The organism is Nonomuraea wenchangensis (genome assembly GCF_900111685.1).
GTDB lineage: Bacteria > Actinomycetota > Actinomycetes > Streptosporangiales > Streptosporangiaceae > Nonomuraea > Nonomuraea wenchangensis.
Genome location: NZ_FOHX01000013.1, coordinates 143,077 through 196,948 on the forward strand (window position 1 = coordinate 143,077; position 53,872 = coordinate 196,948).

Here is a 53,872-nt window from a genome sequence, read left to right on the forward strand (position 1 = left end):
TCCGCGCGGTCGTGGCGGGAGCGGGAGGAACGACTGTCGGGAGCCTACTCCCGCCTGGCGGCCCTGCAGAACCGGCTGGCGCTGGCCGAACGGCTGGACGAGGACGTGCGCGGCTTCCACGACCGGCCGTTCCGGGTGATCGGAGGGGACCGGTTCGCCGAGGCGCTGATGGCGTCGGTGTCGGACCCGGCGATCCGGGCGCTGCCGGTGGCCGGCTGTGTCGATCAGTTGTCGGACTCCACGGAGGTGCTGGTGGAGTCGGGGCGGGCGCGGGCGCTGACGGCGGCGGCGCTGGGCCTGACCGCCTGACCGCTTCCCGGTGCCCGCGCCGGGATCGCTGTCAGCCCTCGGCGGCGAGCTCCGCGGCGAGCGCGGCGGCGCGGGAACGCCAGGCGGGCAACGTGGCCGGGTCGCCGGTGCAGGTGAGGACGAGACGGGCGCCGTGGCCGGTGCCTTCGCCCAGCTCCCAGCGGACGCTGCCGCCCGGCGTCCCGTACTGCAGGAGCCTGCCGGGCTCGGCGCGGGTGACGGGCCCGGCGGGGACGGCGGGCACGGTGAACGGGGCGGGCGGCGGCTCGCCGACGGCGGCGAGGTCGCCGTCCAGATGCCGCCAGACGTGCCCGGCCGGGCGGACGAGCTGGCGCTCCACCCGTACGGTGCCGCCGTCGCAGGTCGCGGCGTCCAGACCGAGGATGTGGACGTAGTCCTCGTGCAGCCGCCCCGTCTCCGGCGGGCCGGGGGCGGGGGATCGGCCGTCCAGCCGGGCGAGCAGGGCGATGAGGCAGGTGTGCCAGCCGGCGGCGAAGCTGGCGGCGCCGTACCGGTCGGAGAAGGTGTGGGTGAGCGTGAGCAGGGTCCCGCCGCCCTCGTCGGGCTCCAGCTCCCACCGCAGATGGTCCTCGCCCCAGGTGTGGGCGAACAGGCGGGGCGGCTCACGGTGGGTGACGCGGCCGTCGGGGCCGAAGCCGTAGCCGATCCGGTCGCCGTCGAAGGTGACCTCGGCCGGGAACCAGGCGGCCAGGTGGCTCGGCTCGGTGATGGCCCGCCAGACCTTCTCCGGCGGGTGGGGCAGGCGGCGCCGCATCCGCAGGGAGGTGCGGCCGTCGGGGTGGAGGGTGAGGCTCTCGTTCATCGCACGTCCTCCCCGGGCTCGTCGGGCATGGCGTCCAGATGGGCTTCCAGCCGGTCGAAGCTGCGGGTCCAGAGCCGGCGGTAGGGGGTGAGCCAGGCGTCGATCTCGGCCAGGGGAGCGGGGGTGAGCTCGTAGAAGCGGCGCTGGGCGTCCTTGCGGACGGTGACGAGACCGGCGCGGCGCAGGGCGCGCAGGTGCTTGCTGGTGCCGGGCTGGGTGAGGCCGAGGCGGGCGGTGAGCTCGGTGACGTTGCGGGGGCGTTCGAGGAGCAGGTCGAGGATGTGCCGGCGGGCGGGCTCGGCCAGGACGTCGAAAGGCATGCCAGCGAATATACCCAAGCGGTTATATGCCCGCAAGGGTATGGATCAGAGGTGGCGGGCGGCGTTGGCGTGGATGGCCTCCCGCACGTAACCGGCCAGGCCCGGCAGCACCGCGTCGAAGAACGCGGTGAACCGGGCATCGGTGACGTACAGGTCGCCGAGGCGGCGGTGCAGGTCATGGCCGCAGTCGTAGAACCAGCGGTCGACATGGCCGCGGTGACGTTCGGCCAGATCCATCGCGTGCTCGCCGCCGGCGGGCAGGCCGGCCTCGCAGGCGGCGGCGAGCGCGCCGGTGATGGCCCCGGCCTCGGCCTTGAGCTCCAGCCAGTCGGCCTTGGTGTAGGAGGCGACCCGGCGGCGGCTCTCGGCGTAACGGGGATCCGCGCCCCAGCGGGCGGCGGCCTCCGCCTCGTGCTCCTCGGGCCGGAAGTCGCCGAACACCTCGAAACGCTCCTCGGGGGTGAGAGTGATGCCGCTGGTGTGCGCGTGGATCGCCCGCTCGACGGCGGCGATCACGTGGCCGAGATGGCGGGCGCGGTCGGTGAGCAGCGCGTGCTGGCGGCGCAGATGGGTCAGCTCGTCGGCCCGGGGCTCGTCGAGGATGACCGCGATCTCCTCCAGGGGGAAGCCGAGCTCCCGGTACAGGAGGATCTGCTGCAGGCGGGCGAGATCGGCGTCGGTGTAGTGGCGGTAGCCGGCCCGGGTGCGCTCGGTGGGGGTGAGCAGGCCGATCTCGTCGTAGTGGTGCAGGGCGCGTACGGTGACGCCGGCGAGGCGGGCGACCTGGCCGACCGACAGACTCATGCCTCCCACCATGGACCCTCACGGTGGGTGAGGGTCAAATCCTCGGTGATCCCGCCCGAACAGGCGGTCCAGGTAGTAGTCGATGATCTCGGTGGCGGCCTCGTGGCTGCGCTGCCCGCTGAGGACACTGGAGGTCAGGCCGTTGGCGAGAGCCAGCAGGCCGGCGACCTCGGTACGCGGGTCGCGATCGGGGGCGATGTCCCCGGCCTGCTGCGCGGCGGTCAACCGCAGGGTGAGGAAGTTCTCCAGCGCGTTGGGCAGAGTCAGCCCGGCCGCGGCGAGCGCCGGGTCGGTGAGGGCCGCGCTGTAGTAGGCGGTCCAGGCCATGGAGTCCAGTCTGCTCTGCTCGTCGAAGGGCACGATCGCGCCGAGGACGGCGGCGAGAACGCCTCGCGGCGTCAGCTCACCCGCCGCGGCGGCGGCCCGCTGCTTGACCCGGCGGTCCATGCGGGCGCCCAGCTCGGTGAGGCCGGACTCCAGCAGAGCCTGCTTGTTCGCGAAATAGTACTGGACGACGCGCAGCGAGACCCCGGCCTCGGCGGCGATCTCCCGCATCGACACCGCCCGCAGGCCACGGGTGCCGGCGATGCGCAGCAGCGCCTCGGTCAGCAGGCGCCGCCGCTCATCATGATCCACCTGTCGGGGCATGCCCGCTTCCTATCCGTTGCTCGTGCTGTGCCGCGGCGTCGCGGTCCCGTCCTGGGCCTGGCGGGGAAAGGTGAGGATCCGCTTCGCGACCAGGTCCGGAGCTTCGACGGGCAGCGAGTGTCCGGTGCCGGGCACGATCTCCACGCGCCAGGACGGCGCGATGCCGGCCAGCCGCGCGGCCAGCGCCCGCGCGTCGAGCAGCGCGCTGCGCTCACCCAGCAGCACCTGCACGGGCACGGACACCTCACGTATCTGCTCGTCGGTGTAAACGGGCGGGATGAGCACCCGGCGGCGGAAGGACCAGCCGGCCCGCATCAGCTCCACCAGCCCGTCCTCGCGCAGCACCCCGTTGCCCACCACGCCGGCCATGCGGTGCCGCAACGTACGGGGAAGCATGGAGGCGACGGCGCCGGCCAGGGCCCAGCGGATGAACCGCCTGGGCAGCGGCGCGAAGCCGCCCGGGTCCACCAGCGTCAGCGCCGCGACCCGGCCGCCTCCGCCGCGTTGCTGTTCCACCGCGGCCCAGCCCCCGGCGGAGAAACCCGCCACGTGTGCCCGCTCGGCCCCGACCGCGGCCAGGACGTCGGTGATCCAGCCCCCGACCTCGGCGCCGGTCGCGAGCGGCCGCCTCTGGACCGAGCGGCCCGGCTCGCCGAGAGGGTCGAGGGCAAGGACGGGGCGGGTACGCGCCAGCGGCTCGATGTAGCGGTACCAGGCCAGCGCGTTCGCGCCGGCACCGGCCAGCAGGACCACCGGATCCCCCTCGGCGGGCCCGGCCCGGTGGATCCGCACGACGCCGGCGCGGGTCTCCACGTCGACGGCGTCCACCGGCACCGGCCACAGCTCGGCGAGCAGCCGGTCGTAGACGGCGTAGTACTTGTCACGGGCAGAGTCGCTGGTGAAGGCGGACGGCCGGTCAGGCGTGCGCATGGTGACCTCATCTCCCGAATGGATACAGTCGTATCCTAACGCTCGCCGGCGAGATCGCCTTTGCCTTCGGCGTACGTATCTAGGTACTCAAATAGGGATTTCTCACCTCTTGGTGGGACGGGGGGTGCGGACATGGTGATGGAGTGACCCGGAAGCGGGACGCACCAAGGATTGGGGGAATCCGACATGCGCCAGCACCAGCCTCCGTACCCGCCACGCGGCGACACCGGCTCGGGCGCCGCTCGCCCGGTGGCCCAGCAGGGATCGGCATGAGCCCCACCCCCACGGCCATGCGCGCCGCCCTGCCCGCGCTGATGCCCGCCCTCGTGCCCGCGTTGATGCCGTCGCTCACGCCCACGTCCGTGCCCGTCTGCCTGTCCACGTCCATGCCCGTGGTCGCGGCGTCCTGGACGCTGCCCGCGACCGCCTCCTCGGTGCCGCGCGCCCGCCGCGCGGCACGCGGCCTGCTCGCCGAGTGGGGGCCGCCCAGCGAGACGGGGGAGACCGCCGAACTGCTCGTCAGCGAACTGGTCACGAACGCGATCCAGCACGCACGCGGCCCCGTCGTGCTCAGCATGTGGGCCCGCGGCGGACGGCTGCGCTGCGAGGTGGCCGACGCCGACCCCCGCCCGCCCCGCCCCCGCCACGCCGGCGAGCAGGACGAAGGCTCCCGCGGCCTGGAACTGGTGGAGGCGCTGGCCGACACCTGGGGCAGCACCCCCTCCCGGCGCGGCAAGGTCGTCTGGTTCGAGCTGACCACGCCGGGGCCCGCGTGAGGTTCCCCTGCTCACGCGCGCCCCGGCGCCGCCCCCTCACCGGCGATTCCGCCGCCGCACACCATGGCCGCCCCATCGGCAGGCAAAAACTTGCTGAGGGTTTTGGCAGGAACTGCCCCGGATAAGGGGCCGGACATAACCTGGGGACGACGGCGGGCGGCGCCGCACGAGGCGGACGCCGGCTCCGCCCCTGTGAGGCGCCATGACAACGGTGACGACCAGCAGCATCCCGCACGGGCAACCCGGCAGCCCGCCCGCCGAGGCGATCAGCCCCGCGAGGCGACCGGGGGAGACGACGGCGACACACCCCGGCACCCGCCGGGACCGGCATCGACCCCCAGGACGTCCAGCATCCGGCGGACGGCCCCGGGGCCGCGCCGACTCGCGAGGACCACGCGGACCCCGTACGCTCCCGCAGCCCGAAGAGCCGCGAAGGAGGACGCCCGCGCGCCCCGCACCGCGCTTATTACCGCGAGCGACCCGCCTGCTCCGCCAAACCTGCGCGCGGACCCGGCCGGACGCGGACGGCCTGACCACCACCGCCCCGGCGCCGGCACGCGCGCCCGAGCGGCACCCGTCGCAGCCGTCCCGTCACACCGGACAGCGCGACCCGCGGCCCCGCGAGCACGGCCACCGGCCTGCCGCATCACCTGACCACCGGTTATTACCCAGGTGAGGGACGCACACCGAACGATAACAATACCGGTAACGGTATAGAGTGAGCTCCATGGTGCGACCACCGCTGACCCCCGAAGAACGGCTCCGCGGCGAGCACCTCGGCACGATGCTCCGCCAGGCCCGCGGCGAGCGCAGCATCGTCGAGGTCGCCGCCGCCGCCGGCATGTCCGCCGAAACCCTCCGCAAGATCGAGACCGGCCGGATCGCCACACCCGCGTTCTTCACCATCGCCGCCCTGGCCGACGTCCTCGGCATCTCACTCGACCACCTCGCCACCCGCACCGCCCCCGCCCCCACCTGACCCGGCATCAGCCCAGCTCAACCCCCTTGTTACCGTCGAAGACATGGACACGGGGGAGTGCCGCCCGCCACCCAGGCCCAGCCTGTGGCGGCGCCTGCTCATCCTGGCCGGCCTGGCCGCGGTGATCCTCGCCGCCGCCGCACTCGGCGCCGCCGCCTTCCTGCTCACCACCACCACCCGCTGACGGTCGGACGTCTGATCACCGCCGGCGGAAGACCGCCAGCTCAGTAGCCGGCCGCCCGCGCCAACGCGGAATCCGCACCCGGCTCCAGCGGACGCGACAGGAACACCGGCGCCTGCGCCATGAACCGCGGCTCAGCCCCCTCGTGCTCCTGCGCCGCGTGCACCGTGAACGGATGCACCAGATACACATCACCCGGACAACCGGTCGCCAGCGCCACCGGCCGGTCCCGGCCCACCTCCTCGAACGCCGGCCCGATCTCCATCACGTCCCGCACCCGCTCGTCCAGCAGCGCCGCCATGTCCCGCTGCGAGCCCACCCGGATCCGCGTCGGCGCGTCCCGCGGCCCCACCCGCGACAGCAGCACCAGCAGCAGCAACGTGTGCGACCGCCGGCTCACCCCGTACGTGCCGTCCGCGCGCGGCGTGTTGGCGTCGATGTGCCAGCCCCGGTCCTCGGCCGGCGGCACCCGCGGGAACCGCACAGGAACGTTGCCCAGACTGCCGGGCGGCACCCACCCGCCCGCGCCCGCCACCGCGTCCAGCGCCGACGCCAGCCGCGGACTGCGTACGATCTGCCCGAAAGGCCCTTCGCCCGTCAGGTCGGCCGTCCACACCACCGGCCGCGTCCACCCCGACGGATCGTCCGGCGACAACCCGATCCGCTGCCACAACAGCGCCCGCGCCGCGTCGGCCACCTCGCCCGGCACGACCGACTCCACCTTGACGAACCCGTCGGCCACGAACGCCTCGGCGTCAACCCCGCCGGCGCCACCGGCGCCCATGCTGGTCTCGTTCATGCGCCGGAACGCTAGCAGCGCCCACCCACCCGGATCGACCCGATTTTTCCCGCAGAAGAGGCAGGCGCGGTCAAACGAGGGAGAGCTGCGCCGCCCGCGGCTCCCGCCCCCGCGCCTCACCAGGACCGAACGCCATCCCGTACACCCGGCACAACTGCGCGATCTGCTCCGTGATGCGCCGCTCGTAGTCCGGCGACGGCAGCCCCGCCCGGTCGTACAGCTCCTCGTAACGCGCCACCAGCCCCGGATGCGCCTCACCCAGCCACTCCAGGTACCACGCCCGCGTCCCCGCCGGCAGCCGCAACACCACCGGCTCCACCGCCCCCGCCCCCGCACCCGCGATCCGCCGCACCGTCGCCCCCAGCTGATCGGCCGCGTCGCTCAGCAACGGCAGCACCGGCGCCATCAGCACCCGGCACTCCACCCCCGCCTCCGCCAGCGCCGACACCAGCTCCAGCCGCGCCTGCGCCGTCGGCGCCCCCGGCTCCACCGCCCGCCGGATCCGCTCGTCCACGAACGCGATCGACACCGCCACCCGCGCCCCCGCCTCCGCCAGCAACGCCGCGTCCCGCAACACCAGCGCCGCCTTCGTGTAGACGGTGAACGGCACCCCCGCCTCCGCCAGCGCCCCGATCACCCCCGGCATCAGCCGGTAGGTCCGCTCCGCCTCCTGGTAGCAGTCACCGCTGACGCCCACCGCCAGCTCCTCACCACCCCAGCGCGCCAGCTCCGCGCGCAACCGCGCCACCGCGTTCGGCTTGACCACGATCCGCGTGTCGAAATCACGCCCCGCGTCCAGCCCCAGCCGCCGATGACCCGCCCGCGCCCCGCACCCCCGGCACGCGTGCGCGCACCCCCGATAGGGGGAGATGGCCCACTGCTGCGCGATGCCCGCCACCGGCGGCACCCGCTCGATCATCGTCCGGGCCTGCGTCTCGTAGAAGCCGTCGCGCAGCACCGCGCGCCGCTCGATCAGCGGTCGCTCATCGGCGGCGTCAACCAGCGGAAGCGCGTCCCAACCCACACCTTCCAGTGGAACACGTATTCGACTGCGTTTTCAAGCAGTTCCGCCACACCCAGGGGAGCGGAGCCCGACGATAAAATGGGACACCCGTACCACTTCACCCCCACAAAGGAACACCATGGCCTGGATCCTGCTCGCCCTCGCCATCGCCTCAGAAATCCTCGCCACCAGCGCACTCAAACTCAGCAACGGCCTCACCCACATCGGCTGGACCATCGTCGTCGCCGCCGGCTACATCACCTCCTTCACCCTCCTCGCCCAAGCACTCAAACTCCAGCTCGACATGGGCACCGCCTACGCCGTCTGGTCCGGCGCCGGCACCGCCGCCATCGCCCTCATCGGCGCCGCCTTCATGGGGGAGACCCTCACCCCGTACAAGATCGGCGGCATCCTGCTCATCATCGCCGGCGTCATCGTCCTCAACCTCGCCGCCCGCACCCCATGAAAAACCCCAACCCCGCCACCCAGGCCCGCTCCCGCCGCCGCCGCACCACCCTCCTCAACGCCGCCGTCGACCTCCTCGCCGAAGGCGGCTTCGCCGCCGTCACCCACCGAGCCGTCGCCCAGCGCGCCCACCTCCCACTCGCCGCCACCACCTACTACTTCACCTCCCGCGACCAACTCCTCGCCGAAGCCTTCGCCCAGCTCGTCGAGACCGAACTCACCACCACCGCCACCTGGATCACCCGCCACGGCCTCACCGGCCTCCCAGAGATCCTCACCACCGACGCCGACCGCACCCGCCAGCTCGGCCTATGGGAGCTGTACGTCCACGCCGGCCGCGACCCCGTCCTCCAACAGATCGCCCGCCGCTGGACCGACGGCTGCACCCGCCTCATCGCCCAAGCCCTCGACCTGCCCGACACCGACCCCCGAGCCCGCCTCCTCTACACCACCCTGTCCACCCTCTGGCTCGAACTCGTCGTCGAACAACGCCCCGCCGAACACGCCCGCGCCCTGCTCACCCACGCACTCGAAAACCTTTTGCCACCCCGCTGACCCATCCCTACACTGCCCCCGTGCTGCAACCCGCCTACCCCATCACCACCCCCCGCCTCTCCCTGCGCCCCTTCACCACCGACGACCTCGACGCCGTCCACGCCTACGAATCCCGCCCCGACGTCGCCCGCTACCTCTACTGGGAACCCCGCGACCGCGACACCAGCCGCGAAGCCCTCGCCAAGAAAGCCACCCGCACCGCCATCCACGAAGAAGGCGACGCCCTCGACCTCGCCGTCACCCTCCGCAACAACGGCGAGCTCATCGGCTCCGCCCTGCTCGTCTGGACCAGCGAAACCCACCGCCAAGGCGAGATCGGCTACATCCTCCACCCCGACCACCACGGCCACGGCTACGCCACCGAAGCCGCCCGCGCCATGCTCGCCCTCGGCTTCACCGGCCTGCCCCTGCACCGCATCACCGGACGCCTCGACGCCCGCAACACCGCCTCCGCCCGCGTCCTCGCCAAACTCGGCATGCGCCACGAAGCCACCCTCGTCGACAACGAGTACGTCAAAGGCGAATGGGCCAGCGAAGCCATCTACGCCATCCTCGAGACCGAGTGGACCCCATGACCATCCACCACCTCGCCCTGGCCACCGACTGGCACCACGCCGGCCACGCGGGGGAGTACCGCATCTCCACCCTCGGCCGCACCCTCGACGAAGAGGGCTTCATCCACTGCAGCCACGACCTCGACCAGCTCCGCCAGGTCCACGACCGCTACTACACCCACGTCACCGAACCACTGCTCGTCCTCGACATCGACCCCACCGGGCTCGACATCCGCACCGAGAACGGCTACCCCCACCTCTACGGCCCGCTACCCGTGACCGCCGTCACCCACGTCCGCCCGTACACCACCTGACGCAGCGGGGGAGAAGCACCCAACCGCGGGCACCTGCTGACCTAACCCGTTAATGGACCACCCGCAACGCCGCCCCACGCGGCCGCCCCGCCACCACCGGCGGCATCGCCGGCGCCGCCTCAGCCGCCGGAACAGGCCCCTGCGCCGGCTCCACCGGCACCGCCGGCCTCGGACGCGCCATTTCCCGCGTCCGCTCCTGCGCCACCCGCTCGGCGCAGCCACCCCCGCAATAACCGTTCGTCACGATCAGCCGCCCCCGCAGCGTCGTGTACGCGTCCTTACCGGAAGCCGGCAGAACCCCCTGACACACCGGGCATAAGACGGACTCGATCCCCATGTGCTGCTCCTCTCGCGGCGCGAATAGCAGGAGCTCCACCTTAAAGCCGCGATCCCGCGCAAGGACAGTGAATCAACACAAGGTCAATCCTCCCGTCAGGGAGGCGAGGGGGGATCGGGCTTGGCGGCGGCCGATCCGATCTACTTGACATAATGTTCATTATCGAGCAAACACACATGTGCCGACTAAAGCACCCCGCACCGGGAAGACGCACCGCATGTACCCCCTGGAGATCACGACCCCGGGCCTCATCGCGCTCACGGCCGTCATCACCGCAGCCGCCATCTGGCTCATCATCCTCGCCGTGCGCCTGACCCAGCGGCCGCGTAACCGGCTCAACCCGAGCGACGACCTCGTCGACCAGGCTCGCGAGCTCAAAGCCCTCGGCCAGATCCAGGAAGCCGTCTTCCTGGTACGCGGCGAGACCGGCATGAGCCAGCGGGCCGCCGCCCGGTTCGTCAACCGGCTGTGAACCTGGTTTGGCCGGGCCGCTCCCCGGCGAGACTGGGTAATGCCGGAAAATAACCCGATACCGGACAGAATGTGGGTTCTGTATGGTATCGGGTCGTTTGTGGCAAGAAGTGCGTATTCGTGCGCTCTGTCAGGACTTCTTGGCTAGCGTACGGGCGGAGCGGCATCCGCCCCCGGGAGCGGCCAGTCCTCCACCCGGGCGCTCACGCCACGGCGGGACGGGCTTCAGGGCGCTCGCACGAACAGATGCCCCTCCCCTGGTCCGGGCGTCAAGGCCCGGCGCGTCGGGCCCTCCCGGTCGCGGATGCATCTCATATGTGAGATATGGTCAGCTCTTATGACAGATGATTACCTGGTACGGATCGGCCGCTTGATTCGGGATGCCCGCCAGCATCGCGGATGGACGCAGTTGCAGCTCGCGGACGCGCTGGCGACGAGTCAGAGTGCGGTGAACCGGATCGAGCGCGGCAACCAGAACATCAGCCTTGAGATGATCGCCCGGATCGGTGAGGCGCTCGACAGTGAGATCGTGTCGCTGGGGTACGCGGGGCCGATGCATCTGCGGGTGGTGGGCGGCCGGCGGTTGTCGGGCAGCATCGATGTCAAGACGTCGAAGAACGCGTGCGTGGCGTTGTTGTGCGCGTCGTTGCTGAATTCGGGGCGGACGATCCTGCGCAAGGTGGCGCGGATCGAGGAGGTCTACCGGATTCTGGAGGTGCTGGCCTCGATCGGGGTGCGGGCGCGGTGGATCAACGAGGGCAGTGATCTGGAGATCGTGCCGCCGGCTCGGCTGGAGCTGGAGGCGATGGACACCGAGGCGGCGCGGCGTACTCGGAGTGTGATCATGTTCTTGGGTCCGTTGATGCATCGGACGGAGCAGTTCCGGATTCCGTACGCGGGGGGTTGTGATCTGGGGACGCGTACGGTGCAGCCGCACATGTCGGCGTTGCGGCATTTCGGGCTGGACATCACGGCGACGGGTGGGTTCTATCACGCGCGGGTGGACGGGTCGGCGGCGCCGTCGCGGCCGATCGTGCTGACGGAGCGGGGTGACACGGTGACGGAGAACGCGCTGTTGGCGGCGGCGCGTCATGACGGTGTCACGGTGATCCGTAATGCGTCGTCGAACTACATGGTGCAGGATCTGTGCTTCTTCCTGGAGGAGCTGGGTGTTCGGGTGGAGGGGGTGGGGACGACGACGCTGACGGTGCATGGGGTGCCGGTGATCGAGCGGGACGTGGACTACTCCCCCAGTGAGGATCCGGTGGAGGCGATGAGTCTGCTGGCGGCGGCGGTGGTGACGTCGTCGGAGCTGACGATCTGCCGGGTGCCGGTGGAGTTCCTGGAGATCGAGCTGGCCGTCCTGGAGGAGATGGGGCTCGATTGTGATCGGGGGCCGGAGTATCGGGCGGCGAACGGGCGTACGCGGCTGGTGGATCTGACGGTGCGGCCGTCGAAGCTGATCTCTCCGATCGACAAGATTCATCCGATGCCGTTCCCGGGGCTGAACATCGACAATGTGCCGTTCTTCGCGGCGATCGCGGCGTCGGCGCAGGGGTCGACGTTGATTCATGACTGGGTGTACGACAATCGGGCGATTTATCTGACGGAGCTGACGCGGTTGGGGGCGTCGGTGAAGTTGCTGGATCCGCATCGGGTGCTGGTGGAGGGGCCGACGCGGTGGCGTAGTGCGGAGATGATGTGTCCTCCGGCGTTGCGGCCGGCGGTGGTGGTGCTGCTGGCGATGATGGCGGCGGAGGGGACGTCGGTGTTGCGGAACGTGTACGTGATCAATCGGGGGTACGAGGATCTGGCGGAGCGGTTGAACGCGTTGGGGGCGCGGATCGAGACGTTCCGCGACATCTGAGGCGGCGCGCGTTTTCGTCGGTGGGGTCGGTTACGGTCGGGGGTGATCGGGTGGCTCGTGCGGCGTGAGCGTTGGTGCGGGCGTCGGGTGTGGAGGGGGTTGGCGGGTGCGGCCTGCGGAGCTCGAGCGGTTGACGGTGGTGGAGGCGGCTGACCGTTATGTGGAGCTGGTGCGGGCGCGGACGGTGACGGGGGGTTTGTCGGCGTCGACGGCGGAGGTGTACGCGCGGGACGTGGCGACGCTGGTGGAGCTGGCGGGGGCGGATCGGGTGCTGGACGATCTGACGGGTGAGGACGTGGACGCGGTGCTGCTGGCGTTCGCGCGTAAGCCTGATGGCCGCTCCCCCGCCGGTTCGGGGGGTGGGGGGCAGTCGCCGTCGTCTCAGGCGCGTTTTCGGCGGTCGGTGTCGGCGTTGTTCAAGCATGCGGCGCTGGTGGGGTGGGTGCAGGTCAATCCGATGCTGCATGCGACGGTGACGGCGAAGGAGCGGGGCGGGTTGCGTCCGCATCGGCGGGCGTTGACGCGGGAGCAGGCGCAGGGGTTGATCGGGGCGGCGCGGCGGTTGCCCGAGGAGCCGGTGGGGGCGAGCAAGCGGCGTGATCAGCGTACGGAGTTGCGTGACGGGCTGATCGTGTTGCTGCTGGCGACGGTGGGTCCGCGGGTGTCGGAGCTGACGCGGGCGAATGTGGAGGATTTCTTCACCAACGGCGGCGTGCGTTATTGGCGGATCTTCGGCAAGGGCGGGCGCACGCGGGATGTGCCGTTGCCGGATGACGTGGCGCGGGTGTTGCAGGCGTATCTGGAGCGGGGGCGGCGGCCTGCGGAGGTGGAGGAGAAGGCGTTGCTGTTGTCGTGGCGGGGGCGGCGGCTGGCGCGGGGTGATGTGCAGGCGGTGATCGACCGGGTGCTGGCGCGGGTGGATCCGGATCGGCGACGGTCGGTGACGCCGCACGGGTTGCGGCACACGACGGCGACGCATCTGCTGGCGGACGCGGTGGACATGGACGCGGTGCGGCGGGTGCTGGGGCACAGCGATCTGTCGACGCTGGGGCGTTACCGGGATGAGTTGCCGGGTGAGCTGGAGGTGGCGATGCGTGCGCATCCGCTGCTTCGGGGCGAGGGAACAGGCTAGCGGGGCGGCCTGTGCCGCGGTGTCAGGTCGTGTTGGGGGCCGGTGGAGGCCGGCCAGCCTGGCCAGGGCGGCGAAGCCGTCGTCGGCGCCCGGCCAGTGCCGGCGCGGCTAACCACGGAAGTAGCACCCGCGATGACGATGGCGTCGTCGGCATAGCCGAGAACCGGGATGAAGTCGGGCACCACGTCGATCGACAGGACCAGTTAGGCCGGCAACAGCACGCGCACACCGCGCATCATCAGCCGAGGTCCTCGACGACCTGCGCCCTGGCTGTGTCACGCGGTAAGGGGCCGCCGGTGACCAGGGGTGTGCGTCATGTGCGTGGCCCCAGGAACAGGCCGCCGCTGGCGTCGATGACCTGGCCGGTGATCCAGCGGGCGGCGTCGGAGGCGAGGAACGCGACCACGTCGGCGACATCGCCGGCGTCGCCGAGGCGGTCGAGAGCCGTGGATCCGGCGATGAACCCGGCCAGGCCCGGCGCCTCGAAGACGGAAGCGTTGGCGGGCGTCCGGGTGGCGCCGGGGGCGACCGCGTTGACCGTGATCCCTCGGACGCCGAGTTCGTTGGCCAGGGTCAGGGTCATCGTCTCGATGGCGCCCTTGGTCATGGCGAAGGACGTCTGGGCGGGGTTGGCCATGCGCGTCGCGACGGAGGAGATCGTGATGATGCGTCCGCCGTCGCGCAGCAGGGGCAGAGCGTGCTGGACGATGAAGTACGGCGCCCGTACGTTCACCGCGAAGAGGTGGTCGAACGCGGCCCGGGTCGTGGCTCCGAGCGGCCCGGCGGGCTGAGCGGCCGCGTTGTTGACGATGATGTCGAGCGGCCGTCCGGCCAGGCCCTCCTCGATGCCCGCGAAGAGCTGGTCGACGTCCCCGTCCACGCCGAGCTCGGCCTGGACGGCGAGGGCGGTGCCGCCGGCGCGCTCGATCTCGCCGACGGTCGCCGTCGCGCCGTCGGCGTCCGTGCCGTAGTGCACGATCACCGTCGCTCCCTTGGCCGCCAGCCGGGTCGCGATCGCCTGGCCGATGCCGCGCGAGGCACCGGTTACCAGGGCCACCTTGCCGTTCAGTTCGTTCACGTCCACCACTCCTGACTGTTATGAACTACCAAATTGGTAGTGACTATCACGATGGTAGTGTCTACCACATGGCTGAGCGGCACTCAACCCTGCGGGCGCGACGACGAGCCCAGACGCAGCGCACGATCCAGGCACACGCGATCCGGCTGTTCGGGGAGCGCGGATACGACGGCACGACCATGAACGACGTCGCCGAAGCGGCCGGCGTGTCACCCATGACCGTCTACCGGCACTTCCCCACCAAGGAAGACCTCGTGCTGACCGACCGGTACGGCGAGCTCATCGCCGAGGCGATCGCCGCCTCACCTGCCGGCCGGCCCCTGGTCCGCCGCATCGGCGACGCCCTGGTCGAGGCCGCCGCCGCCGTGACCGGTGACGACGCGGCGGCGGACCGGCAGGCCCTGCTCGTCCGCCTGCAGCTCATGATCTCCACGCCCGCGCTGCGGGCCAGGCACCTGGACAACCAGTACGCCCTCCAGCAGGCCATCATCGACGCCTTGCAGGGCGACGCCGCCGACCCCGACGCGGCGTTCCAGGCCCAGGCGGCGGCCAGCGCCTGCCTGGCCGCCCTGCACACGGCGATGGTGCGCTGGGCCGAGGACGACGGGCGCAGCGACCTGCCCCATCTGATCGGCAGAGCCCTCGCCGCCGTCTTCGGCGACGACGCCATCGGACCCGAACGATGACCGGCCGCGTCGCCGGAGCCGGTGGAGCGGCATCACGCTGGACCAGGGGCTGACCCGTCCGCGCAGGAACGAGGTGACCAACTCCCGCCTAGCGAGCGGGCTGGTCGTGGGCGATGTCGTGGCCGGAGCCGTCGATCGTGCGGAAGGTGGCGTTCGGCGGCACGTCGGCGTACTCACGGCCACTTCGGGCGCCACGTAGTCGCACGAGCCGCGCAGCACCAGCACGGGCACGGTGGCGGCGCAGCGCAGGCCGGGGGTCGGCGACCTGGCGCGCGTCGCGGGCGCACGACTGTCTCGGCCTGTGCCTCGCCGCCCGCCCCACGCCCTGGGCCGCGCCGCTCTTCCCTGGGTCGTAGGTCCAAGGTCCCGGATCATGCCCGCCCAGCGTCCGATGTCGCCGACCGTGGCGAGCGGCATGATCGTAGCCCTGACAGCGCAGGACGCGCGGGGAGGGAGGAGCGATGACCGGACCGGACGGGCCGAGCCCGGGCGCCGCCCATCCCAGCGCGCTGAAGGGGTGTGCCAACAAATGTCCGCCGGTCCCGGTGCAGCCATGACAGGCGACCGGACCCATCACGGACGAAAGGCACATCCATGTCCCCACGCCAGTCCCCGGCCCGCGGCCGAAGGCCGGGCTGGAGCCTCGCGCTTCTCGCGCTCGGGCATCTGATCATCAGTCTCGACTTCACCATCATCTTCGTGGCCTTGCCTGACATCGCGGCCGATGTCGGGTTCACGCCGCACACCCTGCAGTGGGTGGTCACCGCGTACGCCGTCCTGTACGGAGGTTTCCTGCTGTTCGGTGGCCGGCTCTCCGACCTGATGGGGCGCCGGCGCATGTTCGTGCTCGGCATGACGCTGTACGGCGTGGCCTCCCTGCTGGGCGGCCTGGCGACGGCGCCGGCGGTGCTGCTCGCCGCCCGTGCCTTGCAGGGCCTGGCCGGGGCGGTGCTGTTCCCGGCGGTGCTGTCCCTGGTCAACACCGCCTTCGCCGAGGGCAGGGAACGCAACCGTGCCCTGACGGTCTGGGCCATGGCGGGCGCCGGTGGGCTCACCGCGGGTGCCCTGGCCGGCGGGGTGCTGACCCAGACGTTCGGCTGGCAGGCCGTGTTCTACGTCAACGTCCCGCTGGCCGTCGTCGGCGCCGTCGCCGCGTTCGCCCTGCTGCCCGCCGACGACCGGGTGACCAGAGGGAGCGTCGACGTGCCCGGAGCCCTGACCGGCACGGCGGGCATCACGATGCTGATCTTCGCGGTCGCGCACGGCTCCGAGGTCGGCTGGGCGCGGACCGAGGTGATCGCCTCGGCCGTTGTCGCGGCGGTCCTGCTGGCCACGTTCCTGCTCGTGCAGGCTCGCGGCCGGACGCCGCTGATGCCGCTGCGGTTGTTCCGCAACCGCGCGCTCAGCGGGGCGATCATGGTCATTTTCGTGTTCGGGCTGACGATGCAGGCCGTGCCGTACTTCCTGACCCTGTATTTCCAGAATGTCCTCGGCCTGAACGCCCTGGAGACCGGGCTGGCGTTCCTCGGCCCGACCTTGTCGATCACGGCGGGGAACTTCCTCAGCGAGCGGCTGAACCATCGTCTCGGGACCCGCAGGACGCTCGTCGCGGGCATCGTCACCAACGCCGCTGGCGCCGCGCTCCTGGCTCCGGGGATGCACGCGGACGGATCCGTCCTCACCGTCCTGGCCGGGGTCGTCGTCATCGGTCTGGGCATGGGCATCACGTACGAGGCCATGTGGATCGCCGCCGGCACCGGCGTCCCGGCTCACGAACAGGGCCTGGCCTCCGGGGTGGCCTCCACGGCGCTGCAGGTGGGGACGGCCGCGGGGCTGGCGGTTCTGGTGGCCGTCGCCAACCACGGCATCGAAGGACTGTCCGGGCAGGTGCTGCGTGCCGCGTCCGCCGAAGGGATGCGGGTCGCCGTCTACGTCCTGGGTGCCGTGATGCTGACCGCCGTCCTGGCCGCCCTCAGGCTCCCTGGCCCGCGTGCCGGGTCCCCGCCTGCGCAGGACCGGGACGCCGCCGAGCTGCGGCCCGCCGGCAGCTGACTCCCTCGGGACCCGCTCTCCTCCCTACGGGGAGGGCGGGTCAGTCGTCCGGGACCCGTGGCCGTGGTGGACGGCTTCGCCGGCCTGGCGCGCGGGGTCAGGGGCGGCGGTGCAGGAGCATGCCGGGCCACTCCCCCACGGTGAACGGGGCTTGGCGGGTGAAGCCGCAGCTTTCGTAGTAGGCGACCAGGCGGCCGTCGTCGCCGGCGTAGCAGTCGACGCGCAGGAGATCGAGGCCGCGTTCGCGGGCCTGGTGGGCGGCGTGGTCGAGGAGGGTACGGCCGACGTCGTGGCCGGCGTGGCGGCGGTCGGTGACGAGGGCCTGGACGTAGAGCTCGGGTTCGGGGGCGGGGTTGACGTAGTCGTGGGCGTCGCCGAGGACGATGCAGCCGGCGGGCAGGCCGTCGCGTTCGGCGAGGTGCATGCCGCCGCTGTGGGCCCAGCGGGTGACCTGGTCGGTGCGGCGGGGGTTGCCGGTGAAGGGCTGGTCGCCCCATTGGCCGGTGCGGCCGCGGGCGGTGAGCCAGGCGACGGCGCTGTCGAACATGGCGAGGACGGCGGGGATGTCGCCGGGGGTGCCGGGCCGGATGTGCACGGGTGGTGGTGTTCCTTGTGAGGGGGTGGGTCAGGCGTCGTCGTTGTGCAGGGCGCTGCCCTTCTTCCACTGGGTGAAGGGCATCTGCCAGTAGCCCCAGCCGTTGTCCCATTCGAGCTGGCGGTCGGTGCCGGTGATCTCGACGACGTCGCCGCGCTGCATGGTGTCGTAGAACCAGCGGGCCTGGTCGGGGCGGGCGTTGACGCAGCCGTGGCTGACGTTCTGGCGGCCCTGGGCCCAGACGTTGTCCTTGGCGTGGACGTACTCGCCGGAGTTGGAGATGCGGACGGCGTGGTTGATCATGACGTCGTAGTAGCCCTCGTCGCCCTTCTTGCGGCCCGGGGAGATCATGCGGACGGGGTTGCCGCGTTCCATGGTGAGGTGGACGCCGGAGGTGGTGGTGTACTCGCGGGTGGTGGCCATGCCGGCGCTGATGCGCATGGTCTGTACACGTTTGCCGTCCTTGTAGACGTACATCATGTGGGTGCGGGTGTCGACCTTGCTGACCTGCTTGGCGCCGATCTTGAGGGTGGCGGTGTAGTCCTTGGTGCCCCATAGGCCCTTGCCGGCCTTGATGCCGGTGATGCCGGCGTTGAAGGTGACCTTCTGGTGGGCGGGCCAGTACTTGGCGGTGCGGTAGATGACCTTGCTGTCGTTGACCCAGCGCCAGGCGCCGTCGACGGGCTTCTCCGCGTCGATCTTCAGGGCGCGTTCGATGGCGGCCTTGTCGGCGACGGGCTGGTTGAAGGTGACGATGATGGGCGCGCCGACGCCGAGGGTCTCGCCCTTGGCGTTGGGGGTGACGTCGATGACCTGGAGGGCGCGTTCGGGTTTGGCGGTGGTGAAGGTGCTGGTGGAGGTGGTGGCGCCGGCCTTGGCGGTGACGGTGTAGTCGGTGGAGGGCTTCAGCGGCGTCCTGGAGATCCAGCGGGTCTTGTCGGCGTTGTAGCGGCCCTGGATCTCGTCGCCGCCGGCTTCGACGGTGACGTCCTCGAGGGCGCCGCCGGCCGCGGCCACGACGATCTTCTTGTCGGGGCTGACGGTGGCGCTGCCCTCGGCGGGGCTGATCTTGACGACGGGGGCCTCGGGGGTGGCGCTGGCGGTGGCTTCGGGCGCGTCGGGCCGGCCGCCGGCGGCGTTGTCGCCGGTCGACGAGCAGGACGTGGTCAGCGCGGCGGCGGCCAGCAGGGCGAGCGAGACGGCCGGTGTCCGCCAAGCGGTCGCAACGTTCACAACTGTCCTCTCCCCCGGGGTGGTCATCGCACCCCAAAAACCTTAATGCTCCTGCATGTAAGACGAGGAATCATATGGGAGAGTTCGGTCACATTTAGATCACTGTTGGGTGATCGGGCCTGCTCAACGCGGGGTCAGGCGGTAGGTCAGGCCGGTGTGCCGGCGGCCGGCGCCCTTGGTGCGTACGGCCTGGGCCAGCGCCCGGCGGGAGCCGACGATCACCACGAGCCTTTTGGCGCGGGTGATGGCGGTGTAGAGCAGGTTGCGCTGCAGCATCATCCAGGCGCTGGTGGCCAGCGGCACGACGACGGCCGGGTATTCGCTGCCCTGGGAGCGGTGGATGGAGACGGCGTAGGCGTGGGCGAGCTCGTCGAGCTCGTCGAAGGCGTAGTCGACGTGCTCGTCCTCGTCGGTCAGGACGGTCAGCTTGTGCTCGTCGGGGCGGATGTCGGTGACGATGCCGACGGTGCCGTTGAACACCCCGGCCGCGCCCTTGTCGTAGTTGTTGCGCAGCTGGGTGACCTTGTCGCCGACGCGGAAGACACGCCCGCCGTAGCGGCGCTCGGGCATGCCCTCGCGGGCGGGGGTGAGGGCCTCCTGCAGGGCGATGTTGAGCGCGCCCGCGCCGGCGGCGCCGCGGTGCATGGGGGCCAGGACCTGTACGTCGCGGCGGGGGTCGAGGCGGAAGCGGGCGGGGATGCGGCGGGCGACGACGTCGACGGTGAGCGCGGCGATCTCCTCCGGCTCCTCGCAGGGGAACAGGAAGAAGTCCTTCATGCCCTCCAGGACGGGGTGGCGGCCGGTGTTGACGCGGTGGGCGTTGACGACGACGCCGGACTCCTGGGCCTGGCGGAAGATCTGGGTCAGGCGCACGCGCGGGATCTCGGGCGCGGCCAGGAGGTCCTTGAGCACCTCGCCGGCGCCGACGGAGGGCAGCTGGTCGACGTCCCCGACGAACAGCAGGTGGGCGCCGGGGGCGACGGCCTTGACGAGCTTGTTGGCCAGCAGCAGGTCGAGCATGGACGCCTCGTCGACGACGACGAGGTCGGCGTCGAGGGGGTTGTCGCGGTCGAAGGTGGCCTCGCCGCCGGGGCGCAGCTGCAGCAGCCGGTGGACGGTGGTGGCCTCGTGGCCGGTCAGCTCGGCCAGGCGTTTGGCGGCGCGGCCGGTGGGGGCGGCCAGGATGACCTTGGCGCGTTTGGCGCGGGCGAGGGTGACGATGGAGCGTACGGTGAAGCTCTTGCCGCAGCCCGGGCCGCCGGTCAGGACGGCGACCTTCTCGGTGAGGGCCAGGCGGACGGCCTGGCGCTGCTCGGGGGCGAGCTCGGTGCCGGTCTGGCGGTGCAGCCAGGACTCGGCGCGTTCCCAGTCGACGTCGGCGAAGGACTTGAGCCGGTCGTGGCCGGCGTGGCGGCCGCCGCGCAGCAGGGTGAGCAGGGTGCCGGACAGGGACAGCTCGGCGCGGTAGAAGGGCGGCAGGTAGACGGCGGGGACGGTGTTGTCGCCGGCGGGGACGTCCTCGGCGACGACGCCCTCGGTGGCGGCCAGCTCCTGCAGGCAGGTGGTGACCAGGTCCGGCGGCACGTCGAGGATCTTGACGGCGTCGGCGGTGAGGTTGGGGGCGGGCAGGTAGCAGTGGCCGTCGTCGGCGGCCTGGGACAGGGTGTAGCGCAGGCCGGCCTTGACGCGTTCGGGGCTGTCGTGGGGGATGCCGACGGCCTGGGCGATGGTGTCGGCGGTCTTGAAGCCGATGCCCCAGACCTCGTCGGCGAGCTTGTAGGGCTGGGTGCGCACGACGGAGATGGACGACTCGCCGTACTGCTTGAAGATGCGCACAGCGATCGAGGTGGACACGCCGACGCCCTGCAGGAAGATCATCACCTCTTTGATGATCTTCTGTTCCTCCCACGCGGCGGCGATCATCTTGGTGCGTTTGGGACCGAGGCCGGGAACCTCGACGAGGCGTTCGGGCTGCTGCTCGATGACGTCGAGGGTGCCGGTGCCGAAGTGGTCGACGATGCGCTCGGCCATCTTGGGACCGATGCCCTTGATGAGGCCGGAGCCGAGATAGCGGCGGATGCCCTGGACGGTGGCCGGCAGCACGGTGGAGTAGGACCACACCTCGAACTGGCGGCCGTAGCGGGGATGGGAGGTCCAGCGGCCGTGCAGCCGCAGCGACTCGCCGACCTGCGCGCCGAGGAGGGGGCCGACGACGGTGAGCAGGTCGGCGCCGGTGCGCTCGGTGGCGACGCGGGCGATGGTGTAGCCGGTCTCCTCGTTGGCGTACGTGATGCGTTCGAGGACTGCGTCTAAGGCCACAGCGAGTGGACCGTCTGGCACGGGAACCTCCTTCCATCCGCAGCCAGGGTAGAGCAGCGGCCCCTGCGCGGACGCAGCCCCACGCCAGCCGGAAGACCGCAGCGGGCCGTCTCACCGCCCATGAGGTCGTAGGGATCACGAGAATCCCCGCGGAAGCGTTCGCCGCCGCTGGCCGGGCCCCTGCCGAAGTGCGGGCTCGCCGAGACTCCTGTCTGCTCAAAAGGCGGGCCCGCATCGCGTACATGCCTGGAGGCCGCTCGGTGGAGGAGTCGGCGGCATCATCCTCGAACTGCGCCGCAGGGCCCGCGGGCGAGCCCGTCTCAACTAGCGTTTCTGCTAGCCGACTGAACTCCGGCTCTGAGTCCAGCGCTTTCGTCCTGGGCCCTGACCAAGCGCACGTTCACACGCCGCTGTCCGCGCATCTCCGCTCGGCGTCGGCCGGCGGCGTCCAGACCTCCATGACCGCGCCAGCGAGAACCACGGCCTGGGCCTGCTCATCCAGCAGCGGCCAGCGCAGCCGCGCGTCAGCGGCGCACCCGCAGGGTGCGGCCCTGCACCTGCCAGTCGCACACGCCCTGCTCGGCGAGGTTGATCAACACGGCCAGCAGATCGGTGCCCGCGGGGCGAGGCCAGGAAGCGTGCCATGCCTCTGCACCTCGTCAATATCTGCGAGACGATGTCGCCCACGCTGATGAACGGGAACTGCCGCTTGCCATCGATCATCCCGATCGACGGGGACAAGCTCAGCTTGCGCAACATCCAGGCATAGTCCGGCATGTCGTAGGAACGCGTCAGCGCCTGATCCGCGCCGTCCCCCGACCTCTTGATGCACAGGAACCGGCTGTTCGTCGGCTTCGACCACTCCACCGCCACCTTAGATTGCGACGCCAGCACGATTCCTCCCTCGCGGCGTCATTGACGATTGCTGCGACAAGCTCACGTCGACCGGATTACACGAGAATCATGGCCGTTCTAGCGCGTTTAGCTACGATCAGCAATGTGGGAGGAAAGCGACGCAAGCCCTCCAAAGGAGGGGTTCAGCTTAGTCATGAGCAAACCAACCTCATTGCCGCATTGAGCCTGCTTGTCGCAGTTACAGCCTTGGCACCAGCCACAGGATCATTCATCACGGACCTGATCGGAGCCTTTGGCTCCTCCCGGACGGCCGAGGAGCCACCCTCCGCTGCATCCTCGACTGAGCAAGCCTCAGTGGCCCGCCCTGCCGAGCTGCTCGAATTTCTGCGTTGGCAGGAGCATCAGACATCCCTACTGGCAGAACAAGCGCAGGCTGAGATCGAAGCGTTGGCAGCGACCCAGGTGACCGGTGACCGCTCCGAGATTGTCGAACGGATCAAGGGTCTCAACATCAGAAAATCCGCTTACGAGACGAACGCTCGCTACTACCGCCAGGCAATTCGCCAGTTCACTGCTTCTCACTGACCGGCTTACCGGTCGGCGGCCAACTCTCGATCGATCTCCAGCCCCATCGTCGCCACTCGCACTGCATCGATACGAATGCCGTCGCGTAGCACTTGCAGAGAGTGGGGCTCACCACGCCAGGCCGTGAATGCAGGCTCTGCCACCTCGCCGTAGCGCTTGCAAGCAGCAACCTGGCTGAGCACGCGCGCCCGCGCGGTGACCGCATCGTTGTGCAGCACGGGAAGGGCATTTTTTCTTCGTCATCGGCGTACCTCGAACGAGGCGATGGCGATCATCTGGCGGCCGTTGGGATCGTAATGTCGCTGACGACCTCGGTGCCTTCGTCGTCCCGGACCATCCGCCGCTCGTCATCGATGAGATATGGCTCGTCCTCGACCGGCGCGTCGTAGACCGGCTCGTACGCGCCGTTCCCCCCGAAACGGCGCGATCGTGGCGGCATGCGGCAGCATCCGCAGCGGCAGCGCTGTACCCCCGGCCCCTCCTCCCGGTCAGCAGTAGGGGCCGTCGATGACGTAGCCGAGCAGCAGGCCCGCTTTGCGGAGGATCGACACGGCCTTCTGGGCGTAGCGGGGCGGCCCGGACTCGCCGGTGCCCGCGCGGTCGAGCTGGACGCTGCCGATCTTCACCGTTTGACGGCGGAGGCAACGCCGTCCTGTCCGGTTTGTGTGCACGTCGCCTGCACGACCGCCTCCCGCTCCTCCGGGTCGGCCGGTCTGCCGTCGCCGTCCACGCGGTAGACGGTGCACAGCAGCTCGTCGATCCGCTCCGACGGCCGCTCCAGGTCCCCCTCGATGTCGGCCGGGGCGGGTGTAATCGGTGTAGCCGTCCGAGGTCGCGTACACCAGCACGGCGGCCCCCTTCTCTAGCTGTTCGAGGACCGCGACCGTCAGGCCAGTCACCCCGCCGCCGTAAATCGATACGCACCTTGCCGTCGCTGCGCCGGTAGACGGTCGGAAGCGGCGGGATGAGCACATCGCCCGAGGTGGCGGGGAACGTGGACTGGCGGTCGGTGATGGGGCGGTGAGCATGTTCTCGGCGATCTCGCCGATGGGCGGCGGTTAGATTGCCGCCGGGGGCGCAGTGATGATTATGCGTGCTTTTCCATATGCCATAGTGGCGCAATGCTGGTGGGTAGGAGATTGGCGGGGGCGGGGGCCGTCGCTCCAGTGTTCCACCGCATTTCTGCAGGTCATGTTGTGTCTTTCTGAAATCAGCTTGCCATAAGCTCGTCTCGTCCCCACAACAATCATTGATGTGGGGAACGCGCGTCTCCAAGCGGCGCTGAGCCCTTCAAGGAGTGTCCCCCGCTCCACGCGATGAACGCTAGGAAATGCTCACGCGCGATCCTGGCAGCGCGTAGACGCAAGCATGAGCGCTTGCGCGAAATGGACGTAGCTCGACAGCTACACAATCCTGCCCACCCGACTCGCGGGCCCTCCTCCGGCCGCGACGCGACGTACCGTCATCGCATGACTAGAGGCATGTGGTGTAATCAAAAGCGTCTCTGGCTCCTTGGCGAGAAACTGCTACTCGACGGCATGATGCTGCTGTCGGCGGCTGGGGGGCTGTTCCTTTCGGCCGACTCGGCGATCCCGCAGCGTGGTTTGCTCCTGGGAGCCTTCGGGCTAGGGTTCGTTTGGGCGGCAAGCATACGTTATGCCCGACTTGTCGAGATCCTGCTCGCTCGGTTCGAGTACTTCAGGATGTACCGGGGCTCTAGAGGGGCGTTCACTGCCGAGCTGAGCTTCCCCGGCGCGAATTCCCGTGTCGCCAAGATCAGCCTCGGTCATGAGGACAACATCGTCATCGCCAAACCACTGTCGCGACGAGAATTCTTTCGAGCATTTGTGGCCGAGCTGCCCGGGCGACGCCTGGGCGCCTTTCTCCTGCTTGCTGTTGCAGTGCTGGCCCTTGTTATGAACAGCTACAAGCCGACTGCCACACCAACACCACTGCCGGCACCACGTGTGACGGTGACAGCAACTATCACCTCCGCTCCCAGCATCACTGCGGAATCAGATCCGGCAGCCATCCCAGGGCCAGCCGCGACTGCCGACTCGACGGTCAAGCCCACGGACTGGATAACCGCGATCGCCACCGCGCTGGCTGCATTGGGCACCATCGCCGGCAGTATCGGCACGCTGCTCGCGGCCCGAGCCGCCCTGCTCGCTGTTCGACTTCGACCTGCGGCCACGGATACCTATCCTGTTCTCACCGCCCAGCAACTCCTAGTCGCTCTTATGGCAAACCGAGAGGGTCAAATGCCCTCCCAGCCGGCGGCAACGCCAGCCCCGACGCCCCCACCTGATGCCAATGCCAAGACGTCCGGCACTCCTGACGCCCCGGACGATCCTTCTGCTTGATTCGACGACACCTGCGAGGTGTGCCAGGCGGCACCACAGTTGCGGCGAAAACGGTCGTTGCAACCAGCCAGCAAGGCCGGCCTTCTACGCTCGACGCATGACGGAGAAGCGCCGACGCCCGCCCTCCCAGCGCACGATCCTGCTCGTCGCCGCAATGCTGCTCCTGGCCGCACTCATCTGGATACTCGGGCCCGGTGCCCGCTGGGTTGTCGACTTCGACGTGGACGTCACCAGACTCCCGGAGAAAGACCTCGCGGTCGCCGCCGACGCCGTACGCGGTAGGGCACTCGCGATCGCCACCGGCGTGGTCGCGCTGGCCGCTGTCTACTACACCGCACGCAACGCCGAAACCGCCCGCCGGGCCGTCGAACTGACGCAGCAGACCTCAACCCGCACCTTGGAGCTGACCGAGCAAGGCCAGGTGACCGACCGGTACACCAAAGCCATCCAACAGCTCGGTGACCCCGACAATCTGCATATCCGCATCGGCGGCATCTACGCCCTTGAGCGCATCGCCCGGGACTCCGAACGCGACCACCGCACCATCCAGGAGGTGCTCACAGCCTTCGTACGCGAGTACAAACCCGAGGCCGAACAGCCGTCAACTCAGGCCACAGGGAATCCGACGCCGAAAGCTGCAGATGTTCCCAGTAAGGTGCCCGCTGACGTTCAGGCTGCACTCAGCGTCATCGGTAGAACGCACATGATGAGTGTGGACCTGAGCGGCGCGAAGCTGAGCGGCGCGAACCTGAGCGAGGCAAGCCTGGCCGGCGCAGACCTGGTCGGCACCGATCTGGGCGGCGTGAACTTGGGCGGCGCAGACCTGACCGGCGCGAACCTGAGCGGCGCCAAGCTGAGCGGCGCCAACCTGAGCGGCGCGAATTTGGAGGGCGCGGACCTGAGCGGCACGGACCTGACCGGCGCGGACTTGATCGGCACGAAGCTGACCAACGCGAACCTGAGAGACACGAAGATGCCCCGGGCGGACCTGATCGGCACGAACCTGACCGGTGCGGACCTGACCGGTGCGGACCTGAGCGGCGCGAACCTGGCCCGCGCGGACCTGGCCCGCGCGGACCTGAGCGGTGCGAAGCTGAGCGGCGCGAACCTGGCCCGCGCGGACCTGGCCCGCGCGGACCTGAGCGGTGCGAAGCTGAGCGGCGCGAAGCTGATCAACACGAGGCTGAGAGGCACGAACTTGTTCCGCGCGGACCTGAGCGGCGCGGACCTGCTTGGCGCGCAGCTCACCAGAGCGCAGTACGACATGGCGGCAACGACGGAGCGCGCAACCCCGCCTCACTACTTCCTTGATGATTTGTCCAAGATGCGGGTTCAGCCGTCATAGCGCCGCTCCCGGAGCTTCATCCCTTCGCCTGCCGTGTGGTATCGCTTTCGCTCTTGCGGTTCGCGCGACCTCGCGCTGCTCGACACCGGCGATCTGGAGGGCGGCCTCATGACGGTGGTGCGGGCGATGAGGTCAGTCGAGGTCGGCGAGGACCGTGTCCAGGACCTTGGTCAGGGTTTCGGCGTTGGTGGGGTCGAACCAGGTGGTGCGGATCCGTTCGTTGAGTCCGTTCGGGGTCTCGTGGTCGGCGGCGAGCCGCTGGAGGGAGCGGCTCTCGTCGGCCAGGGAACGGCCGGCCGCCCCGAACAGGCCGCGGACGTAACGCTCGGCCTCGTCGGGGTCGAGGCCGTGGCCGGCCGCCCACGTCGCGAGCGTCGCCAGGAACGAGTAGTGGGTGGTCAGCGTGCCGGTCAGCGCGGACATGACGTTGAAGGCGGCCTCGTCCGCGACCGGCAGCGCCTGCCCCAGGCGGGCGAAGAAGGCGTCCACGGCCGGGTGCGACGGGTACGTCACGGTGACGCAGCGGCGTTCACGTACGGGGGGCAGGGGGATGGCCCGCGCCAGCGGGACGCCGGGGCCCAGGATCCGGCGCAGCTCGGCGAGCGCGATGCCGGCCATCACGCTGACCACGACCGTGCGCTCGTCCACCCGCAGGCCGGCGAGCGCGTCGGCGGCGTCGGGGCGGCGTACGGCGATGATCACCAGGTCGGAGCGGTTCACCACCTCCTGGTTGCCGGCGCACACCCGGACGTTGGGGTGGCGTGCGGACAGTTCGGCGGCGGCGCGGGCGCCTCGCGGTGACAGGTGGATGCGCGGCGGGTGGTCGACGCCGTCGCTCAGGCCGTCCACGATGGCGCGGCCGATCTCGCCGACGCCGATGATGCCGATGTGCTGCACGGTGGCTCCTGGGTGAAAGGGTGGTCCGGTCTGCGGCGTAGAACATACCGTCAGCGGTCCGTCCCGACCGCGCACGCCCTCGACACGCGGCCGATCCTGAAATGATCGCTGCCGGGCGTACATAGGCAGAGGTGTCCACATAAATGATCCGATGAGGAGACCTACCATGGGAACCGCCCGTGGATGACGAGCGGCGGGCCAGGTTTGAGGCCGCCTACAACCGGGACTACGGCCTGATCACGGCTTACGCCGCGCGCCGCTGCGACTCCCCGCAGGACGCCGCCGACGTGGTGGCGGAGACGTTCACCATCGCCTGGCGGCGGGTCGAGGAGCTGCCGGAGGGGGCGGAGGCCACGCCCTGGTTGTACGGGGTGGCGCGCAAGGTGCTGGCCAACCACTTCCGCGGTGACAACCGCCGCCGGGCGCGCACCGCCGAGCTCGACGCCGAGATGGCCGACCTGTACGGCCACTCCCCCGACACCGAGGTCGAGCTGGACGCGATCGGCCGGGCGTTCAGGAGCCTGTCCGAGGAGGACCGGGAGCTGTTGTCCCTGGTCGCCTGGGAGGGCCTGGAGCGCGAGGAGATCGCCACGGCGCTGGGACTCTCGCGCAACGCCGTACGCATCAGACTGCACCGCGCGCGCAAGCGCCTGGCCCGCGCGCTCGCCCGAGCGGGCGAGCAGCCGGACGCCCGGCCGGGCGGGCAGGCGGAGGAGCAGGCAGGCGCGGGCAACCCGCTGGTCCCGTCGGAGAGGTCGCTGTGAGGGAGACCATGAACAACAGGGACACCATGCACAACACCGACGACACCGATGACACCGACGCGATCGCGGCGATCAGGGCGCTGGCCCGGGTCGAGCCCGGCGGCCGGGGCGGCGAGGCGGCCGGCGCGGCCGGGCAGGCGCTGCTGGCCGCGATCACCTCGCAGGAACCCCCGCAGGACCTGCCCGCGGCGGCGCGACCGGAGATCAGGCCGGCCCGGCGGTGGCTGCTGCGGCGGCCGGTGCTCGGGCTGGCGGCCGCGGTCGCGCTGGCCACGGGTGTCGTGGCGGCGCCGATCGTGCTGCGCGACGGCGCGCCCAGCTCCTACGCCGTCACGCTCGACGACGGGACGGCCACGATCGAGATCCGCGACTTCGAGGACGCCGCCGGGCTGGAACGGCGGCTGAAGGAGCTGAAGGTGCCCGCGCTGGTCGACCACGTGCCGGAGGGCATGATGTGCCGGGAGCCGCGCGGCAAGCACGTGGAGAACATCCCGCGCGGCCTGTACAGCCTGCCGGAGAACATCCCCGGCGAGTCCGAAGGCTGGCGGATGCGGATCAACACCAGGCTGTTCGGGCCCGGCCAGACGTTCGTGTGGACCATCAGCGGCAAGGGCGGCATGACCTCGACGTACCTCATGGAGGGGCCGGTCGCGGCCTGCGAGCCCGTGGCCGTGCCCACGCCGCCGGTCGAGGAGCCGGAGTTCCGCACCGCGACCGTCAAGGGGCGTTCGCTGCAGGGCCTGCGCGTGGACGAGAAGACCGTCGGCGAGGTCCTGCCCGAGCTGCGCAGGCGCGGCAAGAAGGTCGTCTTCGCGATCATCTCCGTGCCTCCGGGCAACCCCGGCGGCTTCGGCATCGAACGTACCCAGAAGGAGCCCGTCGGCGACGGCTTCGTGGTGTGGGAGGCCGAGGAGAACGCCGAAGGGGTGATCCGGCTGCTGGTGACGGAGCAGCGGCTGGACCGCAACCCGGTCTACGGCGGTCCCCGGGACGCGGCCTTCGACTAGCGCGGCCGCGTCCGGGCGGGCCGGGCCGCTACCGCAGTCTCGTCGTCGCGAGCTTCGGGTACGCGCTGATCTCGGCCTCGGTGAACCGCTCGCTCACCCACTGGCCGCGCGAGAACAGCTCGGTCTGGTCGGCGTGGTGCGGCGAGGCCGGGTTCGCCGACAGCGAGTAGGTCAGCACCGTACGGGTACGCGGCCCGGCCGGCGTCAGCTCCACCGCCATGAGGAAGCTGGAGCCGGTGTTGACGTCCGGATAGCGGCCCTGGTCACCGAGCTCGCCGCCGGTACGGATCCGGTCGAAGCACCCCTCCCCCTCGGTGCAGCCCGGCACCGGCACCGTGCCGTAGCGCTGGGCCTGGCCGGGCGTCAGCGTCAGCGGCAGACCGGCGGCGGTGAACGAGCGCACGGCGTCGGCCAGCGCGCTCTCCACCACCGGATGGGTGACGTCGAGCCCGCGCGGCGTGGTGAGCGGCTGCGCGGCGTCGAACGGCACCTTCCACCAGCCGTCCGGAGGGGCGGGCGGGCCGTCGTCCCGCCGGTGGGGGCGGTTCAGGCCCAGGAAGAACTCGCGCCACAGGATCGCGCCGCGGCTGTCGAGACGGGCCCGCCCGTCCCAGGCCGCCAGGGTGGCGCACGCCTGCCGTACGTCGACCTTGGTGCCGTCGCTCGCCGTCATCACGGGCCTGGCCCGGCACAGCGCGCGCAGGTCCGTGCGCAGCAGCTCGGCGCTCAGGTTGCGTTTGCCGGTCGCGCTGCGCTGGAGGGTGTCCAGCGTGAAGCCGGCGGCGCCGAGCCCGTCGCCGCCCGACAGCCGCTGGGCGATCATGTCGAGGCCGACCCGGGTACGCAGGTCCCGTCGCGTCCCGGTGTCGCCGTAGACGCGGGGGTAGCCGGTCAGCGGCGCCGCGGGGTTGGTCAGCCAGGGGCTGGCGTTGGCGTTGGTCACGTAGTCGGCGCGGGCCAGCCGGGGCTGGGCGGCGGGGCCGAAGATCCCCGGCTCGACCGCGTCGGCGTCCCTCCCCCACAGGCAGGCCGACCGGGAGCCGTCCAGGACGAGCAGGCCGGGGTCGTCGAAGGTGCGGCAGCGCGCGGCCTGCTCGTCGGTGACGTGCGGGACGATCGAGGTGTCGGCGAAGTACGTCTGACCGCCGGAGTCGGCGGCCAGCGTGTAGACGAACGGCATGCCCTGGTGGGCGTCCTGCGCGCGGCGCAGCGCGGGCACGTCGCGGGCGGCGGCGAAGGCCAGCCACTCGTCGGCGAAGCGCAGGTTGGCGGCGTTGGCGTCGGCCAGGGCGAACGCGCTCGTCCGCGTCCAGTCCATGCCGAGCACCGGGCCGTAGCGGGAGGTGTGGACGGCCGTGGTGACCTGGCCGATCGTGCCGCCGGCCTCGCGTACGGCGACCGTGACCTCCTGCCGGCCCATCGGCTCGGCCCTGCCGTCCACCAGGTACGTGGTGCGCGCGCCCGGCACGAGCGTGAGCCGGTACAGGGTGAAGTGGTCGGCGTGGGAGACGGTGTGCGTCCAGGCCAGGCTCGCGTTGTGGCCGATCTGCACCATGGGAGTGCCGTACAGGCTGCCGCCCGACACGTCGAGCACGCCCGGGATCGTCAGGTGGACCTGGTAGAAGCGGCGGCTGCCGTTCCACGGGAAGTGCGGGTCGGCCAGCAGCATGCCGTGGCCGTCGCGGGTGGCCTCACGGCCGAGCGCCCAGGCGTTGCTGCCGGGGGCGGGCGTCTTGCCGTCCGGCCGGTCCGGCTTGTCTTCCTGCGGGGGCTTCCTCGCCGCCTGGCCCGAGGCGGCGATGGCCTCCTTGAAGGAGGAGCTGCCGCCCAGGCGGCCCAGGTCGAGCAGGTTCATCCAGACGTCGGAGGCGGTGATGGGGCCGACCCACTCCTTGCCCCGGCAGGTCGGGTCCGGCAGCCGGGCCACGCCGGTGTCGCTCAGGTAGCGGTTGTAGCCGGCGACGTAGCCGTCCACGAGCGCGCGCAGCTCGGCGCTCGGGCCGTACGGGGCGGGGCGGGCGAGCACGCGGCGCAGCACGCCCGACGAGCGGACGTAGGTGTAGTAGGCGTCGCTGGCCAGGTTGGAGATCGGGTCCATGACGTCGTCGGACGTCGCCTCCGCGCCGAAGTGGCGTGAGCGCTCGCCGCGCAGGGTCAGCACCCATGAGGCCATGACGCACACGTTGTCCTGCGCGAAGGCGTAACCGTAGCCGTAGCCGAGACCGCCGTGGTCCTTGGCGGAGATGTGCGGGATGCCGTACTCGGTGCGCCTGATGTCGGCGGAGTAGCGGCCCCCGTCAGCGCTCGCCGGTGCGGCGACGAGTAAGGAGGCGGCCAGCACGGTGGTCAACACGGGGGCCAACACGGGGGCCAGGCGCCGGGAAGCTGTTGTGATCATCGGCTGGTCCTCATTCGAATCGGGCGTTGTCGGGCGCGGTCACGCGCCTGAGCAGGGGCAGGCCGGCCAGGACGATCAGCAGCGCGGCCAGCAGCCCGCCGCCGACGGTCAGGAGGTAGCCGGCGCCGGGCAGCGCGGCGGGAGCGCTCTTGATCGCGAGCTGGTCGATCACCGGCCCGGCCACGCCGAAGCCGGCGGCCGCCGCCACCAGGGCGGCCAGCAGCACAGGGACGGCCGTCTCCAGCACCACCACCAGGGACAGGGTCCGCGTCGGGGTGCCGCTCAGCCGCAGCAGCGTGAACGGCTGCCTGCGCTCCACCACGCCCCCGGCGACCGCCACCAGCAGGCCGCACCCCGCCACCAGCAGGGTCAGCGCGACGATGGCCAGCGCGACGCGCTCCACCTGGTCCAGCAGCACCTCGCGGAACCGGGCGACCTCGGCGAACGTCAGCGGGGTCTCGGCGCTGCCGGAGCGGGCCACGTACGGGGTGAGCGAGGTGCGGATGCGCTCGCGGACGGCCGGGTCGTCGGCCCGGATGAGGACCGCCGCCAGGGAGAGCCCGTCCGAGGCCGCCGCCCCGGCCTTCCCCGAGTCGGCGTCATTCCCGGAGCCGGAGCCGACGTCCTTCCCTGTGCCGGTGCCGGCGGGCGCGGACGGGCTGGTGGGGTCCACGATCGGCAGGTTGCGGTCGACCGACAGCAGGTTGTCGCTGGTCAGCAGCCGGTTGAAGTCGGCCGTGACCGCCCGCACGCCCGGCGCGCACGCGCCCAGCGCCGGGAAACGGGCCAGGTCGTCGCACGAGACCACGTGCCCGAGCATGAAGTCGAGCCGGCAGCCGGGCCCCGGGTCGCACGGCAGCGGCGCGGCGGGCGGGTCCTGGGTCGTGGTCCTGCGGTAGATCGGCAGCACGGTGACGCCCGGATGGGCGCCCACCTCGGCGAGCAGCTCGTCGGCCTCGCCCGGCGGCAGCGGCCGGCCGGGAGCGGCGTCGGCGTAGCCGAACGGGACGCGCATCACCTCGTTCAGCGTGCCGTCGCCCGCCGCCAGCTGGCCCGAGACGACGGCAGGGACGATCCCGGCGACGGCCGTGCCGATGAAGACCGCCAGCACGATCCCGTTCACCGACCGGAAGGCCGCCTTCGGTTCGGCCGCCAGCCGCCGGGCGGCCAGCAAGGTCGCCGCGCCCCGGGTGAGGCGGGCGGCCAGCCGCGCGGCCAGCATCGTCAGCCACGGCCCGGCCACCATCAGACCGACCATGATCAGCGCCAGCCCTGCGTCGGCGAGCAGCGGGTCCGGCTCTCTGCCGCCGCCCGCGAACGCCGGGCCCGCGAACAGTCCCAGCCCCGCCAGCAGCGGCAGCACCCGCCACCAGCCCGGGGCGGAGGCCCGCGTCCTGCGGGCCGCGCCGAGCGGGGTGATCCGCACCCGGCGCAGCGACCACACGGCGGCGGCCGCCGCGGCGAGCGGCACACCCGCGATCACGATCGCGTACTGCGGCGCGGTCGGCGTGACCACGTCGGGGAAGAAGCGCGAGCCGGTGATGGCGACGCCGGCCAGCGCGGGCCGTACCGCCTGGAACAGCGCGACGCCGGCGAGCGCGCCCAGCAGCGCGCCGAGCGCCGCGTCCGCCGAGGCGATTGCGTTGATCTGGCGCGCGGTGGCGCCGGCCAGCCTGACGGCGGCGAAGCGGGCCTCGCGGCGGGCGGCGGCCAGGCGCGTGGCGGTGCCGACGAGGACGAGCAGCGGCACGATCAGGCCGATGGCGGCGATGCCGAAGCCGTGCTCGTACAGGGCCGTCAGGTCGTCGGCGGCCGGGTCCTGCGCGGCCGGGAAGGTGGCGACGGTGTCGACGGCGACGGTGCCGGCCATGCCGGCCAGCTCGCCGGGGGTCCGGCCGACGACGGCGACCAGGTCGTCGGGGCCGGACAGCGCCGCCCGCCCGACGAGGCCGGCGCGGGCGCCGGGGAAACGGTCGGCGAGCTGCTCGCGCGGCACGGCGGCCATCAGCTCGGCGAGCGCGGGCGAGACGTAGAAGCGTCCGGCCGCGGGCAGCGCCGGCACCCCGGGCACGGCAGGGGCGGGCGCGGCCGGGTCGAGGACGGCGACGTCGAGCCGTTCGATCGGGCGGCCGGCGTAGGAGTCCTGGCGGTGGTTCCACAGCGCCGCGCCCTGGGTGGCGCCCAGTGCCCAGCCCGCCGGTGCGGAGCCCGTCGTGCACTCCCAGCAGGGGCGCTCGGCGGTGACGCGGAAGGCGTTGAACAGCGCCACCGTGGACAGCAGCACCGTGACCCCCATCGCGACGGCGGCGGCGACGAGCGCCAGCCGGACGGCCGCCTCCCTGCCGCCGCGCAGCGACAGCCGCAGGCCCAGCCAGAACGTCATCGCACGGCCTCGCCTGCGTACTCGTCGGCGTAGGGGTCGGTGACCTTGCCGTCGCGTACGATGACCTCCCGGTCGGCGCAGGCGGCGACGCGGGAGTCGTGGGTCACCACGATCACGGTGACGCCCTCCTGGCGGGCCAGGCCGACGAGCAGGTCCATGACCTTCTCGCCGGCGAGCGAGTCGAGCGCGCCGGTGGGCTCGTCCGCGAAGATCACTTTGGGGCGGGTCACCAGCGCGCGGGCGATCGCGACTCGCTGCGCCTGCCCTCCCGACAGCTCGCCGGTGCGCCGCTCGCCCAGGCCGTCCAGCTCCAGCCGCTCCAGCCAGCCGCGTGCCCGCTGGTAGGCGTGCCTGCGCCCGGTTCTGCCGAGCAGCAGCGGCAGGGCGACGTTGTCGGCCGCGGTGAGCTCCGGCACGAGCTGGCCGAACTGGAAGACGAAGCCGAACGCGGTGCGGCGCAGCCGTGACCGGCCGGCGTCGCCGAGGGTGTCCAGCCGGTGGCCGTCGAACCAGACCTGGCCGGTGTCGGGCGTGAAGATGCCGGCCAGGCAGTGCAGCAGGGTGGACTTGCCGGAGCCGGAGGGGCCCATGATCGCCAGGATCTCGCCCGCCGTCACCGACAGGCTCGCCTCGCGCAGCGCCGGAGTGCGGCCGTAGGAACGGCTGATCGAGTCGGCCCGCAGCAGCGGGCCCGGCGCGGGTAGCGCGTCGATGGTCATGCGCGGCGCACCGTCTCCGCCAGTGCGCCCAGCCGGGCCGTGGTCACGTCGATCCAGCGCAGGTCGGCCTCCAGGTGGAACAGGGCGTGGTCGGCCAGCAGGGCGTCCACCAGGACGCCGCCGCGTTTGACCTCCGACAGCTCGCGCATGCGCCGCATGTGCGTGGCGCGCTGCAGGTCGAGGTAGCGCTGGGCGTCGTGGCCCAGCATCAGCGCCAGCACGACCTTGGTGAACAGCACCGTCTGCAGGAACGGCTCGGCCGCGACCGGTTCGGTCAGCCACGACTCCACCTCCTGCTTGCCGAGCGGGGTGAGGGAGTAGCGCTTGCGGTCGGGGCCCTCGCCCGGCTCGCTCCGGCCGGCGGTGACCTTGCCGTCGCGGGCCAGGCGGGCGAGCGTCGAGTAGACCTGCCCGAAGGGGAGCGGCTTGCCTCGGCCGAAGTAGGTGTCGTAGGCGCGTTTGAGGTCGTAGCCGTAGCTGGGCTCGCGGTCCAGGAGGCCGAGGAGGGCCAAGGGGACTGTCATGGCCGCCGACTATACACCAGGGGTATACACGCGGCGCATACGCCGGAGTGGGGTGATCGTCGCGGATGCGAACCATGTCGGGCCTGCCGGCATCGAATCACGCGACATCACAGATCGACCGGGGAGAACGATGGCGACCGCACTGCTCGACGGGGACCCGCAGCGGCTCGGGCCGTACTGGCTGGCGGGGCGGCGATCGTCAGCGAGTACGTCGAAGGGCCCAGCCTCCGCCAGGTCGTCGCCGACGGCCGCCGCTTCGCCGAAGGCGACCTGCACCGCCTGGCCACCGCCATCGCCACCGCCCTGACCGCCGTGCACGACGCGGGCGTCATCCACCGCGACCTCAAACCGGACAACGTGCTGCTCGGCCCCGACGGCCCGCGCGTGATCGACTTCGGCATCTCGCGGACGGCGGAGATGTCGCTCACCGAGACCGGCCTGATCACGGGCACGCCCACGTACATGGCGCCCGAGGTGTTCACCGGGCAACGCGCCGGCGCGCCCGCGGACGTGTTCGCCTGGGGCGGCATCGTGCTGTTCGCCGCCACCGGCGTCGACCCCTTCCAGGCCGAGAGCCTGGGCGGCGTCATGCACCGGGTGCTGTCGGCCAGCCCCGACCTCGGCGTGCTGCCCCGGCAGCTGCAGCCGCTGGTGGCCGCCGCGCTGGCCAAGGATCCGCTCGACCGGCCCACCTCACGCGAGCTCCTGCTCGCCCTGGTCAGCGGCGGCGGGCGGCTGGACATGGCGCGGCTGCTGGCCGAGGGCGGGCGCGCCGCCACCCACATCGCGGTGCGGGCCGACGACCCGGCGCTCGGCACGCTGGCCGAGCAGGCGTACGGGATGCTCGCGCCGGTGGAGCGCGGGCTGGTCGCCGAGGTGTTCCTGCGGCTGGTCACCGTGGACGAGCAGGACGAGCTGACCGTGCGGCGGGCCGCCGAGCCCGAACTGCTCGGCGGCCGGGCACCGCACGAGGTCGAGGCCGTCGAGCGGATCCTGACGGTGTTCGCGTACCTGCTGGTCAGGAAGGGCGCGGAGGTCTGGCTGGCCCGGCCGGCGCTGCCGCACGCCTGGCCCAGGTACCGGCACTGGATCGACGCCAACCGCGACGGGCTGGCCGCGCACCGCGACATCCTCACCGCGGCCCGCCGCTGGCAGGCCGCCGGCCGGCGCGACGGCGACCTGTTCCGCGGCAGCAGCCTCGACGACGCCCTGCGCTGGGCCGCCAACCGCCGGCGCGACATCACCCTGTCCCCGCTGGAGCGGGACTTCCTGCAGGCGAGCGCCGACCTGGCCGCGCGCAGCGCCAAGCGGGCCCGGCTGGTCTCGCTCAGCCTCGGCGGACTGCTGGTGATCTCGCTGGCCGCCGGCGGGCTGGCCGTGCAGCAGGGCGTCGTCGCCGACCGGCGCGCGGAGGAGATCGCGGCCTCGCTCAGCCGGTCGGAGGCGGTCCGGCTGGCCGGGCTCGCCCAACGGGAACGCATCACCGACCCCCGGCTCGCCACGCGGCTCAGCGTCGCGGCGTGGAGCCTGGACCACACCCCGCTGACCAGGGAGGCGCTGATGACCGCCCTGGCCGGGCGCGAGTCGGCGGCGTTCACCGACCCGGCCCGCACCGCCGACACGGTACGCGCGCTCGGCGCCGACGGGAGCAGCCTGGCCGGCGTGACCGGCGACGCCGCCCAGGTGTGGGACGTACGCACCGGCAGGCAGGCCGGCGGCGTCACCCGGCTGGGGCTGGCGGGGGACCAGGTCGTCGCCGTGGCGCCGGCGTCCTCGCGCCGCACGCTCGCCGTCCTGACCGACCGCCGCGTACGCGCCTATGACCTCGCCACCGGCAAGGCGATCAGGACGTGGACCTTCGCCCGCCCGCTCGACCTGGTCAACAGCTGGGCGGAGCTCGCGCACGCCGACGACCGGACGGTGACGATCCGCCGCCCCGGCGCCGTCCTGCGGTGGGACCTGCGGACCGGCGGGCGCACCCGGCTGCCCGCCGCCGACGTGGCCAGCGCGGACGGCGAATGGCGGGCGCAGCGGGGAGACCAAGCAGTCCGCCTGACCCGTGCCGGGAACGCCTCCGTCGACCTCGGACTCAAGGACGGCGCCGGCGGCCAGGGCACCTGGAACGGGGGCCGGGTGACGGTCAGCGGTGACGGCACGTTGGCCGCCTCGGTCAACGGCGAGCAGATCCAGTTCTGGCGCATGGCCGACGCCCAGCTTCTCACCACCGTGCCGCTGCTCGGCAACCCCGGCGGAGAGGAACCCCAGGGCGGCTTCGACGGCCGTACCTTCCGCTACCTGGTGGAGGACCGGGTCTTCTCCATCGACGTCAGCGACCTCGCCCTCACCCCGGCGCGCACGACGATCAACTTCGGCCGGCTGAGCCCGGACGGCCGCCTGCTGGCGTCCCAGACCGGCGAGGTGACCCGGCTGCGCCCCGCCACCGCCGGGGCGGCGGGAGAACCGCTGCCCGCATCCGACGACGTCTTCTTCAGCCAGGACGGCAGGCTGCTGGCCGCCGCCGGCGACGACCGGGCGCGGATCGTGGACGCCGCCACGCGGGCCGTCCTCGGCACCGTCACTCCCCACCCGCGCGGCATGGACATCCTCACCGCGGCCTTCAGCCCGGACCGGGCCCGCCTGGCGCTCGTCCTGCGCAGCCCCGACGACGGACGCGCCGCGGTCGAGCACGCCGTCCAGGTGTGGGACTGGAAGGCCCGGCGCAGGCTCTGGACCACCACGCTGCCGGAGACCAACGACGTGGCCTTCTCTCCCGACGGCGCGCTGCTGGCGGTGGCCGGCGCCGGCCAGCGCCTGCTCGACGCCGCCACCGGCCGGCCGGCGGCCGCGCCGTTCGCCGCCACCGGACGCGACACCCTCGGAGCCCGGATCTTCTTCCTGCACAGCGGCAAGGGCGTCGTGGTCCTGGACTCCCGGGGCCGCCTGACGCTGTGGAGCACCACCGGCGAACGCCTCGGCCCGGTCTTCCACGAGAAGTCCGGCGAGCCGTCCGTCGCCGCCTACTCCCCGCGCGACGACCTCGTCGCCCTCGGCGTCGGCGAAGGCAGGGTACGGCTCGTCGACCCGGCCACGGGCACGAGCCTCGGCATCCTGCGCGACACCGCCGGAGGACAGGACCCCGGCACCGGGCAGCTCCAGTCGATCGCCTTCACCGCCGACGGCGCCGCCGTCCTGACCCTCGGGCCGAACGGCGCCGTCCACACCCACGCCATCGCACCGGCCGCCGTCGTCAAGGCGCTGTGCCGGCGGTCGGGCGGCCCGCTGACCGCCGCCGAGTGGAAGATCCACGTCCCGGCGCTCCCCTACCGCGACGGCTGCGGGCCGACCGGCTGACGCCGGCGCCCGCCCAGGGTCAGGGTGTCTTGACGACCGTCAGGAGGGCGGCGGAGTCCTCGACGGCCTCGAGGCCGTGCCGGGCGGGCGGGACGACGAGGAGATGCCCCGTCGTGCCCTCCCACGAGTCGTCTCCGCTGGTCAGCCGCACCCGTCCGCTCAGCACGAGCAACGTCGCCTCGCCGGGGTTCTCGTGCTCGGCCAGACTGGTGCCGGCGCGCAGCGTGATGAGGGTCTGCCGCAGGAGGTGCTCGTGGCCGCCGTAGACGGTCTCGGCGCTGCGGCCGGTGGAGGAGGCCGCCGCGCGTTCGAGGTGCTCGCGCGCCTTGGCGTCAAGGGACATCTTCTGCATGAGACGTGTCTGCCCTTCCTGTGTCGGACCGCTTGCCTGACAACCACTCGGCGAGGACGGCGGCCTGGCTGTGGTCCACGTCCTTGGTGGCGGTCAGCAGCGTGAGCCGGTCCTGGGAGGCCAGCTCACGCAGATGATCCGCGGCCGGCCGGTGTCCGTCGTCCCGCAGTTCGTCAAGATAGCGGCGGCGGAACTCGGGGAACCGGCCGGGGTCGTGGCTGTACCACTTGCGCAGTTCGCTCGAGGGGGCCACCTCGCGCAGCCACTCGTCCAGGTGCGCGTCCTCCTTGCGCATGCCCCGCGGCCAGACGCGGTCCACCAGCACCCGCCTGCCGTCCTCGGGCGAGGACTCCTCGTAGATCCTGCGGTACATGACGTCCTTGCTCATGGCAGTGCCTCCCACTGGCTGCATCTGTATGACTGCCCTTGGGGTCGGACGCCGAACCGGCCGGGGACCGCGGCGGCCCTCAGGGCTGCAGGTCCGTCACCCCCCTGCCGGTCGCGAGGTCGAACGGCACCGAGACCTGGTCGTGCACGATCAGCCACTCGCCGTCGATCCTGCTGAAGCAGAAGGTGGCCCGCACCCACATGCCGCCCGTCGCCGCCCCGCCCGGCAGCGTGCCGCTGAGCCTGCCGAAGCCGTGCCCGAACGCGACGCCGTCGCCGACGGTGAGGGTCAGGTCGCGCAGCTCGTACGTCACCTTCTCGAAGACCGCGAACACCTTCGCCCAGTTGCGCAGCTTCGCCGCCACGCCCACGTGCGCGAGCGGCGGTTCGACGTCGAAGGAGACGACGCCGGGCGCGTAGGCCCGTTCCAGGGCCCCCAGGTCCTTGGCCTCGATCCCCTCCACCAGCGTCTCGATCCGCCGCCGGATTGCCGTTTCGCCGCTCTCGTCCCGCATGGTCATCGTCTCTCCATTCCATCGGCTGCCTTTTCCTCGTACGACGAAACGGCGCCGCGGAAGGTCAGGCCGGCGTCCCCGGGGAGGCGCCGAGCGCCGTCAGGGCGGCGGCCAGCCGCGGGTCGGCCTGCCCCGCCTCCTCCAGGGCGGCCGCCAGCGTCTCCTCGTAGGTGCGGCCGGCCTCGGCGTGCCGGGCCCGGCCGGTCTCGGTGATGACCGTGTAGACGCCGCGCCTGTCGTCCGGGCACAGATCCCGGTAGGCGAAGTCCGCCGCGTTGAGCCGCGCCACCAGGCGGGTCACCGAGCTCTGGTTGAGCCCGACCTTGTCGGCCAGCTCCTGCATGCGCAGCTCGCCGGCGGGCGAGGCGGCGAGGTGGCCGAGCGCGCGGAACTCCGACAGGCCGATGCCGTGCCTGCGCTGCAACGCGGCGGCGAGCCTGCTCTCCACGCGGGCGTGCAGCAGGAGAACGCGCTGCCAGGCGGCGGCGGCGTCGGAAACGGGCGCTGAGGTGGTGGCCATGGGACCTCTCGCTTCGGGAGACCGGCTTGACACGAGCATACATGTACATGCAACATCCTTCCCGGCAGATCACTTGCACGTACATACAAATAGAAGCTCGTCCTATGGCCTGGATCCACCTGCTCATCGCGGCTGCCTTCGAGGTCGTCTTCGCCCTCGGCACCAACGCCACCGAAGGATTCACCCGGCTCTGGCCGTCCCTGCTCACGGCCGCCGCCGCGGCCGGCGGGATCTTCTTCCTGAGCCTGGCGCTCAGGACGCTGGACGTCGGCGTCGGCTACACCGTCTGGACCGGCATCGGCTCCATCGGCACCGTCGTCCTCGGCGCCCTCCTCTACAAGGAGAAGATCACGCTCGCCAAGCTGGGCTCGTTCGCCGCCATCATCGGCGGCGTCGTGCTCCTGAAGGTCGCGGCGGGGATCTGACCGGCCCCAGGCCCCAGGCGCGGGGTCCGGGCGCGGGACAGGTTAAGCTACAGGTGTAGGAAAACTTGCACCTGTAGTTTTTTCGTGAGGACGGCGTGCCGTGGCCACCAGAGACACCACCGCCGCGCCCGGCGACCCGCGCGTGCGCCGTACGCGATCGGCCCTGGCCCGTGCGCTGATCGAGCTGGCCGAGGAGCGGGACCTGACCCGGATCAGCGTCTCGGACGTGGCCGGGAGCGCGGGAGTGAGCCGCTCGGCCTTCTACGACCACTACCGCGACGTGCACGAGCTGGCCGAGGATGCCTGCACCGCGATGATCGACGACCTGATCGACTCCCTGCCCGGCCCGGCGCTCGACTCGGCGGACCTGGCCAGGGAGGCGATCGAGTCGCTGACGGCGTTCTTCGACCGCCTGACCGCGCACGCGGGCCTGTACCGCGCGCTGCTCGGCCCGCAGGGCAGCGCCCGCGTGGCCGGTCACATCCGCGGGCGCATCGCCGCGGTCATCCACGACCGCCTGACCCACGCGGACGCCACCGACTGGCCGGAACGTGTCCCGCACGACGTGACGGCCTCCTTCACCGCCGGCGCGCTCATCGGGGTCGCGGTGGACTGGCTGGAACACGGATGCGCCCGGCCCCCCGCGACGATGGCCGCGGCCATCTGGCCGCTGGTGAACGCCCACTACCGCCTCAGCGCCGGCGGCGGCTGAGCACCGCTCTCCCCCGCCCGTGCGACCGCAACCTAAGGAGAACCCCCATGTCCACTGCCGACGTGTCCGGCAAGCCCCTGACCGAGCTCGTCTCCCTACGCGGACGGCGCGCGGTCGTCACCGGAGGCGCCCGCGGCCTGGGCAAGGCCATCGCCGCGCGCCTCGCCGAGGCCGGCGCGGACCTGCTGATCGGCGACCTCGACGAGGAACAGGCCACGGCCGCGGCGAAGGAGCTGGCCGAGCGCCACGGAGTGCGCGCGATCGGCGCCGCCATGGACGTCACCGACGCGGCCGCCGTGGCCGCGGCGGCCGACCGGGCCGTGGCCGAGCTCGGCGGCCTGGAGATCTGGGTGAACAACGCCGGAATCTTCCCCGCCGTGCCCCTGCTGGAGATGACCGAGGAGACGTGGGACCAGGTGTTCGCCGTGAACGCCCGCGGCGTCTTCATCGGCGCCCGCGAGGCCGCGCGGCGCATGTCGGCGACGGGCCCCGGCAACGACAGCGACGGCGGCAGGGGCGGCGTCATCGTGAACATCGTCTCCACGGCTGGCTTCCGGGGCAGCGCGCCCGGCCTGGCGGCCTACGTCGGGTCCAAGCACGCCGCCCGCGGCCTCACCCGCGAGCTGGCCCTCGAACTGGCCCCGCTGGGCATCCGCGTGCTGGGGGTGGCGCCCAGCTTCGTCCCCACGGAGGGCAACCTGGCGATGGCCGCCGCGGCGGGCGTGAACCTTGACGAGATCCCGCCGACCGCCCTCATGCTGAACAGCCCGATCGGCCGGGTCGGCACCCCCGACGACATCGCGCGCGTCGCCCTGTTCTGCGCCTCGGACCTGTCGGCGTTCATGACCGGCAGCACCCTGCTCGCCGACGGCGGCGACACCGCCTGAGCACCGAGGGTGCTCAGGCCGTCTCCAGCGGGTTGGCGGCGATCCGGCCGGCGACGTCCCTGCGCACCGACGCGGCGGCGGCGCTGTCCGGCTTGCGCCTGGCCTGGTCCTCGAAACAGCCGAGGAACTCCGCGCCGAAACCCAAGCGCGGATAGCGGGTGAGGACCTCCGCCCTGGCCCGCTCAGGGAACTCCTCCGCGTGCCGGCCCACCACCTCCCAGCTCGTCGCGACCTGCAGCACGTGCGCTTCGGGATCGTCGGCCGCCGGCACGTCGTCGCGCATGTGCAGCACGATGACGTCGCGGGCCCGGGCGGCCCGCTCCTGCGGCCAGCCGACGGCCACGCCGAAGACCCAGGCCAACTGGCCTCCGGCGTCCTCGAACGGCAGCCGGTGGCTGTCGAAGGGCTCCGTCAGGCCGGTGTCGTGCAGCAGCGCCGCGACGCAGAACAACTCGTCGTCGTACGCGATCGCGTGCGCCGAGGCGTACATCGCGCCCCACACGTACGAACGGATGGAGTGGTTGAGCAGCGCGGGCGAGCAGAAGCGCGTCGCCACGGACAGCGCGGCCGCGGTCGCGGGCGTGTTCGGGAACGTGATCACCGTCTCGGAGTGTAGTCGGCGATCACGGCAACGCGACGGCGGCGCGGCGGGGCGTGGCTACGCCGCCGGGAGGCCGACCGCGTTGGCCGCGTCGGCCTCGAAGAAGTCCGTCGTGGCGAAGGGGCCCATGTGTTCCTCGAAGAAGCTCCTGACGCCCTCGACCGAGTCATGGACGATGACGTTGACCGCCTTGGTCCCGTCGGCGCTCGCCACCGCCATCGTCCACCTGGCGCCCGCGGGAAGCCGGCCGTACGCCTGCTTCAGCGCGCCCCAGAAACCGTCGTGGTCGCGAATGCCGGAGACGGCCATGACGTGCACCGTGGCGCCCTCCTCGTCGACCCGGGGATTCACCCGGCAGTTGAAGTGGAGATACCGTGCGGCGCCGCCGTCGAAATCGTAGATCGCGACGGTCTGCGGCTCCTCCAGCGGATAGGCCGGCGGCATCAGGAAATGCGTCTCGCTGATCGGGAGCAGCTCGTGGTCGAGGTGTTCGGGCTTGCCGAGGAGCCGCGCCTCCATCGGGTTCAGGGTGGATCCGAGGTGGAGCGTGCCGTTTTCGGCCGTCACCTCGAAGCGGGTGCCGGGGCTCCGGTAGACGCCTTCGTACCTCGACAGGTCGAGGACGAGGGCCGGGTCGGGCTCCGGCAGGCCGGGGACCGTGACCGTGCCGAGGCCGGACAGGATCTCGTCGAACACCTCGCGGTAGAAGCCGTCGCGCGGACCGGCGTTCGTCAGCAGCGCGACGGCGACGCCCGGCTCCGGCAGGATCCGCAGGCGGGCGCTCTGGCTGACCGCGCTGCCGTCGTGGGCGTAGACGGTCTGACCGTGCCAGTCGCACACGACGAGGCCGAGTGCCCATTCCGGCCCGGACATGTACGGGTCGGGCACCGGCACCCGTGACCCCGTCATCTCGCGGACGACGCCGGGCGAGACGATCTCGGTGCCGTCCAGGGCCTTTCCTCCGGCGAGGAAGACGTGCGCCAGCGCGAGCAGGTCCCTGGCCGTCGTGTTGACGTTCCCGCCGGGGCCGAAGGCGCGCGGCAGGTGACTCAGCGGCGACAGGACCGGCCCTTCGTCGAGGGACAGGACCAGGTGGCCGGTCGCCGCCCGGCTCGGGTCCACGTGCTCGCGGCGGGTGGTCGTCGAGGTCAGCCCCAGCGGGCCGAACAGGCGCTCCCTCATGATGTCGTCCCACCGCCTGCCCTCGACGACCTCCATGACGCGGGCGAGGATCGCGTAGCCCAGGGCCGCGCTGTAGCCGTGGGTGTGGCCCAGGGGATGGACCTGGCGGGCTCCGGCGATGCCGGCCACCATGCGCTCGTAGACGTCGTCGCCCTCGCCCGGATCCCCGTAGCTCTCCTCGATGCCGCTGGTGTGGTTGAGGAGATGGCGGGGGGTGACGCGGGCGCTGACGTCGGGATCGGCGACCCGGAACCCGGGGAGGTAGGTCCGCACCGGCTCGTCCAGGGCGACCTTCCCCTCGTCGACGAGCCGCATGAAGGCCAGGGCGGTCCAGGTCTTGGACACCGAGCCGCACTGGTAGACGGTGTCGGTCGTGGCGGGCTCACCCGTGGAGACGTCCTTGACGCCGGCCGCGAAGTCGGTGATCTCCCCGTCGCGCAGGACCGCGATCGTGGCGCCGGGGATCCGGTGCTCCGCCAGCAGTTTGGAGACGCGCGCCCGCGTACGGGCCACGTCCAACGCTTGTGTCATGAGTGTCGCCTCAGTCCTGTCGCTTCTTTCCAGGCAGGGAAAAGCTACGTTGCGTTTATGGAAGCGTCAACGAAAATCCCCTGGAAAAGCGCCTTCAATCGGGGGTTTCGCATGGATCGTTGCAATGGCATTGTTGATTAATGCAACGCATGGCAGACGGCCGTTGCGATGTACTGTCGATGAACGCACCGACAGGAGGGCGGGCCGATGCCCGGAGGCAGACTGACCCACGAGGACCGCCGGCAGATCGCGAGCTGGCTGGCCGAAGGGCTGGGCTACGCCGAGATCGGCAGGCGGCTCGGCAGGCCCACGTCCACGATCAGCCGCGAAGTGGCCCGCAACAGCGCCGCCGGCGGCTACCTCGCCGACCACGCCCAGCACAGCGCCGGGCGGCGCGCCCGTCGCCGAAGCCCGCTCCAGGCCGCGCAGTCGCCGGCCGACGGGGAGCCGGCCGAGTCCGTACGCGTCTTCGTCGAGCGGTTCGCGGCGCTGCTGGCCGGGACCGGCCTTCCCCGGATGCCCGCCCGCGTCTTCGTCTGCCTGCTCACCACCGGCCCGGGAAGCCTGACGTCCGCCGAGCTCGTCCGCCGGCTACAGGTCAGCCCGGCGTCGGTGTCCAAGGCCGTCGGCTACCTGGAGGCGATGGAGCTGGTCAGGCGCGACCAGGACACCGGCCGCCGCGAGCGGTACGTCGTCGGCGACGACGTCTGGCTCCGCGCTCTCGTGGCCGACACCGGGGCACACGCCGAGGTCGCGGCGGCCGCACGGCACGGCATCGAGATCTTCGGCGCCGGCACGCCCGCCGGCCTCCGGCTGGAGCGGATGGCGCGGTTCTTCACCTGGATCAGCGGGCAGATGAACGGCGGCGGCCTCACCGAGGCCGCCGCCGGCGACGCGCTCACCGTGGTGGCCGCGCTGGTGCACGCCGCCCGGCCGCTCACCGCGGCCGACCTCGCCGCCGCGCTGGACTGGCCCGCGCCACGGGTGGCGGCGGCCGTGGACGCGATCGGCCGCCGGCCCGACCTCGCCGACCCGCTCGCCGTGGAGCGGGCCGGGCACGGCACGTACGTCGTCGCCCCGCGACCCGACCGCCTGAGCCCCGCGCAACGTGAGGCGCTGACCGTCGGCCCGCGCCCGGACTGTCAGCCGGCGTCCCGTTCGTCGTAGGTCTCGCGGTGGGCGAGCACCTCGTCCATGTGCGTCTCGGCCCAGGACTTCAGGCCACGCATCATCTGGTGCAGGGAGAGGCCCAGCTCGGTCAGCTCGTAGGTGACCGTGACCGGCACGGTCGGCTTCACGGTGCGGGTGATGAGACCGTCGCGTTCCAGGGAGCGCAGCGTCTGCGTGAGCATCTTCTGGCTGACGCCTGCCAGCAGACGGGACAGCTCCGAGTAGCGCATCGACCGGGGCTCGCCCGCGCAGCCCGCCTCCGACTGTGCGGGCGAGCCGCCGCTGCCGAGCGCGGCCAGGATCAGGGTGACCCATTTGTTGGAGATTCGGTCGAGCAGCTTGCGGCTGGGACATGCCGCAACGAAAGCGTCGTACCGCGCCTTGGCCTGCGCCCTCTGCTGGGCCGCCGTCGTCGTCGCCATCGGCCGCTCCTCCAACCCGTGGGTGCCCTACGCACTCCGAAGTGCGTACTTCCTGGCAGGAAGTTACCTCACCACAATGGAGCAAGGAGCCGTCAGGCACCACCCCGTACGACCCGAGAAAGCAGAGACATGAGCACGTTCCCCACTTCGCTCCCCGGCGGCACCTGGACCCTGGGCGACCTGACCGTCACCCGGTTCGGCTACGGAGCCATGCAACTCGCCGGCCCCGCGGTGATGGGCCCGCCCGCCGACCCCGACGGCGCTCTCGCCGTCCTGCGCGAGGCCGTCGACCTCGGCATCACCCACATCGACACCGCCGAGGCCTACGGGCCGCACGTCACCAACCAGCTGATCCGCCAGGCGCTGCACCCCTACCCCGACACCCTGCGCATCGTGACCAAGGTCGGCGCGGAGCGCGACCAGCAGGGTGGCTGGCCCCCCGCCCGCCGGCCCGAGGACGTGCGCCGCGCCGTGCACGACAACCTCCGGACCCTCGGCCTGGAAACGCTGGACGTGGTCAACCTCCGGCTCGGCGACGCCCAGGGGCCTCGGCCCGGCTCGCTCGCCGAACCCTTCGAAACCCTCGTCCGGCTCCAGGAACAAGGGCTGATCCGGCACCTCGGCGTCAGCAACGCCACCCCCGAACAGGTCGCAGAAGCACGCGCCATCGCGCCCATCGTGTGCGTGCAGAACATGTACAACCTCGCCCACCGCCAGGACGACGACCTGATCGACGAACTCGCCGCCCACCACATCGCCTACGTCCCCTTCTTCCCCCTCGGCGGCTTCAGCCCTCTGCAGTCCTCGGCGCTCACGGCTGTGGCCGCCCGGCTGGACACCACACCGATGTCGGTCGCCCTGGCCTGGCTGCTGCACCGCTCACCCAACATCCTGCTCATCCCCGGCACCTCGTCCGTCGCGCACCTGCGCGAGAACGTCGCCGGCGCCCGGCTCCCCCTCTCCGACGGGGACCTCGCCGACCTGGACAAGATCGGCGGCGGGGCCGGGCCGCTCGGCCGCTAGGCGGGGGTGACCAGCCCGGACTCGTACGCGAAGATCACCGCCTGGACGCGGTCGCGCAGGCCCAGCTTGGTCAGGATGCGGCTCACATGGGTCTTGGCCGTGGTGCCGGAGATGAACAGCTCCCGGCCGATCTCCGGGTTCGACAGCCCGCGGGCCATCAGCCGCAGCACCTCCAGCTCGCGGGCGGTGAGCGCGTCCAGCGCGGGCGACCGGCGCGGCGGCGCGGACCTGGCGAACGCCTCGATGACCCGCCGGGTCACCCCCGGCGTGAGCATGCCGTCCCCCGCGGCCACCACCCGGACCGCCTCGATCAGCAGCTCGGCCGGGGCCTCCTTGGTGAGGAACCCGGCCGCCCCGGCGCGCAGCGCCTCGTAGACGTACTCGTCCAGGTCGAACGTGGTGAGCACGATGATCCGGGTAGGCAGCCCGGCCAGCCGCCTGGTCGCCTCCAGGCCGTTCACACCCGGCATCCGGATGTCCATGAGCGCCACGTCGGGGGCGAGCGCGCGGACCCGGCGCACCGCCTGCTCGCCGTCGCCCGCCTCGCCCACCACCTCCATGTCGGGCTCGTCGTCCAGCAGCAGCCGGAAACCCCGCCGCACCATCGCCTGGTCGTCGGCGACCAGCACCCGGATGCTCACGTCACGCTCCCGGACAGCGGCAGCACGGCGCGCACCCGGTAGCCGCCGCCCTCCCGCGGCCCGGCGTCCAGGGTGCCGTCGTAAAGGACCGCCCGCTCGCGCATCCCGACCAGGCCGTGCCCGGCGCCTTGGCCGGGCGGCGCGGCCCCGGCTCCGTCGTCCTGGACCTCCAGCTCGACGGCCGTGCCGTTCCACCGGATGGCGACGTCGGCCCGCGCGCCGCGCCCGGCGTGCCGCAGGGTGTTGGTGAGCGCCTCCTGCACGATCCGGTAGGCAGCCAGATCCATGCCGGCCGACAACGGGACCGGCTCACCCTCCACCGTCATGCCCACCGTAAGCCCGGTCTCGCGCATCTGCTCCAGCAGCGGCGCCAGCCGGTCGAGCCCGGGCTGCGGGGCGAGCGACAACTCCTCGCCGTGGGCCCGCAGGATCCCGAGCAGCCGGCGCAGCTCGCCGATCGCGCCCCTCCCGGTCTCCTCGACCTCCTCCAGCAGCTCGCTGTCCTGCGGCCGGTCGTGCCTGAGGCGCCGACGTACCACGCCGGTCTGCACCACCATCACACTCAGGCTGTGCGCGATCACGTCGTGCAGCTCGCGGGCGATCCTGGCCCGCTCGGCCTGTACGGCACGCTGCGCGTCCTCGGCCCGCCGCCGCTCCAGCTCGGCGGCCTGCGCCCGCAGCAGCCGCGCCTCCTCGCCCCGCCCGCGGATCAGGTGGCCCAGGACCCACGCCCCGCCGAACAGCACCCCGACGAACAGGAAGTCCCCCGCGCCGCCGCGCCCCGGATCGACGGCGAAGCCGACCAGCACGAACGTGGCGACCATGGCCGCGCCGACGGCGGCGTCCCTCGGCCTGGCATGCACCGCCACCGAGTAGCAGGCCACGATCATGGTGAAGAAGGCGTACCCGCTCTCGAAGCTGTGCGTCGAGGCCGAGGTGGCGGCCACGGCCAGCAGCACGACGGCGATCACCCCGAGCGGCCAGATCCGCCGCCACGCGATCGGCGCCACGATCACGGCCGCCGCGGCCAGCTCCATGACCGTCAGCGGGACCTCGGTGCTGGTCAGCCTCTCCAGCACCGCCGAGACGCCGAGCAGTGCCGCGAGCGCGAGGTCGGTCCACGGCGGCCGGGGCGGGATCCAGCGCATGGCGCTCACGATAACGCCGCGATCCCGCCCGCCGAATCGTCCGCGTGGACGACGCGGGCATCGTCGCGGCGCCCGACGACCGCGGGCGGGCACGCCGCCTACGTTGACGCCACACACCACGTCACGGAGGCTCACATGTCCGCTTCAACGGAGAACGTCCGGCAGCGCCTGGCCGGTGCCTGCCTGATCGCCGGACCGGTCGTCATGGCGGCCGCGATGGCGCTGAAGGGGGCAGGGGGCGGCGACTCCAGTGCGCTGCTCGCCGAGATCGCCGCCGACCCGGGCCGGTTCCAGCTGTCGACGCTGCTGCAACTGCTGGCCGCCCTGATCACGCTGCCCGGGCTCGCCGGGCTGGTGCGCCTGTTCCCCGAGCGGGGCCGGGTGCTCGGGCACCTCGGCGTCGGGCTGCTCGGGATCAACCTGCTGGGCAACCTCGGCGACGCCGCCGGCGGCGCCGTCCTGTCCGTGCTGGCCTCGGGCGGGGTCACCGAGCAGGAGACGGCGATCGCGGACGCCGTCGGCGACGAGCCCGTCTTCGTCGCCGTCCAGCTCATGGTGCTGGCCGGGATGCTCGGCTTCGTGCTGCTGCCGGCGGGCCAGCTCCTGGCCCGCACGGTCCACTGGGCCGTGCCCGCGCTGATCCTGGCGGCCCTGGTCTCGTTCTTCCTCCCGGTCAACGAGGGGGTCGGCGGGGTGCTGCTCGCCCTGGGCCTGGGCGCGGCCGGCGTCGCTCTCCTGCGCGGCCGGCCCGCCGCGGCCCCGAGGCCGGCCTACGGCTGAGGGACGGCGGCCAGGTTCACCACCCGCACCCCGCCGTCCCGTGTCCAGAAGACAACACCGTCGCCCACGGCCACTCCACGAGCTGCAGGCCCTTGCCGCCGGGCACCCGTTCGATGCGCTACACCAGGTGGGGCGCCAGGGTCTCGATCAGGGCCCCGGTCGCGCGGCCGGTGACCACCAAGCTCGACCCGGACAAGCCCGCGCTGCAGCTCCCTCCGGTGCCCAAGCGCTGACGGGGCTCCCTGCGTAGTCTCGCCTCATGACGATCGCGCTCTGCGTACCCCAATGGCAAGGATCGGCGTCGGACCGGGCGCCGCGGCTGATGGCCGGCGCGCGCCGCGCCGCCGGGCTCGTGCCCGCCGACGCGGTGGTGACCGTACCGGTGCCGGAAGCCGGCGGTGACAAGGCCGCCGGCGTCCGCGCCTACGACGTGCTCGTGGAGAACCAGCGGCTGACGCGCAAGGCGCTGGCCGGCATCGACGACCAGGTGATCACCGTCGGCGGTGACTGCGCGGTCGACATCGCGCCGATCGCCGCCGCCCGCGCCCGCTACGGGGACGCTCTGACCGTGCTGTGGATCGACGCGCACCCGGACGTCTACAGCCCGCGTACCCTTCCGTCGGGAGCCTTCCACGGGATGGTGGTGCGCGCGCTGCTCGGAGACGGGCCCGCCGGCCTCGCGCTGGAGCAGCCCCTGACCCCGCGGCAGGTGATCATTGCAGGGGAGCGGGCGGGTGACCCGTCCGAGCACGAGTATCTCGCGAAGACCGGTCTGCGCAGGTACGGCGTGGACGACCTGGAGCGCGTGCTCGACGGGCTGCGCGGCCCCGTGTACGTGCACATCGATCTCGACGTCCTGGAGCCCGCCGCCTTCGGCGCGACCTGCTACCCGGAGCCGGACGGCGTACGGCCGCAGCGGCTGGCCGACCTCGTATCCCAGGTGGACGACATCGTCGGGGCCGCCATCACCGAGTACGCGCCCTCCGGCGACGACGACGCCGACCCCGGGGAGGCCGAGATCATCCGCCTGCTGGGCGCCGCGCTGACGCGCTGACGGCCGGGTCAGGTCCGCACGTAACGACGGAACGTGATCCCCGAGGCGAGACAGTGGTGCTCGACCAGGCGCAGCCGCAGTGCCTCCCGCACCGGCAGGTACGGCTTGCCGCCCCCGACGAGCACGGGGAACGCGTACACCCAGAACTCGTCGATCAGGTCCAGCAGCGAGACGGCCAGCTCGGGGCCGCCGAGCTGGAAGGTGCCGTCGCTCTCCTGCTTGAGCCGCGTCACCACGGACGCGGCGTCCTCGCGGCGGACGAGCGTGACCCCTTCGGGGACGGTCTGGAGGGTGTCGGAGATGACGTACCGGGGCGTCTCCTTGTAGAGCCGGGCGAACTCCCGCTCGACGGCCGGGGCGCCTTCCTTGCCGAGGTCCTGCGTCCAGGGCTTCTCCATCGCCTCGTACAGCCGCCGCCCGAACAGGAACGCCGCCGTACGGCGGAGGTGGTCGTTCGCCGCCTCCTTGAAGTCCTCGGCCGGCTCCATGAAGTCCATGCCGCCGTCGCGATCCTCGATGTAGCCGTCGATCGAGGTGTTCATCCAGTAGATGACCTTGCCCATGGGCTCCTCCTTGGCGAGTCGGTTTAAGGCTGGCCGGAGTGAGACCCGAGAAAGCGCCGGAACTCATCATCGGGCAGGCGGCCCTCCCGGCGGGAGCGGCCTCGGCGAGTGGCTAGGCGGGGCGCAGCAGCTCCTCGCGCCTGGTCAGCAGCCGGCTGCGCTCGGCCAGCAACTCGGCGCGGCGCGTCTCCAGGTAGGCCCCGGTGTCGCGCACCCACCGCGCCAGTTTGTTCACCTCGTCCCTGGTCTTCTCGATGCGCTGGTGCTTGAGCACGTCGCTGATGATGTTGTCGAAGAAGGCGTCCACGAACCACCGCGTGTCCACCTTGGGCATCACCCGTCGGGCCGCGACGACCCCGGTGTCGGCCAGCTCGCGGGAGAAGACGTCCAGAGCCCGCTGGGCATGCCAGGCGGCCTGATCGGCGCTGGTCAGCTTGTCGTGTTCGTAGGCGTCGACCAGCAGGCCGCCGCCGAGCACGTCGAAGGTGGAGGCGTTCCTGGCGGAGTTGAGGAAGCCCAGCACGACGCCGAGCGCGTCGAGCGCGCCCCGCCCCGCCTGGTGGGCCTCGTCGCACTCGCGCACATCGGCGATCGACCGGTCGAGCGCGGCGCCGAGGTCGGCCAGCTCACGGGCGCGCGGATCGTCGCTCCTGATGAGCTGCTGCTCCTTCTCGGCCAGCAGCCGGGCGTACTCCCTGGACGCGGGGGTGAGCACGGCCAGCTCGGCGTCGGCCGCCGCCGCGTCGGCTTCGAGCTGCGCGAGCCGGGCCCGGTGGCCCTCCACCCGTTCCCTGGCCACCACCGCCTCGGCGCGCTCGCGCTCCAGCCGCTCCTCGCGGTTGCCCAGCAGGCGGGCCAGGACGGCGGACAGCCCGCCCTCCAGCCGGGCGACGTCACGCTCCTCCTCGGCCAGCTTGGCCTCCAGGTCCTCCAGGGTGCCGCGGACGTCCGCGATCTGCCGCCCGGTGGTCTCACGCAGGCGCCGGACGTGCTCGGCGCGGCGCATCCTGGCGGACGCCTCGCGCAGCTGTTCGTCAAGTTCCGGGGAGAGGGTCACACCATGACGACGAACGGGCCGCGCCGGACGTTCCGTACCGCCCTCAGCGCCGCACGGCGGAGGGCCGGTTCGCCGCACGCCGGTAGGTGTAGAGGACGAGCCCGTCGTGGAACCTGCCCACCTTGTCGTACAGCGCACGGGCCGGGGCGTCCTCCAGCGTGTTCCAGTACAGACCCGGGAAGCCCTGCTCCTCGGCGTCCCGCGCCACCCACTCGAGCACGGCAGTCGCGATGCCCCGCCGCCGGACCTCCGCGTCCACGTAAAGGTCCGCCAGGTAGCACCGCCCGGCGTACCAGATGCTCGCGTGGAACAGGTAGTGCGCGATGCCGACCATCCTGCCGTCCAGCCGGGCGGCGACCCCGCGCGTCCGCTCGTCGTCGAGCAGACGCCGCCAGGCCCGTTCGTAGTCGTCGTCGCCGCGTTCGACCTCGAAGTACGCGTCCGATCGCGCCAGCGACTCCCAGCAGGCGCGATCGGACGCGGTCAGGAAGTTGATCTCCACCATGGCGCCCATCCTGCCCCACGGGCAGGTACGCGGGCGGGCCGATAACCCGTTGCGGCGGGACTGCTGGGGCTGATGGGCTGATCGGATGAACAGTGCCACGGCTCGATGGCATGGGCCGGCGGTGCTCGGCGCTCTGATGCTGGCCGCGCTCACGTTCAACACCGCGGAGAATTTGCCGGTCGGGCTTCTGGAGCTCATCTCCGCGGACCTGCGGGTGTCGCTGTCGGCGGTCGGTCTCCTGGTCACCGGTTACGGCGTGACGGTGGCCGTCGCGTCCGTGCCGATCGCCCACGCGGTACGAGCCGTACCCCGGCGTCACGTGCTCACGGGACTGCTGGCCGCGCTCGTGGTGTCCAGCCTCGTCGCGGCGCTGGCCACCTCCTACTGGCTGCTCCTCGTGGCGCGGCTGCTGACCGCGCTCGCCCAGGCGCTGTTCTGGGCCGTGATGGGGCCGGTCGCGGTGGGGCTGTTCGCGCCCGAGGTCCGGGGGCGGGTGATCGGGGCGCTGTCCGTCGCCGGTTCGCTCGCCCTCGTCCTGGGCGTCCCCGCGGGGACCTGGCTGGGACAGCAGAGCCACTGGCAGGTGCCCATCGGCCTCCTGGCCGTTCTGGGGTTCGTGTCGCTGGTGACGATCGCGGTTCTGCTGCCGACGTTGCGCCCGGAGGAGGAGCCCGCCGCCTACGCGCCCACTCCCGACGCGCGGCGGTTCTGGACGGTGCTGGCTACCGGAGCCCTGTCCGCCGCCGGGGCGTTCACGGGATACACCTACATCGTGACGTTCCTGGGCGAGGTGAGCGGGTTCTCCCCCGGCACGATCAGCGTCCTGTTCGTCGGATTCGGCGTCTCGTGTCTGGCCGGGGTGAGCGTCACCGGGGCGTTCCTGGACCGTTTCCCGCAGTCCGCGCTGGCCGTCGCCGTGGCCACGCAGACGGTGGGCATGCTCGGCCTGTACGCGCTCGGCCCCCACCAGGCGGCG

60 protein-coding genes (2 of these 60 running past the window's edge) are annotated in these 53,872 nt (G+C 71.9%); 28 read left to right on the forward strand and 32 right to left on the reverse strand.

The features are described 5' to 3' along the window. On the forward strand, window positions 1-309 hold the 3' end of the coding sequence (locus tag BMW85_RS32745) for a DUF4037 domain-containing protein (protein ID WP_245775195.1). Its footprint begins 714 nt before the window's first position; 309 of the gene's 1,023 nt are visible here — the last part of the coding sequence; its start codon lies beyond the left edge, outside the window; it ends in the stop codon at window positions 307-309. 31 nt (window positions 310-340) lie between these two features. Here the strand turns inward: BMW85_RS32745 and BMW85_RS32750 are convergent, their stop codons facing one another. The 5 genes from BMW85_RS32750 to BMW85_RS32770 are packed head-to-tail and all read right to left on the reverse strand — an operon-like array spanning window position 341 to window position 3,834. Then, window positions 341-1,132, reverse strand: a complete 792-nt coding sequence (locus BMW85_RS32750; RefSeq protein WP_091089283.1) for an SRPBCC family protein — start codon at window positions 1,130-1,132, stop codon at window positions 341-343. Further along, on the reverse strand, window positions 1,129-1,452 hold the full coding sequence (locus BMW85_RS32755) for an ArsR/SmtB family transcription factor (protein ID WP_091089285.1): 324 nt from the start codon (window positions 1,450-1,452) through the stop codon (window positions 1,129-1,131). The genes BMW85_RS32750 and BMW85_RS32755 overlap by 4 nt, the downstream gene beginning before the upstream one ends. Window positions 1,453-1,497: 45 nt before the next feature. Further along, entirely contained in the window at window positions 1,498-2,256 is a 759-nt protein-coding gene (locus BMW85_RS32760; protein ID WP_091089545.1) for a MerR family transcriptional regulator, read from the reverse strand. Window positions 2,257-2,274: 18 nt separating this feature from the next. After that, on the reverse strand, window positions 2,275-2,904 hold the full coding sequence (locus tag BMW85_RS32765) for a TetR/AcrR family transcriptional regulator (protein WP_091089287.1): 630 nt from the start codon (window positions 2,902-2,904) through the stop codon (window positions 2,275-2,277). 9 nt (window positions 2,905-2,913) lie between these two features. Continuing rightward, on the reverse strand, window positions 2,914-3,834 hold the full coding sequence (locus BMW85_RS32770) for an alpha/beta fold hydrolase (protein WP_091089290.1): 921 nt from the start codon (window positions 3,832-3,834) through the stop codon (window positions 2,914-2,916). A gap of 269 nt (window positions 3,835-4,103) precedes the next feature. On the opposite strand from BMW85_RS32770, the gene BMW85_RS32775 reads away from it, so the two are divergent. The 3 genes from BMW85_RS32775 to BMW85_RS49875 all read left to right on the forward strand — a co-directional run bounded on the left by BMW85_RS32775 (window position 4,104) and on the right by BMW85_RS49875 (window position 5,773). Beyond that, complete coding sequence (locus tag BMW85_RS32775) at window positions 4,104-4,610, forward strand: ATP-binding protein (protein ID WP_091089291.1); 507 nt, start codon at window positions 4,104-4,106, stop codon at window positions 4,608-4,610. Window positions 4,611-5,337: 727 nt separating this feature from the next. After that, window positions 5,338-5,589: a helix-turn-helix domain-containing protein gene (locus tag BMW85_RS32780; protein ID WP_091089293.1), complete on the forward strand. Its 252-nt coding sequence runs from the start codon at window positions 5,338-5,340 to the stop codon at window positions 5,587-5,589. A 43-nt stretch (window positions 5,590-5,632) separates the two neighbouring features. Next, the gene (locus tag BMW85_RS49875; protein WP_177241000.1) at window positions 5,633-5,773 is read left to right on the forward strand and encodes a hypothetical protein; all 141 of its coding nucleotides are present in this window, start codon (window positions 5,633-5,635) and stop codon (window positions 5,771-5,773) included. Between the two features lie 40 nt (window positions 5,774-5,813). On the opposite strand, the gene BMW85_RS32785 is transcribed toward BMW85_RS49875, so the two are convergent. Continuing rightward, window positions 5,814-6,569 carry a phytanoyl-CoA dioxygenase family protein gene (locus tag BMW85_RS32785; RefSeq protein ID WP_218156029.1) on the reverse strand — a complete coding sequence of 252 codons (756 nt, stop codon included), beginning with the start codon at window positions 6,567-6,569 and terminating at the stop codon, window positions 5,814-5,816. A 70-nt stretch (window positions 6,570-6,639) separates the two neighbouring features. Then, window positions 6,640-7,593 carry a radical SAM protein gene (locus tag BMW85_RS32790; RefSeq protein WP_245775196.1) on the reverse strand — a complete coding sequence of 318 codons (954 nt, stop codon included), beginning with the start codon at window positions 7,591-7,593 and terminating at the stop codon, window positions 6,640-6,642. 118 nt (window positions 7,594-7,711) lie between these two features. Between BMW85_RS32790 and BMW85_RS32795 the strand changes: the two genes are divergently transcribed. From BMW85_RS32795 to BMW85_RS32810, 4 genes are read left to right on the forward strand one after another with little or no spacing between them, the layout of a single operon-like run. Next, window positions 7,712-8,038: a DMT family transporter gene (locus tag BMW85_RS32795; protein ID WP_091089295.1), complete on the forward strand. Its 327-nt coding sequence runs from the start codon at window positions 7,712-7,714 to the stop codon at window positions 8,036-8,038. After that, window positions 8,035-8,592: a TetR/AcrR family transcriptional regulator gene (locus tag BMW85_RS32800; RefSeq protein WP_091089297.1), complete on the forward strand. Its 558-nt coding sequence runs from the start codon at window positions 8,035-8,037 to the stop codon at window positions 8,590-8,592. The genes BMW85_RS32795 and BMW85_RS32800 overlap by 4 nt, the downstream gene beginning before the upstream one ends. 20 nt (window positions 8,593-8,612) lie before the next feature. Then, window positions 8,613-9,167 (forward strand): GNAT family N-acetyltransferase, encoded by a 555-nt coding sequence (locus BMW85_RS32805; RefSeq protein ID WP_091089300.1) that lies wholly within the window; start codon window positions 8,613-8,615, stop codon window positions 9,165-9,167. After that, entirely contained in the window at window positions 9,164-9,460 is a 297-nt protein-coding gene (locus tag BMW85_RS32810) for a DUF952 domain-containing protein (protein ID WP_177241001.1), read from the forward strand. Before BMW85_RS32805 ends, BMW85_RS32810 begins: the two co-directional genes overlap by 4 nt. Window positions 9,461-9,509: 49 nt before the next feature. Here BMW85_RS32810 and BMW85_RS49880 read toward each other — a convergent pair whose 3' ends face one another. Further along, complete coding sequence (locus tag BMW85_RS49880) at window positions 9,510-9,797, reverse strand: hypothetical protein (protein WP_177241002.1); 288 nt, start codon at window positions 9,795-9,797, stop codon at window positions 9,510-9,512. Between the two features lie 217 nt (window positions 9,798-10,014). On the opposite strand from BMW85_RS49880, the gene BMW85_RS32820 reads away from it, so the two are divergent. The 3 genes from BMW85_RS32820 (at window position 10,015) to BMW85_RS32830 (ending at window position 13,267) form a co-directional block, all read left to right on the forward strand. Beyond that, window positions 10,015-10,269 carry a hypothetical protein gene (locus tag BMW85_RS32820; protein WP_091089305.1) on the forward strand — a complete coding sequence of 85 codons (255 nt, stop codon included), beginning with the start codon at window positions 10,015-10,017 and terminating at the stop codon, window positions 10,267-10,269. A 336-nt stretch (window positions 10,270-10,605) separates the two neighbouring features. Next, a complete protein-coding gene (locus tag BMW85_RS32825) occupies window positions 10,606-12,135 on the forward strand; it encodes a helix-turn-helix domain-containing protein (protein WP_091089307.1) in 1,530 nt (509 codons plus the stop codon). A 136-nt stretch (window positions 12,136-12,271) separates the two neighbouring features. Beyond that, complete coding sequence (locus BMW85_RS32830; protein ID WP_281249632.1) at window positions 12,272-13,267, forward strand: tyrosine-type recombinase/integrase; 996 nt, start codon at window positions 12,272-12,274, stop codon at window positions 13,265-13,267. On the opposite strand, the gene BMW85_RS52655 is transcribed toward BMW85_RS32830, so the two are convergent. Both BMW85_RS52655 and BMW85_RS32840 read right to left on the reverse strand, forming a co-directional pair. Beyond that, the gene (locus BMW85_RS52655) at window positions 13,264-13,452 is read right to left on the reverse strand and encodes a DUF1232 domain-containing protein (RefSeq protein ID WP_425434393.1); all 189 of its coding nucleotides are present in this window, start codon (window positions 13,450-13,452) and stop codon (window positions 13,264-13,266) included. The two genes, BMW85_RS32830 and BMW85_RS52655, sit on opposite strands and share 4 nt — an antisense overlap. 128 nt (window positions 13,453-13,580) lie before the next feature. Next, window positions 13,581-14,345 carry an SDR family NAD(P)-dependent oxidoreductase gene (locus tag BMW85_RS32840; protein ID WP_091089551.1) on the reverse strand — a complete coding sequence of 255 codons (765 nt, stop codon included), beginning with the start codon at window positions 14,343-14,345 and terminating at the stop codon, window positions 13,581-13,583. Between the two features lie 68 nt (window positions 14,346-14,413). Between BMW85_RS32840 and BMW85_RS32845 the strand changes: the two genes are divergently transcribed. After that, window positions 14,414-15,031: a TetR/AcrR family transcriptional regulator gene (locus tag BMW85_RS32845; RefSeq protein ID WP_091089311.1), complete on the forward strand. Its 618-nt coding sequence runs from the start codon at window positions 14,414-14,416 to the stop codon at window positions 15,029-15,031. A 594-nt stretch (window positions 15,032-15,625) separates the two neighbouring features. Next, a complete protein-coding gene (locus tag BMW85_RS32850) occupies window positions 15,626-17,083 on the forward strand; it encodes an MFS transporter (protein ID WP_091089314.1) in 1,458 nt (485 codons plus the stop codon). Window positions 17,084-17,180: 97 nt separating this feature from the next. Here BMW85_RS32850 and BMW85_RS32855 read toward each other — a convergent pair whose 3' ends face one another. The 3 genes from BMW85_RS32855 to recD2 form a co-directional block, all read right to left on the reverse strand. After that, entirely contained in the window at window positions 17,181-17,678 is a 498-nt protein-coding gene (locus tag BMW85_RS32855) for a GNAT family N-acetyltransferase (RefSeq protein WP_091089315.1), read from the reverse strand. Between the two features lie 30 nt (window positions 17,679-17,708). Continuing rightward, window positions 17,709-18,911, reverse strand: coding sequence for a L,D-transpeptidase (locus BMW85_RS32860; RefSeq protein WP_091089318.1), 1,203 nt, complete (start codon window positions 18,909-18,911; stop codon window positions 17,709-17,711). Window positions 18,912-19,034: 123 nt separating this feature from the next. Further along, window positions 19,035-21,230, reverse strand: a complete 2,196-nt coding sequence (recD2, locus tag BMW85_RS32865) for an SF1B family DNA helicase RecD2 (protein WP_245775198.1) — start codon at window positions 21,228-21,230, stop codon at window positions 19,035-19,037. A 643-nt stretch (window positions 21,231-21,873) separates the two neighbouring features. Here recD2 and BMW85_RS52110 point away from each other — a divergent pair. Together BMW85_RS52110 and BMW85_RS48735 are read left to right on the forward strand one after the other, a co-directional pair. Further along, window positions 21,874-21,999 carry a hypothetical protein gene (locus BMW85_RS52110; RefSeq protein ID WP_281249630.1) on the forward strand — a complete coding sequence of 42 codons (126 nt, stop codon included), beginning with the start codon at window positions 21,874-21,876 and terminating at the stop codon, window positions 21,997-21,999. Window positions 22,000-22,193: 194 nt separating this feature from the next. Beyond that, window positions 22,194-22,670, forward strand: coding sequence for a hypothetical protein (locus tag BMW85_RS48735; RefSeq protein ID WP_143082478.1), 477 nt, complete (start codon window positions 22,194-22,196; stop codon window positions 22,668-22,670). Between the two features lie 5 nt (window positions 22,671-22,675). Here the strand turns inward: BMW85_RS48735 and BMW85_RS32870 are convergent, their stop codons facing one another. Together BMW85_RS32870 and BMW85_RS49885 are read right to left on the reverse strand one after the other, a co-directional pair. Next, on the reverse strand, window positions 22,676-22,888 hold the full coding sequence (locus BMW85_RS32870; RefSeq protein WP_091089323.1) for a hypothetical protein: 213 nt from the start codon (window positions 22,886-22,888) through the stop codon (window positions 22,676-22,678). 270 nt (window positions 22,889-23,158) lie between these two features. Then, on the reverse strand, window positions 23,159-23,296 hold the full coding sequence (locus tag BMW85_RS49885) for a hypothetical protein (protein ID WP_177241003.1): 138 nt from the start codon (window positions 23,294-23,296) through the stop codon (window positions 23,159-23,161). 843 nt (window positions 23,297-24,139) lie between these two features. Between BMW85_RS49885 and BMW85_RS48740 the strand changes: the two genes are divergently transcribed. Both BMW85_RS48740 and BMW85_RS32875 read left to right on the forward strand, forming a co-directional pair. Then, window positions 24,140-25,033: a hypothetical protein gene (locus BMW85_RS48740; RefSeq protein ID WP_143082479.1), complete on the forward strand. Its 894-nt coding sequence runs from the start codon at window positions 24,140-24,142 to the stop codon at window positions 25,031-25,033. Between the two features lie 97 nt (window positions 25,034-25,130). Beyond that, window positions 25,131-26,378: a pentapeptide repeat-containing protein gene (locus tag BMW85_RS32875; protein WP_218156030.1), complete on the forward strand. Its 1,248-nt coding sequence runs from the start codon at window positions 25,131-25,133 to the stop codon at window positions 26,376-26,378. 132 nt (window positions 26,379-26,510) lie between these two features. On the opposite strand, the gene BMW85_RS32880 is transcribed toward BMW85_RS32875, so the two are convergent. Next, the gene (locus BMW85_RS32880) at window positions 26,511-27,275 is read right to left on the reverse strand and encodes an NAD(P)-binding domain-containing protein (RefSeq protein ID WP_091089329.1); all 765 of its coding nucleotides are present in this window, start codon (window positions 27,273-27,275) and stop codon (window positions 26,511-26,513) included. A 179-nt stretch (window positions 27,276-27,454) separates the two neighbouring features. On the opposite strand from BMW85_RS32880, the gene BMW85_RS32885 reads away from it, so the two are divergent. Together BMW85_RS32885 and BMW85_RS32890 are read left to right on the forward strand one after the other, a co-directional pair. Continuing rightward, window positions 27,455-28,039: an RNA polymerase sigma factor gene (locus BMW85_RS32885; RefSeq protein WP_091089331.1), complete on the forward strand. Its 585-nt coding sequence runs from the start codon at window positions 27,455-27,457 to the stop codon at window positions 28,037-28,039. 8 nt (window positions 28,040-28,047) lie between these two features. Continuing rightward, the gene (locus tag BMW85_RS32890) at window positions 28,048-29,046 is read left to right on the forward strand and encodes a hypothetical protein (RefSeq protein ID WP_143082480.1); all 999 of its coding nucleotides are present in this window, start codon (window positions 28,048-28,050) and stop codon (window positions 29,044-29,046) included. 28 nt (window positions 29,047-29,074) lie between these two features. Here BMW85_RS32890 and BMW85_RS32895 read toward each other — a convergent pair whose 3' ends face one another. The 4 genes from BMW85_RS32895 to BMW85_RS48745 are packed head-to-tail and all read right to left on the reverse strand — an operon-like array spanning window position 29,075 to window position 35,070. Further along, window positions 29,075-31,399, reverse strand: coding sequence for a penicillin acylase family protein (locus tag BMW85_RS32895; protein ID WP_245775199.1), 2,325 nt, complete (start codon window positions 31,397-31,399; stop codon window positions 29,075-29,077). A 55-nt stretch (window positions 31,400-31,454) separates the two neighbouring features. Continuing rightward, the gene (locus BMW85_RS32900; RefSeq protein WP_091089335.1) at window positions 31,455-33,827 is read right to left on the reverse strand and encodes an FtsX-like permease family protein; all 2,373 of its coding nucleotides are present in this window, start codon (window positions 33,825-33,827) and stop codon (window positions 31,455-31,457) included. Continuing rightward, complete coding sequence (locus BMW85_RS32905) at window positions 33,824-34,546, reverse strand: ABC transporter ATP-binding protein (RefSeq protein WP_091089337.1); 723 nt, start codon at window positions 34,544-34,546, stop codon at window positions 33,824-33,826. The genes BMW85_RS32900 and BMW85_RS32905 overlap by 4 nt, the downstream gene beginning before the upstream one ends. Continuing rightward, window positions 34,543-35,070, reverse strand: coding sequence for a PadR family transcriptional regulator (locus BMW85_RS48745; protein WP_143082481.1), 528 nt, complete (start codon window positions 35,068-35,070; stop codon window positions 34,543-34,545). Before BMW85_RS48745 ends, BMW85_RS32905 begins: the two co-directional genes overlap by 4 nt. Window positions 35,071-35,265: 195 nt before the next feature. On the opposite strand from BMW85_RS48745, the gene BMW85_RS32910 reads away from it, so the two are divergent. Next, on the forward strand, window positions 35,266-38,421 hold the full coding sequence (locus tag BMW85_RS32910; RefSeq protein WP_245775211.1) for a serine/threonine-protein kinase: 3,156 nt from the start codon (window positions 35,266-35,268) through the stop codon (window positions 38,419-38,421). Window positions 38,422-38,440: 19 nt separating this feature from the next. Here the strand turns inward: BMW85_RS32910 and BMW85_RS32915 are convergent, their stop codons facing one another. The 4 genes from BMW85_RS32915 to BMW85_RS32930 all read right to left on the reverse strand — a co-directional run bounded on the left by BMW85_RS32915 (window position 38,441) and on the right by BMW85_RS32930 (window position 40,195). Further along, window positions 38,441-38,773 carry a cupin domain-containing protein gene (locus tag BMW85_RS32915; RefSeq protein ID WP_091089342.1) on the reverse strand — a complete coding sequence of 111 codons (333 nt, stop codon included), beginning with the start codon at window positions 38,771-38,773 and terminating at the stop codon, window positions 38,441-38,443. Next, a complete protein-coding gene (locus BMW85_RS32920; RefSeq protein WP_091089344.1) occupies window positions 38,754-39,161 on the reverse strand; it encodes a DUF488 domain-containing protein in 408 nt (135 codons plus the stop codon). Before BMW85_RS32920 ends, BMW85_RS32915 begins: the two co-directional genes overlap by 20 nt. Window positions 39,162-39,240: 79 nt before the next feature. Next, window positions 39,241-39,681 carry a YybH family protein gene (locus tag BMW85_RS32925; protein ID WP_091089347.1) on the reverse strand — a complete coding sequence of 147 codons (441 nt, stop codon included), beginning with the start codon at window positions 39,679-39,681 and terminating at the stop codon, window positions 39,241-39,243. A gap of 58 nt (window positions 39,682-39,739) precedes the next feature. Next, the gene (locus BMW85_RS32930; RefSeq protein ID WP_091089349.1) at window positions 39,740-40,195 is read right to left on the reverse strand and encodes a MarR family winged helix-turn-helix transcriptional regulator; all 456 of its coding nucleotides are present in this window, start codon (window positions 40,193-40,195) and stop codon (window positions 39,740-39,742) included. Between the two features lie 104 nt (window positions 40,196-40,299). On the opposite strand from BMW85_RS32930, the gene BMW85_RS32935 reads away from it, so the two are divergent. The 3 genes from BMW85_RS32935 to BMW85_RS32945 all read left to right on the forward strand — a co-directional run bounded on the left by BMW85_RS32935 (window position 40,300) and on the right by BMW85_RS32945 (window position 42,219). Beyond that, window positions 40,300-40,620, forward strand: a complete 321-nt coding sequence (locus BMW85_RS32935) for a DMT family transporter (protein ID WP_091089352.1) — start codon at window positions 40,300-40,302, stop codon at window positions 40,618-40,620. Between the two features lie 100 nt (window positions 40,621-40,720). Further along, window positions 40,721-41,332, forward strand: a complete 612-nt coding sequence (locus BMW85_RS32940) for a TetR/AcrR family transcriptional regulator (RefSeq protein WP_091089354.1) — start codon at window positions 40,721-40,723, stop codon at window positions 41,330-41,332. A gap of 47 nt (window positions 41,333-41,379) precedes the next feature. Continuing rightward, window positions 41,380-42,219 carry an SDR family NAD(P)-dependent oxidoreductase gene (locus BMW85_RS32945; protein ID WP_091089357.1) on the forward strand — a complete coding sequence of 280 codons (840 nt, stop codon included), beginning with the start codon at window positions 41,380-41,382 and terminating at the stop codon, window positions 42,217-42,219. A 13-nt stretch (window positions 42,220-42,232) separates the two neighbouring features. On the opposite strand, the gene BMW85_RS32950 is transcribed toward BMW85_RS32945, so the two are convergent. Both BMW85_RS32950 and BMW85_RS32955 read right to left on the reverse strand, forming a co-directional pair. After that, window positions 42,233-42,820: an HD domain-containing protein gene (locus BMW85_RS32950; protein WP_245775200.1), complete on the reverse strand. Its 588-nt coding sequence runs from the start codon at window positions 42,818-42,820 to the stop codon at window positions 42,233-42,235. A 57-nt stretch (window positions 42,821-42,877) separates the two neighbouring features. Beyond that, window positions 42,878-44,533 (reverse strand): serine hydrolase domain-containing protein, encoded by a 1,656-nt coding sequence (locus tag BMW85_RS32955; protein ID WP_091089359.1) that lies wholly within the window; start codon window positions 44,531-44,533, stop codon window positions 42,878-42,880. A gap of 207 nt (window positions 44,534-44,740) precedes the next feature. Here BMW85_RS32955 and BMW85_RS32960 point away from each other — a divergent pair, with 207 nt between their 5' ends. Further along, entirely contained in the window at window positions 44,741-45,700 is a 960-nt protein-coding gene (locus tag BMW85_RS32960) for a GbsR/MarR family transcriptional regulator (protein ID WP_091089361.1), read from the forward strand. Here BMW85_RS32960 and BMW85_RS32965 read toward each other — a convergent pair. Next, on the reverse strand, window positions 45,676-46,125 hold the full coding sequence (locus BMW85_RS32965; RefSeq protein WP_091089560.1) for a winged helix-turn-helix transcriptional regulator: 450 nt from the start codon (window positions 46,123-46,125) through the stop codon (window positions 45,676-45,678). The two genes, BMW85_RS32960 and BMW85_RS32965, sit on opposite strands and share 25 nt — an antisense overlap. A gap of 129 nt (window positions 46,126-46,254) precedes the next feature. On the opposite strand from BMW85_RS32965, the gene BMW85_RS32970 reads away from it, so the two are divergent. Continuing rightward, on the forward strand, window positions 46,255-47,148 hold the full coding sequence (locus tag BMW85_RS32970; protein WP_091089362.1) for an aldo/keto reductase family oxidoreductase: 894 nt from the start codon (window positions 46,255-46,257) through the stop codon (window positions 47,146-47,148). On the opposite strand, the gene BMW85_RS32975 is transcribed toward BMW85_RS32970, so the two are convergent. Together BMW85_RS32975 and BMW85_RS32980 are read right to left on the reverse strand one after the other, a co-directional pair. After that, window positions 47,145-47,789, reverse strand: a complete 645-nt coding sequence (locus BMW85_RS32975; RefSeq protein WP_091089365.1) for a response regulator — start codon at window positions 47,787-47,789, stop codon at window positions 47,145-47,147. The genes BMW85_RS32970 and BMW85_RS32975 overlap by 4 nt on opposite strands. Continuing rightward, window positions 47,786-48,937 carry a sensor histidine kinase gene (locus tag BMW85_RS32980; protein ID WP_091089366.1) on the reverse strand — a complete coding sequence of 384 codons (1,152 nt, stop codon included), beginning with the start codon at window positions 48,935-48,937 and terminating at the stop codon, window positions 47,786-47,788. The genes BMW85_RS32975 and BMW85_RS32980 overlap by 4 nt, the downstream gene beginning before the upstream one ends. Before the next feature lie 135 nt (window positions 48,938-49,072). Between BMW85_RS32980 and BMW85_RS32985 the strand changes: the two genes are divergently transcribed. Together BMW85_RS32985 and BMW85_RS32990 are read left to right on the forward strand one after the other, a co-directional pair. Then, the gene (locus tag BMW85_RS32985) at window positions 49,073-49,717 is read left to right on the forward strand and encodes a hypothetical protein (protein WP_091089369.1); all 645 of its coding nucleotides are present in this window, start codon (window positions 49,073-49,075) and stop codon (window positions 49,715-49,717) included. Between the two features lie 259 nt (window positions 49,718-49,976). Then, entirely contained in the window at window positions 49,977-50,771 is a 795-nt protein-coding gene (locus tag BMW85_RS32990; RefSeq protein WP_218156031.1) for an arginase family protein, read from the forward strand. Window positions 50,772-50,779: 8 nt separating this feature from the next. Here the strand turns inward: BMW85_RS32990 and BMW85_RS32995 are convergent, their stop codons facing one another. The 3 genes from BMW85_RS32995 to BMW85_RS33005 form a co-directional block, all read right to left on the reverse strand. Beyond that, window positions 50,780-51,334, reverse strand: coding sequence for a dihydrofolate reductase family protein (locus tag BMW85_RS32995; protein ID WP_091089373.1), 555 nt, complete (start codon window positions 51,332-51,334; stop codon window positions 50,780-50,782). A 112-nt stretch (window positions 51,335-51,446) separates the two neighbouring features. After that, window positions 51,447-52,391 carry a hypothetical protein gene (locus BMW85_RS33000; protein WP_091089376.1) on the reverse strand — a complete coding sequence of 315 codons (945 nt, stop codon included), beginning with the start codon at window positions 52,389-52,391 and terminating at the stop codon, window positions 51,447-51,449. Between the two features lie 43 nt (window positions 52,392-52,434). Further along, on the reverse strand, window positions 52,435-52,896 hold the full coding sequence (locus tag BMW85_RS33005; RefSeq protein ID WP_245775201.1) for a GNAT family N-acetyltransferase: 462 nt from the start codon (window positions 52,894-52,896) through the stop codon (window positions 52,435-52,437). Between the two features lie 121 nt (window positions 52,897-53,017). Between BMW85_RS33005 and BMW85_RS33010 the strand changes: the two genes are divergently transcribed. Next, window positions 53,018-53,872, forward strand: the 5' portion of a protein-coding gene (locus BMW85_RS33010; RefSeq protein ID WP_091089380.1) for an MFS transporter. The gene runs 282 nt beyond the window's last position; 855 of the gene's 1,137 nt are visible here — the first part of the coding sequence; it begins with the start codon at window positions 53,018-53,020; its stop codon lies off the right edge, out of view.

Bases quoted from the DNA above. Each gene is read 5' to 3' on its own strand.
- BMW85_RS32775 (WP_091089291.1), top strand. From the start codon at position 4,104: ATGAGCCCCACCCCCACGGCCATGCGCGCCGCCCTGCCCGCGCTGATG.
- BMW85_RS32925 (WP_091089347.1), bottom strand. From the start codon at position 39,681: ATGACCATGCGGGACGAGAGCGGCGAAACGGCAATCCGGCGGCGGATC.
- BMW85_RS32970 (WP_091089362.1), top strand. From the start codon at position 46,255: ATGAGCACGTTCCCCACTTCGCTCCCCGGCGGCACCTGGACCCTGGGC.
- BMW85_RS32995 (WP_091089373.1), bottom strand. From the start codon at position 51,334: ATGGGCAAGGTCATCTACTGGATGAACACCTCGATCGACGGCTACATC.
- BMW85_RS32945 (WP_091089357.1), top strand. From the start codon at position 41,380: ATGTCCACTGCCGACGTGTCCGGCAAGCCCCTGACCGAGCTCGTCTCC.
- BMW85_RS32795 (WP_091089295.1), top strand. From the start codon at position 7,712: ATGGCCTGGATCCTGCTCGCCCTCGCCATCGCCTCAGAAATCCTCGCC.
- BMW85_RS48735 (WP_143082478.1), top strand. From the start codon at position 22,194: ATGGCCGTTCTAGCGCGTTTAGCTACGATCAGCAATGTGGGAGGAAAG.
- BMW85_RS32915 (WP_091089342.1), bottom strand. From the start codon at position 38,773: ATGCAGAAGATGTCCCTTGACGCCAAGGCGCGCGAGCACCTCGAACGC.
- BMW85_RS32990 (WP_218156031.1), top strand. From the start codon at position 49,977: ATGACGATCGCGCTCTGCGTACCCCAATGGCAAGGATCGGCGTCGGAC.
- BMW85_RS32965 (WP_091089560.1), bottom strand. From the start codon at position 46,125: ATGGCGACGACGACGGCGGCCCAGCAGAGGGCGCAGGCCAAGGCGCGG.
- BMW85_RS32810 (WP_177241001.1), top strand. From the start codon at position 9,164: ATGACCATCCACCACCTCGCCCTGGCCACCGACTGGCACCACGCCGGC.
- BMW85_RS32985 (WP_091089369.1), top strand. From the start codon at position 49,073: ATGTCCGCTTCAACGGAGAACGTCCGGCAGCGCCTGGCCGGTGCCTGC.
- BMW85_RS32750 (WP_091089283.1), bottom strand. From the start codon at position 1,132: ATGAACGAGAGCCTCACCCTCCACCCCGACGGCCGCACCTCCCTGCGG.
- BMW85_RS32955 (WP_091089359.1), bottom strand. From the start codon at position 44,533: ATGACACAAGCGTTGGACGTGGCCCGTACGCGGGCGCGCGTCTCCAAA.
- BMW85_RS32875 (WP_218156030.1), top strand. From the start codon at position 25,131: ATGACGGAGAAGCGCCGACGCCCGCCCTCCCAGCGCACGATCCTGCTC.
- BMW85_RS32850 (WP_091089314.1), top strand. From the start codon at position 15,626: ATGTCCCCACGCCAGTCCCCGGCCCGCGGCCGAAGGCCGGGCTGGAGC.
- BMW85_RS32820 (WP_091089305.1), top strand. From the start codon at position 10,015: ATGTACCCCCTGGAGATCACGACCCCGGGCCTCATCGCGCTCACGGCC.
- BMW85_RS32900 (WP_091089335.1), bottom strand. From the start codon at position 33,827: ATGACGTTCTGGCTGGGCCTGCGGCTGTCGCTGCGCGGCGGCAGGGAG.
- BMW85_RS32825 (WP_091089307.1), top strand. From the start codon at position 10,606: ATGACAGATGATTACCTGGTACGGATCGGCCGCTTGATTCGGGATGCC.
- BMW85_RS32960 (WP_091089361.1), top strand. From the start codon at position 44,741: ATGCCCGGAGGCAGACTGACCCACGAGGACCGCCGGCAGATCGCGAGC.
- BMW85_RS32905 (WP_091089337.1), bottom strand. From the start codon at position 34,546: ATGACCATCGACGCGCTACCCGCGCCGGGCCCGCTGCTGCGGGCCGAC.
- BMW85_RS32780 (WP_091089293.1), top strand. From the start codon at position 5,338: ATGGTGCGACCACCGCTGACCCCCGAAGAACGGCTCCGCGGCGAGCAC.
- BMW85_RS32800 (WP_091089297.1), top strand. From the start codon at position 8,035: ATGAAAAACCCCAACCCCGCCACCCAGGCCCGCTCCCGCCGCCGCCGC.
- BMW85_RS32935 (WP_091089352.1), top strand. From the start codon at position 40,300: ATGGCCTGGATCCACCTGCTCATCGCGGCTGCCTTCGAGGTCGTCTTC.
- BMW85_RS32760 (WP_091089545.1), bottom strand. From the start codon at position 2,256: ATGAGTCTGTCGGTCGGCCAGGTCGCCCGCCTCGCCGGCGTCACCGTA.
- BMW85_RS32785 (WP_218156029.1), bottom strand. From the start codon at position 6,569: ATGAACGAGACCAGCATGGGCGCCGGTGGCGCCGGCGGGGTTGACGCC.
- BMW85_RS32845 (WP_091089311.1), top strand. From the start codon at position 14,414: ATGGCTGAGCGGCACTCAACCCTGCGGGCGCGACGACGAGCCCAGACG.
- BMW85_RS32770 (WP_091089290.1), bottom strand. From the start codon at position 3,834: ATGCGCACGCCTGACCGGCCGTCCGCCTTCACCAGCGACTCTGCCCGT.
- BMW85_RS49875 (WP_177241000.1), top strand. From the start codon at position 5,633: ATGGACACGGGGGAGTGCCGCCCGCCACCCAGGCCCAGCCTGTGGCGG.
- BMW85_RS48740 (WP_143082479.1), top strand. From the start codon at position 24,140: ATGACTAGAGGCATGTGGTGTAATCAAAAGCGTCTCTGGCTCCTTGGC.
- BMW85_RS32755 (WP_091089285.1), bottom strand. From the start codon at position 1,452: ATGCCTTTCGACGTCCTGGCCGAGCCCGCCCGCCGGCACATCCTCGAC.
- BMW85_RS32890 (WP_143082480.1), top strand. From the start codon at position 28,048: ATGAACAACAGGGACACCATGCACAACACCGACGACACCGATGACACC.
- BMW85_RS48745 (WP_143082481.1), bottom strand. From the start codon at position 35,070: ATGACAGTCCCCTTGGCCCTCCTCGGCCTCCTGGACCGCGAGCCCAGC.
- BMW85_RS49880 (WP_177241002.1), bottom strand. From the start codon at position 9,797: ATGGGGATCGAGTCCGTCTTATGCCCGGTGTGTCAGGGGGTTCTGCCG.
- BMW85_RS52110 (WP_281249630.1), top strand. From the start codon at position 21,874: ATGCCTCTGCACCTCGTCAATATCTGCGAGACGATGTCGCCCACGCTG.
- BMW85_RS32980 (WP_091089366.1), bottom strand. From the start codon at position 48,937: ATGCGCTGGATCCCGCCCCGGCCGCCGTGGACCGACCTCGCGCTCGCG.
- BMW85_RS33005 (WP_245775201.1), bottom strand. From the start codon at position 52,896: ATGGTGGAGATCAACTTCCTGACCGCGTCCGATCGCGCCTGCTGGGAG.
- BMW85_RS32920 (WP_091089344.1), bottom strand. From the start codon at position 39,161: ATGAGCAAGGACGTCATGTACCGCAGGATCTACGAGGAGTCCTCGCCC.
- BMW85_RS32765 (WP_091089287.1), bottom strand. From the start codon at position 2,904: ATGCCCCGACAGGTGGATCATGATGAGCGGCGGCGCCTGCTGACCGAG.
- BMW85_RS32930 (WP_091089349.1), bottom strand. From the start codon at position 40,195: ATGGCCACCACCTCAGCGCCCGTTTCCGACGCCGCCGCCGCCTGGCAG.